This is a genomic window from Mucilaginibacter sp. dw_454, assembly GCF_018449775.1.
Lineage (GTDB): Bacteria > Bacteroidota > Bacteroidia > Sphingobacteriales > Sphingobacteriaceae > Mucilaginibacter.
The window spans coordinates 691,169-748,839 of record NZ_JAAVVB010000001.1 but is presented as its reverse complement, the minus strand read 5'-3'; the positions used below and the strand labels follow the sequence as shown (position 1 = coordinate 748,839).

Below are 57,671 nucleotides of genomic sequence, written 5' to 3'. Positions count from 1 at the left end.
ATAGTATTTTGTTGAAAAGACAAACGCGAGTAGTTGGCTGTTTTTGAAGCCAGCAGTACATCATTATTATATATAACCTGACTGGCAGTAACACCTAAGCTCGAAAATTCGTCAATTGGTGATACAACACCCGGCGTGGTTGCTGTTACCGGGCTCCCCTTGAAATAGTGATCGTAAGCTCCAGAGCCGTTAACCTGGGGCAACCAGCCAGATAAACCAATACGGATATCGCGCTCATTGATTTGTTGGTCTATGGCAGCTTGTCGTACAGCGGGCTGATTGCGTAACGCAAACAGAACACTTTGTTTTAAAGTGATGACACTGGGTACAGAATCAACCGGAGCTTGAGCAAAAACGGCGACAGAATTTAAAATAACGATAAAATTAATTATCAACAACAGTTGTAGTTTTTTCATACTGTAGAAATGATCGGCAGATCGATAAACAAAAAATAAGGCTCTCGGTTTTACAAAGCCTAAGTAAGCATAAATTATTGGGGAATGCGAATATGGGGTTATAATTATATAATTATTATGCCGCCACAACAATTTTACTTAACTTCTACATTTCAAAGATGATCAGGCACGTTTTGAGAGATATTAAAAAAAAATGAAAATTATAGACCTGAAATAAACAAAAAATTTAATTAATTTGCCGATTGAGAAGAGCAACGCGCCTTAACAAAAGGGCGATTGTTAAAAAAAATTACATACGAAATATAGGTTATAAACTTATTCATGGTATTTTTACAAAAAATTTAAGCAGGCTTAATATACATGGTTAAAAAACTACACGAGAAAATTGCTCAGTTTCAAGATGCGGCAATGATCAGAGAGAAGGGATTGTATCCTTATTTCAGACCTATCGAGTCTGCGCAGGATACAGAGGTGATAATAGACGGCAAGCGCGTGTTAATGTTCGGATCTAACTCTTATCTGGGATTAACAAACCACCCTAAGATCAAAGAAGCATCTAAAAAAGCAATTGACAAATATGGTACCGGCTGTGCAGGATCAAGATTTTTAAATGGTACGCTTGATATACACATTGAGCTAGAAGATCGTTTAGCCGCTTATGTTGGCAAAGAAGCCGCTGTGCTGTTTAGCACAGGGTTTCAGGTTAACTTGGGCGTATTATCATGTGTTTCAGGACGTAACGATTATTTAATATTAGACGAATATGATCACGCTTCATTAATTGATGGCAGTCGCCTTTCGTTTTCGAAAGTTATTAAATATGCACACAATGATATGGCCGATCTGGAGCGTAAGTTAAGCTTACTGCCGGAAGAAGCAGTGAAAGTTATTGTGGTTGATGGCATTTTCAGCATGGAAGGCGATATTGTTAAATTACCTGAAATTGTTGAATTAGCTGACAAATACGGCGCTAATATAATGGTTGATGATGCGCATAGTTTAGGTGTTATCGGCCATAAAGGTGCTGGTACGGCTTCACACTTTGGCCTTACTGATGACGTTGACCTGATTATGGGTACCTTTAGTAAATCGTTAGCGTCATTAGGTGGTTTTATCGCTGCCGATGCCGATACTATTGATTACATGAAACACCGCGCACGTTCATTAATGTTTAGCGCAAGTATGACTCCCGGTTCTGTAGCAAGCGTTATTGCAGCTCTTGATATCATTGAATCTGAACCAGAGCGCATCCAAAAGCTTTGGGACAATACCAATTACGCTATGAAACTTTTACTGGACGAAGGTTTTGACCTTGGCCCTACTGAAAGCCCTATCTTACCTATTTATGTAAGAGATAACGATAAAACCTTCCTGGTAACTAAGCACCTGCAATCATCGGGTGTATTTGTTAACCCGGTTGTGTCGCCAGCTGTACCTTCAGACTCTTCATTGTTGCGTTTCTCCTTAATGGCCACGCACACTTTCGAGCAAATAGACGAAGCTATCGAAAAGATCACCAAAGCATTTAAAGATGTGGGTGTGGTGCTTGGCGTTAAAGAAAGAATATAATTATCCACAATATAGGATGCGGCCATTTAACAGATGGCCGCATTTTTTTATACCAATAATCACAAACCATTGGTTTTCTGCATGAAAAGAATAGTAACGGTAAACTCAAAAAACGAGCTTACAGCATTTATTGATTTCCCGCACGATCTTTACCAGGACGACCCAAATTACGTTCCTGAATTATTTATAGCACAACGCGATCTGTTAACCAAGCATCCATTTCATAAACACAACAAGCTGCAATGTTTTCTGGCTTACGATGGCGACAAGATAGTTGGCCGTATTGCTGCGATATTGAACAATGCACACAACGAATACAATAAAGTAAACGATGGTTTCTTTGGATTTTTTGATTGCATCAATGATCAGGAAACCGCCAATTTGCTTTTCAAAACAGCAACCGACTGGTTGAAAAAACAAGAAGTAACCGGCAAATTCCTGGGCCCTGTAAACTTTTCGACTAACGAGCCATGTGGTTTACTGGTCGAAGGCTTTGACAGCCCGCCGGTACTCATGCAAACCTACAACGCCGAATATTACGGCAAATTAATAGAAGGTTTTGGCTTTGCTAAAGATGTTGATTTGATTGCCTGGCATTGGGATGGTAATAACTACGACGATAAATCGGTTAGATTGCTTAATGCTTTGCAGGAGCGTTTAAAACGCAATAACATCGTTATTCGCAAAGTCGATTTAAAAAACTTCAAAGAAGAAACTGTCAAATTGCGCGAGGTTTACAATTCGGCCTGGGATCAGAATACCGGTTTTGTTCCCTTAACCGACGAAGAATTTGACTGGCTTGCCAAAGATCTTAAATTGATACTTGACCCCGAGTTTGCGCTGGTTGCAGAGCAAGATGGTAAAATCGTTGCCTTTGGCCTGGCACTCCTTAATTACAACGAGATCTTTAAGACCATAAAAAAAGGCCGCTTATTCCCTACGGGGATCTTTAAACTGCTGTTCGGCAAAAAGAAGATTCAAAGTCTGCGCATATACGCCTTAGGTGTGGTTGATGGTTACCGTAAGATGGGTATTGAAGCAGTATTGTACGGTACCATCATCAAAAATTATACTGAAAGAGGATTAAAATGGGCCGAAGCCGGATGGACGTTAGAGAATAATACATTGATCAATGAAGCCATTATAGCTATAAAAGGCGATCCATACAAAAAATACCGCTTGTACCAAAAAGCAATATGAAGGAACGGGTTTTAATAACCGGCGCAAGTGGATTTGTTGGCTACCACCTGATCATTGAAGCGCTGCAAAACAACCTCGAGGTATTCGCAGCAGTCAGAAAAAATAGTAAGATCGAGCATCTTAAAGATCTGAACGTTCAATATATCTACCTCGATTATGCTAATATTGAATCGCTTAAAGCTGAATTTTTAGATAAGCAATTTAATTACATCATCCACGCAGCCGGCCTTACCAGGGCTATCTCGGAAGAGGAATACAATAAAGTAAATGCCGACTACACTGCTAACCTTGCCCAAGCGGCTTTAGCATTAGGCACTGTTTTGAAAAAGTTCGTATTGATCAGCAGTCTTGCAGCCATTGGCCCACTAAAAACCTGGGGCGGTGTCATTACCGAGGATAGCCCCCCCAACCCTATTACCGCTTACGGACGCAGCAAATTGCTTGCAGAAAAAAAATTGGAAGCCGTTAAAGATTTAAATTATACGATATTAAGACCCACGGCTGTTTACGGCCCTCGCGATACGGGGATTTTCATCTTCTTTAAACAGGTAAGTAATCGGTTGGAGCCTTACATCGGCAGAATTAACCAAAAGCTGAGCTTTATTTATGTAACGGATTTGGCAAAAGCAGCACTGCTGGCTCTAAACGCCGGTGATATGAAAACCTACAACTTAGCCGACGGTAATTTTTATGACCGGCACGAATTAGGCACTTTAACCAAGACTATTTTAAACGTAAAGACGTTGAAGTTTCATCTTTGGGTAAATTTTGTAAAATTAATCGCGGGCATTTCAGAAAAAGTAAGTTCTTTGAGGAACACTGCCCCTATTTTAAATCTGGAGAAACTGAACGAGCTAATGGCTGTTAACTGGTCATGTAGTATCGAACTGGCTAAACAAGACCTCGGATTTAACCCGCTTTACCCCCTAGATAAAGGTTTACAAGAAACCTTAAAATGGTACAAGGATAATAATTGGATATAACAAAGTACACAAATATCAATCTATATTACATTACAAATGAAAAGCAACATCAAACCTGCCGAGGGTAAACTTGGTATTTTGCTTCCGGGATTAGGCGCAGTAGCCACTACATTAATAGCCGGAGTTGAAGCAGTAAAAAAAGGAATTTCACAGCCAATTGGTTCACTTACCCAAATGGGTACAATCCGCCTAGGCAAACGTACAGAAAACCGTCGCCCTAAAGTTAAAGACTTTGTGCCATTGGCCAGTTTAAACGATATTGTTTGGGGTGGTTGGGACGTATATACAGATAACGTATATGAGTCTGCAATGAACGCTAAGGTGTTAGACGCCGGTTTATTGTACGCTGTTAAAGAAGAATTAGAACAAATAAAGCCAATGAAGGCTGCATTTGATCAAAACTACGCTAAAAACCTAACTGCTACCCACGTAAAAACCGGTACCCGTTATGAGCTGGCTCAACAGGTAATGGAAGATATCCAAAGCTTTAAAGAGCAAAACGGTCTTGACCGTGTGGTTTTGGTATGGTGCGGTTCAACCGAAATCTATTACGAAGCATCAGACGTACACAGCACTTTAGATAAATTTGAAGCTGGTTTAAAAGCCGACGACAAATTGATTGCGCCAAGTATGATCTACGCTTACGCAGCTTTAAAACTGGGTATACCTTTTGCTAACGGTGCGCCAAACTTAACGGTTGACATCCCTGCATTGATCGACCTGGCTAAAATCACTGAAACCCCTATTGCAGGTAAAGATTTTAAAACCGGTCAAACTTTAATGAAAACCATCCTGGCACCAGGCTTGGCTGCCAGATCATTGGGTGTTAATGGTTGGTTCTCTACCAATATCTTAGGTAACCGCGATGGTTTAGTACTAGATGATCCGGATAACTTTAAAACTAAAGAAGTTTCAAAACTGGGCGTTTTGGAAGACATTTTCAAACCGGAAGACAATCCCGAATTATATGGCGACATTTTCCACAAGATCCGTATCAACTACTACCCGCCACATGGTGATAACAAAGAGAGCTGGGACAACATCGACATTTTTGGCTGGTTAGGTTACAAAATGCAAATCAAGATCAACTTTTTGTGCCGCGATTCAATTCTGGCTGCACCTATCGCTTTAGACTTGGCTTTATTTAGTGATTTTGCTAAACGTGCCGGCATGAGTGGTGTTCAGGAATGGTTGTCATTCTACTTAAAATCGCCACAAACTGCACCGGGCTTACCTGCAGAGAACGATATATTTAAACAACTGATCAAACTAGAGAATACGTTACGCTATTTAATGGGCGAAGATCTGATTACCCACCTGGGATTAGATTACTACGAAGAACTGGTTGACGCAAAATAACATGTTGTTTCATAAACTGGCCGCTACTGTTTTTGGCATCGGTTACTTAGGTAAAGGTGTGGGCACGGTAGCGGCCTTTTTTGCTTGCGTTTGCTGGTATTTATTGTTTCACGTTGGCTATCCGCCATTAATTCCTTCGCTATTGCTCACACTGGTTGTGACCGCGTTAGGCATTTGGAGCGGCAATAAAGTTGAACCCATTTGGGGTAAAGATCATGGCCGCGTAGTTATTGATGAAGTTGCGGGCTTATTTGTAAGCGTGCTTTTTGTACCGGCAACTATATTGAATATAGTTATTGGCTTTGTCCTTTTCAGATTTTTTGACATTTTAAAACCGTTGTTCATCCGCAAACTTGAAGCGCTTCCCGGCGGCTGGGGTGTTATGGCCGACGATCTGTTGGCCGGCGTCTATGCCAACCTGGTTTTACATCTAATTATCTGGATTAATTTATTTAATGTCAAAATTTAGTAAAACCTGCTAAATTTTGTCGACTGAATCTCTTATTTGACTTTTTGACCACAGAAGTCTATTGTATTTATTTACCTTTGCTGCCGTTTAAAAACCCACATTTAGGGCTATTTTTTGAAGATTATTTAACAAAAATTTAACCTGTTAAAAAATCTGTGACAATAAAATAACGGCCCGCAAAGTGAGTTTGTATAAAAGATGTACATGGATTCTAAAATTATATTCCGAAGGCTCTCATTTTTAGCTTTCTTGTTATTATATACCTCTTCATTATTTGCCCAAATTACCCGTGTCACCGGTGTGATAACAGATGGTGGGTCAAAAACTCATGAAACAATGCCTTACGTTACAGTGGGGTTTGCCGGTACTACCATAGGAGGGCCAACCAATAGCGAAGGTCGTTTTTCTATTTCTACTGACAAATCGGTTAAACAGATCAAGGCTAGTTTTGTGGGCTACAAAGATGCGTTTATCAACATCACGCCCGGCATGTCGCAAGTGGTTAATATCAAGTTAATACCTGCCGAAACCGAACTTACCGAGGTTGATGTAAAAGCCGGTAAAAAGCCACGCTATCGTAACAAAGGCAACCCGGCTGTGGAATTGATCAGGCAGGTTATTGCGCATCGCGACCTGAACAGACCCGAAGCTTACAATTATGTTGAGTATCGCGAGTATGACAAGATGATGTTCTCGATTGCTAACTTGTCGGCAAAAATCGCTCAGAAAAAATTTTTACAGAAATACAATTTTGTTCTTCAAAATCGCGATAGTACAACTGTACCCGGCAAATCTTTGTTGCCTATTTATTTAGACGAGAAACTATCGCAGTATTATTATCGCAAAAATCCAGAAAAAGAAAGAAGCGTTGTTTTAGGCACGCGTACTGTTGACTATGGCGGCTCCATAGACAAAGAAGGTGTAACAGCACTTTTTAAATATATGTATGCCAAGGTTGATATTTACGAAAATAGTATCAACCTTATGACCAACAACTTTTTAAGCCCAATAGCAAATGGCGGTCCAACATTTTATAAATATTTTATAACAGATACGGTTACGCTTGATAGCGGCCAAAAACTGGTTGAACTGAGTTTTACGCCACGCAACCTGGAAGATATGCTGTTTGAAGGTAAAATCTATATCACACTTGATGGCAATTATGCGGTTCAAAAAGCCAAATTAGGTATCAATAAAAACATCAACTTAAACTTTGTTAAGACGATGAATATAGACCTGGAGTTTGAGCAGAATCCTGATGGGCGCTATCATTTAAGTAAGAGTACCAATTTGGCCGATTTTGGAGTTAACAAAAATAAAAACAGTGGCTTGTTTGGGATCAGAACGTTGGTATATAAAAACTATGCTGTTAATAAGCCGCGGGCAGATACTGCTTATAAAAAAGGTGTGGAAGACGATGCTATATCTAACGAAGTATCGCATCGCCCTGAACAATTCTGGCAACAAAACAGGTTAGATACCCTGACCACTGCAGAGGCAAAAGTTTATAAAAATATCGACAGCTTGTCGCACATGAAATCATTTAAGCGTACGCTGGATATTGCTACTTTGTTACTTGCCGGTTATAAATCATTCGGTTGGTTTGAATTAGGTCCATCAAACTCATTCTATAGTTTCAATCCAATTGAGGGCTTTAAACTTAGGTTAGGGGGACGCACCACGCCCGAGCTAAGTAAACGCTACTATTTTGAAACTTACGCAGCTTATGGCTTTAAGGATGAAAAATGGAAAGGCTTTTTAAGTGCTACTTATTCGCTTAACGACAAGTCGATCTACAAATTCCCGCAAAATTATATCCGGGCCAGCGTTAACCGTGATACTAAAATTCCGGGAGCTAATCTTCAGTTTGTACAAGAAGACAACTTCTTACTGTCTTTTAAACGAGGTGAAAACGATAAGTATCTGTATGACGATCTATACAAATTTGATTACGTACATGAATATGAAAATCATTTTTCATACACGCTGAGTTTAAAGAAATTAACACAGTCGCCTGCAGGGTCTTTGTATTTTGATAATAACCTTGGGCGAATTAACAACCTGACTACCGCCGAAGCGTCGTTAAACTTACGCTATGCCCCTAACGAGCAATTTTACCAGGGTAAAATTTACCGCGTACCTATTCCAAGCAAATACCCGGTAATTAGCTTTGATTATACGCAGGACTTTAAGAATATCGTGGGCGGTAGCTACAACTACCAAACTGTACATGCCCGTGTAGACAGGCGTACTTATTTGTCGCAATTTGGTTATATGGATGGATTTATTGAAGGTGGTCAAACATTTGGCCGGGTACCTTACCCATTACTTACCATTTTTAATGCAAACCAAACCTACGCATACGATCTGTATTCATATAACTTAATGAACTTTTTGGAGTTTGTGAGCGACAAGTATGCAGCCATCAATCTAGATCAGCACTTTATGGGTTTCTTCTTTAATAAAATTCCATTGCTGCAAAAACTAAAATGGCGCGAAGTTGCTTCATTTAAAGCGATATACGGTTCACTGAGCGATAATAACAACCCTAAGTTACATCCTGATCTGTACCAATTTCCGGTAAGAAGTGATGGTTCGCCTATTACCTATGCTTTAGGCAATACCCCTTATGTAGAAGGTAGTGTTGGGGTCGAAAACATATTTAAATTTTTACGCGTAGATTTGGTGAGGCGCTTTACTTACCTGGATAACCCGGGTGTATCAAAGTTTGGCGTACGTGCAAGGGTAAAACTCGATTTTTAACAAAAAGGATATCAATAATTAATGGCACAGCAAACTTCCTTACGTACAAACCTTCAGCTTGGCATTTACAAGGTGATAGACCCGTTTGTTAAAATTTTAATTAAACTTGGCCTTACCCCTAACGCGGTTACTACTATAGGCTTTGTATTAAACATTGGTGTGGCAGTAATATTTGTCATAGGCGGCGAAGAAGGCAATCGCGGCGATTTAAGTTACATAGGCTGGGCCGGCGGATTGATTCTTTTCGCAGGATTATTTGACATGCTTGATGGGCAGGTTGCGCGCTTAGGTAACATGAAATCAACCTTCGGTGCATTATATGATTCTGTTTTAGACAGATATAGTGAATTGATTATGTTCTTTGGTATTTGCTATTACCTGGTAGCACAACATTATTTCTTGAGTTCGATTTTCGCTTTCATTGCTTTAATTGGGTCGATGATGGTAAGCTATGTACGTGCCCGCGCCGAAGGTCTGGGTGTTGAAATTAAAGGCGGGTTAATGCAACGCCCCGAGCGGGTAATTACTATAGGCTTATGTGCTATTATTTGTGGCGTGAGCTCGCTATATATTGGCGGCAATTATAAGTTATATGTACCGGGTATTAAGTATCATATTTTTGAGACGATGTCGATTTTCACTATACCTATTACTTTGCTGGCGCTATTAACCAATATCACAGCATTTAAAAGATTAACAGACGCTAAAGCCGCATTGGAGAAGCAAGAGAAGAATTAACGTTGCCTATTGATGAGATTATCTATTATACTACTGTTTACTACCGTTTGTTCTTTTCTACAAATCAATCAGTCGAGGGCGCAACAGATCTTGCCGCCACCTTATATAGACGAAAACAAATTTGCGGCCCCGGCAGAAAACATTCAACGCTTATTTTATTTGCAGCGCCTGCCCAACGCCAATACAATAATTTACGAATTGAATGCACCAAACGGGCGCCTTGATGAAGATGAGCCTATCCACGCCTATTGGATACGTTATGCAAACAAAGGAGAGAAAGAAGACCTGAATTATATACAGCGTAAATTCGCATACGGACTGACGATAAAAAAGTTGAGTAATGATCAGTATGATGTCAGATTTGTATCATACAAAAAATTTCAGATGCTGTTGATGAAAGCAAACGACGGAAAATATCATATCTTCGCAACACTTGCACAGAAGCAAATGATGGTTAATCGTATATTTGCAAAAATAGAGGGCGGCTCTTTTTGGGTGCCTAATATTGTTTATGTTGAGTTTAGGGGGACCGATCCAAACACAGGCAGAGAAATCATAGAACGTTTTAAACCCTGACAATAACCATGGCAAAAAATTTTATATCAAATTCACAAGAATCAACAAGAATGTTTAAAAACGACTTGTTGGAGGCTTTATCAAAAGTTCACTTTCTGGTGCCGGTATTTATTTTTGTACCGGTAATTTTAGTCAGTACCTACATTGCGCTATTTGTAAAGCAAATAGGTATACTGGTTTATATCGAATACTTTTTTATCGGCCTTTTTGTGTGGACGTTTGTTGAGTACATTATGCACCGTTTTGTATTCCATTATGTACCGAAAAATAAAATTGGCTTACGTCTGCATTTTATTTTTCACGGCGTACACCATGATTACCCGAGCGATGCTAAACGTTTAGTGTTACCCCCATCGGTAAGCATCCCGTTGGCTACAGCGTTTTACTTTTTGTGGAATGCAATATTGCCAGCCAACTATGTCTTTGGTTTCTTCCCGGGATTTATTTTGGGATACCTGTTTTATGATATTTCTCACTATGCTATCCACCACTTTAATTTTAAGGGTAACATCTGGAAAAAAATAAAACAGCACCACATGCTGCACCACTATCAAACCCCCGAAAAAGGATATGGTGTAACCTCGCCCCTGTGGGATAAGATTTTCCGTTCAGATTTTATAAAAAAATAAAAATGAATGGTGCTGTCGCTAAAGGCCCGGTAGTTAATGCCAAATCAATTTTAACGGTTACAATTCTTTCTATAGCTTATCTGCTGCTGTCTACATGGGTGGTAGGTTTTAAGTCAGACCAGGTAGTATTGGTTATCATATTCAATACGCTATTCTACGCGTCTACCATTACTCGTAAATTTATACTGGGTTTCAGCATTTTCATTGTCTATTGGATCCTTTTTGATTATATGAAGGCTTTCCCAAATTACAAATTCAGTGCTATACACATAGCCGACTTGTACAATACGGAAAAGCATCTGTTTGGCATTCATTTTAAAGGCCAATTACTTACACCCAATGAATACTGGAAAGCTAATTCAACCCACACACTCGACATCATTGGCGGCCTGTTCTACCTTTGCTGGATCCCGGTTCCGCTCGGTTTTGCCACTTATCTTTTCTTTAAAAAACGTCGTGAGTTTTTGCTATTTGCCATGACGTTTTTTGTGGTGAATTTGTTGGGCTTTGTGGTTTATTACACCTTCCCGGCCGCACCACCATGGTACATTCAGGAACATGGATTTACCTTTATTCCCAACACTCCGGGCAATACCGGCGGCCTGGCCAGGTTTGATCAATTCTTCAACGTACATATCTTTCAATCTATCTACCAAAAAGGCTCAAACGTTTTCGCAGCTATGCCGTCTTTGCACTCGGCCTATCCTATCATTGTGGTTTACTACGCGTTCAAAAACCATGTAGGGCCAATGAAGATAGTTTTGATAACCGTTATGGTTGGAATTTGGTTAACGGCTATCTACACCAGCCACCATTATGTTTTAGATGTTTTAGCCGGCATCACTACGGCTATTATTGGTATTAACTTCTGTAATTTTCTCTTTTTTAAAGTACCTGTGTTAACCCGGTTTCTGGACAGTTACGAAGCTTTCATTCGTTAATAAAAAGACAACTGTATAGTTTTCTGTACTAATATTTTTATATTAAAATAATTTACCCTACATTTAGTTCCCTTTCACAATAACATCTTCCTTAAATACAATTAGTTAGCTAACCGGGCATACTATTTGCATTTAGATTGACAGGCTGTGTAAAGCGGTATTATATGAAGAGACTTACTATACTTGTCATCACCTTATTATTTGGATTAAAATCATTTGCCTTGAGCTTGCCTGCCGACAGTGCGTCGCGCCAGCCTATGCCAATGACTACCAATATCGATACTTTAAAACAGCTTCTTCAAATCACTACTTCCGACACGGTTAAATCAGCCATTTATACCCAACTAGCCGCACAATATTTAAATTACGATAACCTGGATAGCAAAACTAAAAAAGCTTACCAGGCACAGGCATTAACTTATACTTATCAGGCATTGCATTTATATTCGGGTATGAATGATACCATTGGCCTACGTACCTCTTTTGATGCGTTGGCACGGGTTTATCGTTCGCAACGTAAATATCCACAGGCTAAATGGTTTATATTGCAGTCTAACACCTTATCAAGGGCAAAAAAAGATGTTCCAAATATCATGGCATCGTTGCTGGTATTGGCTAATATCAAAATGGAGATTAAAGACTATACTTTAGCTATGCGCGATTTGAATGAAGCCTTGACCCTATCCAAAGAAAACCATTACGCTAAAGATGAGTCAAAGGTGCAGGATGGCTATGTTTTATTGTATACGCATTTAAAAAATTATAGTAAGGCAGACATCGCTGCCAAACGGCGCGACTTCATTAATGACAGCCTGCTAAAAGGCGAGCAACGTTTACTGGCCAAAGCTCAAGATACTTTGCAAGTCAAAAAAAAAGTATCTACCGTCAGCAGGAAAGCTACCAAACTAAACTATACCAGGAGAATAGCCTCGTTATAGTTCTGGTTATTGCCATTGGACTTATCAGTTTATTTGCCATCTTTTACCGCTTACGCAAAAAGCGAAAGAAACGAAAAAAATAAACCCGCGTTCCCATCGTTAAGTATTCATATTTATCAAGAATGAAGTATCTGATTTTTTTGTGTGGGCTTTTCTTAACGTTGCACATTTCAAACACATATGCGCAATCGCTGGGTAGCGATAAATTCAAAAAAAAGTTTTTGGAATTAATTAATAGAACCCGTGCAGTAGGTTGCGACTGCGGCAGTACCCATATGCCTCCTGCCCCACCATTAGTGTGGAATGACGACTTAGAGAAAGCAGCAAAAGCACATGCTAAAGACATGGCTTCTGAAAAATACTTTAGCCACATCAGTAAAAACGGCCACGATGCCATGAATCGTGCCGAGGATGCAGGTTATAAGCACGACGGCTATCAAAGCTTTACCGTAGGCGAAAACATAGCTCAGGGGCAGACTAGCATAGAACAGGTTACAGACGGCTGGTTTCACAGCGAGGGGCACTGCCGCAACTTAATGAATCCCGATTTTAAAGAAGTTGGTATATGGGTAATGAATCTTTATTGGGTACAGGATTTTGGTGGCCGTACAGAATTTTCGGCAGCCATGAAGCAAATGATCAAAAGCGGCAAAGCCAAAATTATGCACAGCTCAACGCGGGAAGTTCCTCGTTAGGATTTTGGGGTATCTGACGCTTTCGGTGGGCGTGGGCCGCGTTGATGAATGATTAATCCGTTTAAAAAGTTACGCAATATCTGGTCGCCGCAAGGCTTAAAGTTAGGGTGATCTTCGGCCCTGAATATCGCCCCCAACTCTGTTTTGGTAATGCGAAAGTTTGCCAATTCTAACACTTTTACAATATCGTCGTCGGTAAACTTCATGGCTACCCTTAGCTTTTTCATTATATCGTTATTGCTCATATGCTATTATTCAGATATTTCAATCTTAACTTTTTTATTCTTTATCTTTTCGTTTTTAAGCCGTTGTAGCAGTTTTTCAATCTGGTTACGTTTAACAGCAACATACGAGGTTTTATCCAACACTTCTATTAAACCTACATCTTCTTTAGCCAGCTCGCCTTTCTTCATCAATAGGCCAACAATATCTACTTTATTAACCTTGTCTTTTTTGCCGGCAGCTATGTACAAAGTTAACCATGAGGTAGCCTGCGGCAATGATAATTTTGCAGGCAATTCTTCCAACTCCGGCGCTTTCTTTAAATATTTTGGCAACTCATCATCAGCCAACACTAAATAAGCGGTGCCCTTGGCGTGCATGCGCGCAGTGCGGCCATTACGATGAGTAAAAGCTTCTTCGGTGGGTGGTAACTGATAATGAACGATATATTCAACCTCAGGGATATCCAATCCCCGCGATGCTAGGTCAGTCGTAATCAATAACCGATAACTACCGTTTCTGAATTTTATCAAAGCCCGCTCTCTATCCTCCTGCTCCATGCCGCCGTGATAAAGGCCGTTGGCTATACCATGGTTCCACAACAGATCACTGATGCGTTCTACAGCTTCACGATGATTACAGAATACTAGTGTAGAGTGGTTCCCTATTTTACAAACCAGCGCAAGCAGTGCTTCCAACTTATCTGTCGCAGCAGTTTTAATGGCTTTAATGCTGATATCTGGCGCAGTAACTTTGTCGCGCAAAAAATCAATCTGTACAGCATTATGAACGCCGGTAAAAGCCGGTATCTCATCCATTTTTGTGGCCGATGTTAATATACGCCTGCCCAAATGAGCCAATTGGCCAATAATCATGGCCATATCGTCCTGAAAGCCAAATTCCAGAGCCTTATCAAATTCGTCCAACACTAATGTATGGACAGCTTCTGTACTAAAACTTTCGTTGCGTACGTGATAGGCTATCCGTCCCGGCGTGCCAATCAGTACCGCTGGTGGTTGCGATAGGTTATTCTTTTCAATTTTGGTTGAATGCCCACCATAGCAGCAGTTTACTTTAAAACCTGTGCTCATTGCTTTAAAAACTTGTTCTATCTGTAAGGCTAATTCGCGGGATGGCACCAATATCAACACCTGCACCTGGTTAGTGTCAGCATGGATTGATTTTAGAACAGGGAGTAAAAAGCCCAGTGTTTTGCCCGAGCCGGTTGGGGATAATAAGATCAAATCACGCTTAGCGTCGGCAGCAAGAGCAGCATTCTGCATCTCGTTTAATGCCGTTATTTTTAACTTACCAAGCGCTTCTTTTATCATGACGCAAAGATACGCCTAATTGCAGAAAAATCGGGTTATTCTTTACTCTTACCTTTTGATAATGCCAGTGCGGTGGTGGTTGTATAGTACTTAGCAATCATGTCAGGCACTTCCCAGGCTGGCATATCGCCATCTCGTAAATAACCCAGGTATTTCTCTGTAACGCGGCCGAAATGCGCCTCGTGACCGTCTTTATATTTTTCGGGGATGATAACCTCCCATCCTTTGTCATTCTTTTTTAAATCAATGCCGGCATATTTTTTTTGCAGGTCTTTCAAGCGCGCCATTAACAACTTCTCATAATCTGCCGATGGATTGACAGGCTCGATATACAGCGTGGGCAGATATTTCTCTGTCGCGGTTTGGCGCACATACAAATCAGCTTTAGAACCATGCAAAACCGAATTCTGACTATCGCCGCTGTTATCAGGCGCAGCATAGGCCCATTTAGCTGTGAGCTTAACGTTAACGCCAAATAGCCTATAGTTGACTGATCCGTTTGCGTAAACTTTCAGGATAGTGTCTTTAACTACATTGTTTTTCAAAAAGTCGGGGAAACCATCCAGTTTAGTTATGGCCTTAAACTGGCTTAACGTAACATACGACGGCCACCGGCGGGCATTATTAAATTGAATGTCCTTTTTATAGTTAATAATCTTATCCGGGAAACACTCCCATTGCGTTAAATCAACCAGGTGCGTACCAACATCCTGCAAACCTTCGCCCTGTTGTTTGGTGTCAAAAAACCAGTCAGGTCTGCTCAGTACATTACCCGATACATATTTATAAAAGTAGTGTACACTCTGCATCTCAACGCCGGGGTTTTTAGGCGTACCCTTTTTCAGATCGCCAAATACCTCCGGAATCATGGCAAACTCGCGCTGTAAAGTGTTGGTAATCTCATAACGCTCGGTCATGATATCGTACAATACCAATTTCTTTTTAGCGGCGTTTGTAAATGCCTCTTTCAGCATTTCAAAGTGCTCTGCATCAATAGCCATCGGTTTATCGCCCAATACATTGAAACCTGCGTCTATTGATTTTTTGATATACTCGGTCTTTTTGCGATTGTTACCGGCCATGACCACCACGTTGCCTTTTTTTTCGGCAATCATCTTTTCAAAAAAATCAGGGCCGGTATATACTATTTCGCTCCAATGCGTAGGGTCGGCTTTGCGAAAGTTGTACGCGTCTATTTTATCCAGATGAGATTTAACATCAGGACCTTTGGGTGCATAAACATAAACGTCAGACTCAATATCAGGTAAAGTGGTCTTTTGAACTAATGCGGCATGAAAATGCCCCGGATCTAAGGTGATGAGTTTCACCTTTTCGTCTTCCTGAAGTTGAGCGTGAGCCGAATAGCTGATGAACATAGCAGCCAGCAAAGCATATTTACCTACAAAACTCTTCATAAGTTGATATCAATTTAAAATAGCAATCCCTGCAATAAAAAAACAATTCCAACACAGGCAAAGCCCATACTTACCAGCCATAAACTCTTGCGCTTAACAATGATAGATATGGCCCCAATAGCGATGGAGATCTGAAACATAGTAATACCATGCGCAAAAATGCTATGCTTCTCGCTATGCATGGTCGATTCTTTTTGAAAGTCTTCGGCTTTTTCTTTGATCTCAGCCTGCTCTTTTTTGTTCGCAGCAATTTTAGCCTGATCTTCCGCTATCGCGGGTTTACCAAACGCTACCAATAATTTATTAGCCTCGCTTAGTGTTTCAGATTTAATGCCTTTGGCCTGGTAAAATGCCCATTGGTCAGATGAATGAATTTGAGCCAGCATGGCTTCATCTGCGTGCTCGCCGGCCAATAAGCCTGTTATGGCAGCCAATACCGCAATTAATGCTGTAGAGAGCGCTACAAACAACACCCAGCGCTCTTTACCCTCCTGCAGGATGTGGTGAGCATGTTCATTACTTTGTTCGTGAATTTTTTCCGAGTAATCTTCTATTTCGTCCATTTTAAAGGATACAGTAATTTAAGTTCGATGGTATAAAGGTAAATTTAGGAATGTTTACCTGCAATACCTGTAAATTTACCTTTACATTAAGAAGCGTTTAATTGCGAGTATCATTTACTTTGATAAAGCCTGCAATTTCTGCCGCGTCCTGATGGGTTAGATCACCCATACCGGTGTATTCCCATTGTTGCATTTGGTCGTCAAACACAATATCGCCCATGCCTACCTCGCCTTCAGTAAGTTTGAACACGCCTGTCGAGTATAAATTACCACCGGCGACATTTTGGTTTACCGGGGTAATGGTGATGTTATGCTCTTCACCATCTTTATAAATTGTATAATTTAACGGATCTGTCATGCCTTTACTACAATATACTGTCGCGTTTGTTTGGAATTTACCAGCCCATCAGCTGCATTACCCGGTCAAATTCGCCATTTACAGCTGCGTCGATGTTAACCTCTACATCGGTTACCGGATGTTTAAACTTTAGCTGCGAGGCGTGAAGCATTAATGTTGTCATGGCCCAACGTTCTCTGAAAAGCTTATTTTGCTTATTACAGCCATGTGTGGTATCGCCTATTATAGGATGATTGACGTGACTCAGATGTTTTCTGATTTGATGCATACGGCCAGTAGAAGGTTTAACTTCTACCAACGAATATCTGGAGGTATCATGTTTGCCAAGTGGAACTGGCAACTCTGCCTGTTTTAAAGTAGAGTAATGGGTAAAAGCGTCCTGTAAAGTGCCATTTTCTTTTTTCAGCGGATAATTAATGTCCTCTGCATCTGGCGTGTGCCCCCTTACAATTGCCAGGTAAGTTTTGCTAACGCGATTATCAGCAAATAGCTGTTGCATAGCTATCTCGATGTCCTTATCAAACGCAAAAAGCAATACACCGCCGGTTGCCCTGTCTAACCTGTGAGCGGGATTTACTTTGGCGCCTACCTGATCTCTTAACAATTGCAACGCAAATTCACTGGCGTCGGCAGCTATGGTAGAGCGATGTACCAGTAAACCATGCGGTTTATTTATAGCAACCAGATAGTCGTCCTGATAAAGAATATCCAGCATCAATTAGCCTAATATCTTGCCCAAATCTGCAGGCGAATAATTGATCGATTTCAGTGTTTTATCGTCCTGGGTACGATAAACCAGAAACAGGCCATCAATTTCTTTATGGTATGATTCGGTATTGTCTTTGCCTTTATAATGCGCAATGGTAGCATCAGCCTCTTCAATGGTCTTGCAGGCTTTGCTCATATTTGAGCGATGCACTTCGTCAAAAAGTTCTTTGAATTTTTCGCCTAAACCAAATTCCAGTACAGCGCCGGATAGTACGTACTGCAGGTCGCATAACGCATCGGCTATTTCTACCAGGTCATTGTCATTAATGGCTTGCTGTAATTCCTTCAGTTCTTCGGCCAGCAACTCAACGCGTAACTTACATCGTTCAGGGGATGGTATAGTAGGCTCAGGCAGTATAGGGTGTTTAAATGTAGTATGAAATTCTGCTACCTGGTTCAGTGAATTTAGATCTTTAATCATGATAAGCTTGTATTATAAATTAGCTGCGGATATCGAATCCTTTACGTCGCTAAGTTATAAATAAGGCGCTACTTATCAATAACAGGTTAGTAATTCACGGAACATACACATCGCCGCGTTTCAAAGCTCTAACTACATTTACTTTAACTGTAAAATAAATATCATTGGCATCTGTAAGTGTATAGATTTTATACCCAGTATGCCACTCTCCTACTGTTGAAACATGAAAAGGCTGTGGATGCCGGCTAAATACAACTTGATTGTTTATAACCTCTTTTTCTGACGAACATGCAAAAAATAGACAGCAAAAAACCAGGGGAAGTTTTTTCATGATTGTTGTGATTGATTAAAGAACAATTGTTAATTGCTTAAATATAATAATTTACTATTAGTTGAAAATCAAATGATGTAAAAAAATAGCGACAATAGGGATTTCTTAATATTATTTTAAAAATTCCTCAACATTTAGCTCATTCTCTCAATCTGTTTCAAACAAAAAAGCCATTTTAGTGAAAATTGTTTCACCAAAATGGCTTTTTATTGAAATATGTCTAAAAAAATATATTTACAGCTCTCTTACCCAGATATTACGGTAACTAATTGGTTCGCTATGATCTCCATGTGCCTGTAGCTTAATTGGAGCAGGACCATGTTTAGCATTGTCATAGGTTGGATGACCAACAAATACGGTTGGACCCAATAGCGATACATTATTTTGTACCAATACGCCATTAAACAAAACCGTAGCTCTGGCAGGAGTTTTAACAGAGCCGTCATCATTAAATGTCGGTGCGGTCCAGATCACATCATAAGTCTGCCATTCGCCGGGTGGCTTTGCCGGGTTAACCAATGGAATAAATTGTTTATAAATACTACCGGCCTGGCCGTTTACATAAGTTTTATTTTTGTAAGAATCAAGTACCTGCAGTTCATAACCAGCGTCGCCCCCACCCAGAGATGCCAGGAATACGCCACTGTTACCACGTGCCTGATCGCTGCCCGTAATATTGGTAGGTATGCGCCATTCTACATGCAACTGATAGTTCGAAAATGATTTTTTGGTTTCGATATTTCCGCTATGTTTATTAACGGTCAGTATGCCATCAGCAACGTTCCATGAAGCCGCATCACCACGATGATCAGTCATAGTCCACTGGTCAAGACTTTTTCCATCAAACAATACCGTTGCGTCTGACGGAGCGTCGGTGTTGGTTTTTCCCGGGGTAACTACATTTGGAACTGGTTCGTAAACTTCAGTATCCTCATGCTTCATTTGAGCATTAGCTACCAACGTACTTGCTGCAAGTATCGCTGCCAGCAATAATGATTGTTTTTTGTTCATAATTTTTAAAGATGTTTGGTTAACAAACATAATAAAAAAAGTCATCTCGTATATATAAGATGACAGTTGTGTATAGTATACTAGAAAGTGGTTGTTTTTTTGAACACCAATATTAATTTTGACTTAACCTAAAGCAATATGGCTAAGCTACCTGGCTATAATTAAATTTCGAAAACTGATTAAGCTTTGGTGCATCAAAATAGCGCTGCTTTGTATTCTCATTCAGGTCCCGTTGGGCTTTTTTATCAGACATGCGCATTGTAACACAAACCCCTAAAATGGTTGATATCAATACAATATTTATTTTAATCCTATTATATCGCATGCGTTCGGGATCCGAATATGATAAGTTGCGATGATAATTTTGATGATTTGGTAAAATTATATCTTTCATGTTTCAATTTTTCAATAAGTAGATGCAGAGTCGTTTGAATTAACACAATATTCGGGCCATTTTAAATATTATTTCTTCGACTTATTACATATTTATTTATACGCTATTAATAGCGAATAAGTTCAGTCTTTAAATAGATATAGTGTAATGTTAGATGTTTTAGTTAGTAGCCTTACGATTATAGCCCACTTTAAAACCGTAGGTTTTTAATCGACGAAAATCACATGCGCTCCGGCACTAGTATCCCTAACAAAGCCATTGCCCTACTAATAACTTTTGCCGATGATGCTGAAAGCTTTAATCTAAACTGTTTCACTAATTCATCTTCGGCTTGTAATATAGAATGTTCATGATAAAACTTATTGTAGCCCTTAGCCACCTCATAAGAATAATTGGCCACCAATCCCGGATTGTAGCCGGCAGCAGCTTGTTGTATGATACCCGGAAATTGAGTTAATAGTAAAATCAGATCACGTTCTTCGGGCGCTAGTTCAGCAGGTTCTGTTTCTACGCCGGTAATAGTTGCCCTGTTTAACACTGACTTTATACGAGCGTGTGTATATTGTATAAATGGCCCGGTATGTCCCTGGAAATCTACAGACTCGTTCGGATCAAACAATAAACGTTTTTTTGGGTCAACTTTTAACAAGAAATATTTCAAGGCCCCCATACCAATGGTGTGGTACAGTTGTTCTTTTTCTTCGTCGCTAAAATCATTAATCTTACCCAAAGCCTCGGTTTGTTCTTTGGCTGTTGATTCCATTTCGGCAATCAAATCATCAGCATCAACCACAGTTCCTTCACGAGATTTCATTTTACCAGAAGGTAGATCAACCATGCCGTACGACAAGTGATATAATCCTTTGGCCCAGCTTTTACCCAGTTTTTGAAGGATCAGGAATAACACCTTAAAGTGATAATCCTGCTCGTTACCCACTACATAAATAGACTCGTCCATTTGGTAGTCGTCGTATTTCAGCTGCGCGGTTCCCATGTCCTGGGTAATATAAACCGAAGTACCATCGGCACGTAATACCAGTTTTTGGTCAAGGCCTTCATCAGTCAGATCAATCCAGACCGAGCCGTCTTCTTTTTTAAAGAATACGCCGCTTGCCAGGCCTTCTTCAACAATATCTTTTCCTAATAAATAGGTGTTGCTTTCGTAGTAATATTTATCAAAGTTCACCCCCATTTTATGATAGGTTGTTGCAAAACCTTCATATACCCAGCCATTCATGGTTTGCCACAGGTCAATTACTTTATCATCACCTGCTTCCCATTGCAAAAGCATTTCTTGGGCTTCTTTAATTAAAGGGGCATTCTTTTTAGCTTCTTCTTCGGTTTGGCCGGCTTGCTTTAGATCATCAATTTGCTTTTTATATTCTTTGTCGAAAATTACATAGTACTTACCTACCAAATGATCACCTTTTTCGCCGGTCGACTCAGGCGTTTCGCCATTACCAAACTTTTGCCAGGCCAGCATCGATTTGCAAATGTGTATACCCCTATCATTCACCAAATTAGCTTTAATAACCTCATAACCTGCAGCATCCAGTATCTGCGTAACTGAATATCCTAAAAGATTATTACGCACGTGGCCCAGGTGCAGCGGCTTATTGGTATTGGGCGATGAATATTCGACCATCACCTTTTTACCGTTGGGCTTAGCTACGGCAAAATCATCGGCAGAAATAACTTTATTTAGTTGATCGATCCAATAAATGCTGACTATAGAAATATTTAAAAATCCTTTTATTACGTTAAACGCCGATACCTCACTCAGTTCATTTTTCAAATATTCTCCGATCTCGGCGCCCGTTTGCTCCGGCGATTTTTTAGAGAACCTGGTGAACGGAAAAGTAACAATGGTAACCTGCCCTTCAAACTCCTTGCGCGTTTCCTGCAAGCTGATATCAGACGGATTGATGTCTGTTTGATACAGTGTTTTTACGGCTTTAACAGTGGCATTAATAATAAAATTCATGCGGCAAAATTAACAATTTAGTCGGGAAATCTGGTTAAAGATTAAGCACTGCTATTGCTACGCTACAACAAATCTGAAATCAAAACATCATTAATTGAAATCATAATTATTCTGAATAGCTTTGTGACATTAAATACCTATATGATACTACCCGGTAAAGATTTCAAGTTAGATGTAAGTTCAGAAATTGGCGACCTGCGCGCCTTGTTGATTCACAGCCCCGACAGCGGCCTTGGGCGGGTAGTACCTTCTAAAGCGCAAGACTGGCTTTTTGAAGACATTGTACACCTGGACAGCATGCGTAAAAACGAGTATGATTATTATGTTAAACTGCTGCTTTACTTTTTAGATCCGGCTAAAATAAAAGGCAAACTAAAAGACATTGATGCCCGCGAGAATGACCGAAACTTTTTTAAACCAGATCATCAAGAGTTTTACGCGTCTGATAAAGTTATAGAGATACAAAGTCTGCTGGCAGACATTTTGGAGGATGAGGATATCCGCAACAAATTAACAGCATCGGTTTGCGCTATAGAAAGTTGCAATTATCGCCTGCAGCAAACGCTGACAGACACCGCTCCTATCGAACTGGCCAAAATCTTTATATCAGGGTCATTGGATAGCAACGAGATGATCTTTGCACCTATCCCAAATTTGATTTTTTCGAGAGATATCGGCATCGCTATAAATAATTATATGCTGCTCAACAAACCGGCAAAAAAAGCCCGCTCGCGCGAGACTTTGCTGGCCCGTTATATTTTCTTTAATCATCCGCTATTTGCCGGTTACCGGCATAACATTTTGGAGATCCCTGAAACCGTACAGCACTTTCTACGCCCCGGCGAGGATCAGGACGAAAAGACAACACTGGAAGGCGGCGACGTGATGATGATCAGCGCTGACCATTTAATTATTGGTTGTAGTGAGCGTACGTCTGTAAGCGGCGCCAACGAGGCTATTAAACTACTTTTTGCCAACGATGTAGTTAAAAAGATCACCATAGTAAAAATTCCGCATCGTCGTGATTATATGCACATTGATACGGTGTTTACCCAGGTTAAACGCAATGTTTGGGTGTTGTTACACTCGTTGGCAACTACGCAAACACCCGCCGAGGACAGTGAGCCTATCGCTTGGTTTGCCGATAAGAAGGTGAAGGAAAAAGATCGTACAGATATCATCCAATTTGAAAAAGGAAAGAAAAAGCCGCATACGTTTAATAGTATAGAAGACTTGCTCAATGACATCAGCCAAAATGATCTAAAAAGCCAGGAACCTACTAAGTTTATCTACTCAGGCAATGATACTTTCCCTTACGATGCACGTGAGCAGTGGACAGATTCTTGCAACCTGTTAGCGATCAAAGAAGGAGTTGTTTTAGGTTACGACCGTAATGATAAAACGGTTGAAGCATTTAAGAAAAATGGCTTTCACGCAGCAAAAGTTAAGGACCTGCTTAAGAAGTTTGAGAACGATGAGGTTGATCCACAGAGTTTACAAAACACATTGATTCTGATGCCATCGGCAGAACTTTCCCGGGCACGGGGCGGATTTCATTGCATGAGCATGCCGTTGCAACGGGATACAATTGTTTAACAATTATTAAAGGTTGGTGTTACATTGATTATATATTGTTGTAAATGCAAGCTACTTCAAACCTGTTAATGATACGCCCGGTAAGCTTTGGTTTTAACGAGCAGACTGCCGGAAACAATGCTTTTCAAATTCAAAGCGCAGATCAGCAATCTGTGCAGATTAAAGCTCTGGCCGAATTTGATGGCTTGGTTAAAGTTTTGCGTGATAACGGCGTGTCGGTCACCGTTATTGAAGATACTCCTCAGCCCTACACCCCCGATTCTATTTTCCCGAATAATTGGGTGTCATTTCATGCTAATGGCGATGTGTTTATGTATCCCATGCAGGCAGAGAACCGACGATTGGAGCGTCGCGAAGATATTATTACCCAATTGGAAGACAATTTTAAAGTCAGACATGTATTGGACCTGAGCCATTTCGAACATGAAAATAAATTTCTGGAAGGCACCGGCAGCATGGTGCTTGACCGCGAAAATGAAATTGCATACGCCTGCCTTTCGCCACGTACTGATGAAAAAGTTTTATCGGCATTTTCTGAACAAAGCGGATACACTATAGTTAGCTTTCACGCAGCTGACGAGAGAAGGTTAGCTATTTACCACACCAATGTGATGATGGCGATAGGTACTTATTTCGCTATTGTTTGTTTAGATAGCATTACCAATATCATTGAAAAAGAACTGGTTATAGAAAACTTAAAAGCTACCGGTAAACAGATCATTGATATATCCTTCGATCAGATGAACCATTTTGCCGGCAACATGCTGGAGGTTAATAATACCAATGGTGATACACTAATTGTAATGTCTAAAAGCGCTTTTGAGATTTTGAGCTATGATCAGAAAGCGGTATTATCCTCATTTGGAAAATTGATTTACGCCGATATTAACACCATCGAAACCAACGGCGGCGGCAGCGCCCGATGCATGATTGCAGAGGTGCATTTACCTATGGCAGCCAGCAACCAAATTTAATTACAATTCAACTATAAAAATTACACCAACATTTGGGTGTTAATTCCGTTAAAAAATTACATTTTTGCCAAAATTTTAATAAATGCAGAGTTACCAGGAATTTCTTGATTTGAGCGTTGGCTTTCCGCAAGAAGGCTTCGAGATCATTGATGACGAATTGTACTTCCATGACCTTAATTTAATGGAGATGATCGAAACGTATGGCACGCCCCTACGCTTTACATATCTACCCATTATCACCAAGAAAATACAGCAGGCCAAGTTGTTGTTCCAACAAGCTATAATCAAGAACAACTATCGCGGCAGCTACAAATATTGCTATTGCACCAAGAGTTCGCACTTTAAACATATTGTTGAAGAAGCTTTAAAGAACGAGATCCACCTGGAAACGTCATCAGCGTTTGATATGCCGATGATTGATGCGTTGGAGAAAAAAGGTGCCTTAACCAAGGATATGACCGTTATTTGTAATGGTTTCAAAACGTTCCAATACAAACAGTACATTATTGACATGTTGCATGATGGATTTAAAAACATCATCCCCGTATTGGATAACAAGGAAGAGTTTAACCTGTATGATGACGAGATTGAAATGGCAACCCCATGTAATCTGGGCATTCGTATAGCGGCTGAAGAGCAGCCCGACTCGCAATTCTATACCTCGCGTTTAGGTGTGCGCATGGAGGATATTATTGATTTCTATTACAACAAGATAGAGAACAACCCTAACTTCCAGGTAAAGCTACTGCACTTCTTCATTAACTCGGGGATCTCTGATACGCCATATTACTGGAACGAGCTGGAGAAATACGTAACCTTATACTGCAAGTTCAAAAAGATCAATCCCGCATTAGATACATTGGATATTGGCGGCGGCATGCCGTTTAAAGATTCATTGGTGTTTGATTTTGATTACGAATACATGATCAATGAGATTGTGAGCCGTATCAAGGAGATCTGTGCCGAGAATGACACCGAAGAGCCCGATATCATTACCGAGTTTGGTAAATACACCGTTGCCGAAGCTTCAGGCATTTTGTACAAAGTATTGGGCCGCAAGCAGCAGAATGATCGCGAACGCTGGCTGATGCTGGATGGTTCATTCATTACCAACCTGCCTGATGTTTGGGCGCTTAATCAGAAATACATTTTACTGCCCATCAATAACTGGGATTCAGAATACGAACGTGTTAACCTTGGCGGCATTACCTGCGACGGCCAGGATTATTACAACCAGGAAGCGCATATGAACAGCGTGTTCATGCCTAAGACACGTAAGGTGCAATACCTGGGCTTTTTTAATACCGGAGCCTATCAGGAAGTTTTAAGCGGCTACGGCGGCATACACCACTGCCTGCTGCCATCGCCTAAACATGTTATCATTCGCCGTAACCGCGATGAGACGTTTAACTTCGAGGTGTTTGGCGAGGAGCAGAACAGTAAACAAGTACTTAAGATATTAGGGTATACCACTACCTAAGCGCAAGGCCGGTTTAACCGGCCTTTTTTTGGTGATTAGCTATTTTGATAAGTATTGCCGTGCTTAATTCGGTATCATTGCGCGGCGATATAGTAATTTACTTCACTGATTTGTACAAATCGCCTATCTTAGATCAACCAATAACTAATTATGCGCCGTATACTTCCTGCCGCCATTTTACTAAGCTGTTTGGCTCTGAGTTTTACTTTAAAAACCCAAGAACCCAAATGGCAATCTTTATTTAACGGAAAAGATCTGTCCGGCTGGGACAGTTACCTCGGTCCTGATCAGGATGACAACGGTAAGTTTATAACCAAAGAACCATTGGGCCTAAATAACGACCCGCGACATGTCTTTACGGTAATAAAGGAAGATGGTGAGGGCGCTATTCATGTTTCGGGCGATGGCTGGGGTGCGATCATCAGCAAAAACGAATATGAGAATTACCATTTAAGGCTGCAGTTTAAATGGGGCAAACTATTATGGGGACAGAAAAAGAAAGGCAACCGTAAAGATAGTGGATTGCTATATCACTCTGTAGGCCCTTACGGAGCCGATTACGATGCCTGGATGCGCGCGCAGGAGTTCCAGATAGAAGAAGGTAATTGCGGCGACTATTGGGGCTGCGCAGGCGGCACAGCAGATATTCCGGCACATCCGGTAACTAAAGCCGACCCGATGTATGACCCGAAAGCTTCGTTGATCCACTTTACAGAAGGTGCCAAAGACGGCAGGCATTGCACCAAGCAAGGCGCAAACTATGAAGTCCTATCAGGGCAATGGAATACCCTGGATCTATATTGTCATGGCGACACCAGTATTCACGTAGTAAACGGACATTTGACAATAGTTCTATACCATAACAGCCAAACCGACAAAGGCGTAATTACCCCGATGACAAAAGGCAGAATCCAATTACAATCAGAAGGTTCCGAGATTTATTTCAGACGGATTGAGTTGCAGGAGATAGATAGGTTGCCGGCGGAATTAGTGAAGCCCTGATATTTTGGAGCATCTATAATAATGATGTTATCTCGACCAACGGGGAGATCTATACACGTAAGTTACGTAACTTAAAGTACTATGATTTGCATGTATGTAGATTCTCCTTTTAGTCGAAATGACATTTTTTATTTTCACGCATAAATCGCTATCCTGTTTTTCTGTTGGTTGCAATCCGAACTTACAAAATCTCTATAGTGGTGGATAACAGACACCTATTTATTTATTATCATAAATAACTGTGAACCAATTTATTTGTCCGTATCTTTTATCGATTTTTTGGCCGAATAACAAGCTGAAAGATTTCAGAGTCCGATATGAATAGAGAAAATCTTGCCGAACAACTAGCAATTGCTAACACACAATTAAGCGCTTTAACAGCCGAATTGGTATACGAACATGAGGAAAAAGCCAAACGGGCTGCCGAATTAATCGTCGCAAACATTGAGCTGGCTTTTCAGAATGAAGAGAAAGAAAAGCGTGCGGCAGAGTTATTATTAGCCAATACGGAATTACTTTTTCAGAATAACGAGAAAGAAGACCGGGCCAATGAGCTGATCATCGCTAACCGGGAGCTGGTTTTTCAAAACCAGGAGAAACAAGACCGGGCCGATGAGTTGGCAATAGCTAATAAAGAGTTAACCTATCAAAACCAGGAAAAGCAGGACCGTGCTGATGAATTGGTTATTGCCAACAAAGAATTACTTTATCAAAATCAGGAAAAACAAGATCGCGCCGACGAATTGGTAACTGCCAATAAGGAACTGATATACCAAAGCGAAGAACGCGAGAAACGAATTGAAGGGGATGCCAAGAAGGATGAGTTTTTCAACATGGTTAGTCATGAGTTAAAGACACCGCTTACCAATATTAAAGCTATTAACCAGATCCTAACCAGGTCGGTAAATAAGGAAGATCGAATCTACCCCTTTATAATAAAGTCTAATCAAAGTGTTTTACGGCTGGAAAGACTGATCGAGGATTTGCTGGATGTTACCAAGATCAATTCGGGCGAGATAGATTTGAATATAAGCGAATTCTTTTTCGCTGATATATTAAGTCAAAGTATTGAGACGGTGCAACAACTCTCGCCGCAACACAAAATTATATTAGAAAACACGGTAGATATATTTTATACCGGCGACCAGTTCAGGTTGGAACGTGTAGTGATCAACCTGTTAAACAATGCCATTAAATACTCGCCCAATGCAAGCGAGGTAATTGTAAAAGCTTTTGTAGAAAATAGTAAAATAACAGTCTGCGTGCTTGACTCGGGTATCGGTATAGATCAGGAAGATATAGACAAACTATTTAAGCGCTTTTTTAGGGTAAGTAAAATAGCCAACCAGTTTAATGGTGTGGGCCTGGGCCTGTATATAGCCGCCGAGATCGTAAAAAAACATAACGGCACCTTCAGTATTGATAGCGAACCGGGCGTGGGCAGTAATTTTTGCTTTCATTTACCAATAGGTTAATGACACCTTTACATGCTATTTATTATTCCGCTCCCCAACGATAGCTATCATTTTCTAACCCCATCAAATCTATTACTCGGTTAACTACGGTTAGGGCCACCTCTTCTACCGTTTGCGGCTTGTTGTAGTATGAAGGTACCGCCGGGCAAATAATACCGCCTGCCTCGGTTACAGTAGCCATATTACGGATATGGATAAGGTTTAAAGGTGTATCGCGCGCAACCAGTATTAGTTTACGACGCTCTTTCAAGATCACGTCTGCAGCGCGGGTTATCAGGTCGTCTGAAATGCCGCCGGCTATGCGGGCCAGCGTACCCATAGAGCACGGTATAATTACCATGGCATCAAACTTTGCCGAGCCGGAGGCAAACGGCGCCATAAAATCATTTTTAGCGTAAAATTTAAAAGGGAATTTGTCGTAATCCTGGTTGTCTAACTCAAACTGCCATACTTGTTTGGCGTTGTCAGACATCACCACAGCTACCTCTGCAATTTGGTTATGGAGTTGTTGTAATTTGTCCAGCAGCAGCCTGGCATATATAGATCCGCTGGCACCGGTAATAGCAATTACAATTTTTCTTTTCATACACCCCTCTAAATCTCCCCGAAGGGGAGACTTTTAAATGAACAATTAATATCATCCAAAGTTAAACCAAACGTATTGTTAAATAACTATAAAGTTAAAATTAGAGCGCCCTCCTTTGGGGAGACCGAGAGGGATAGGCACAAAAAAGGGTCGAATACAAGTACCCGACCCTACATCTACCTATGAAAAACATGCCCTTTGAGAGGGCACTACAAATATAATAACAGTTTTTTAATTATTAAATAATTTATTGAAATTATTTTAATACCGATTTCACAAATTTTTCATCTATCAGCGTCTGGATAATACCATCCACCATACCTACGCTTGGCACATAAATGCTTTTGATACCTGCCCATTTCATCACAGACAGATAAATCTCGCAAGCCGGAATGATTACATCGGCCCTATCCTGGTTTAAACCAAGCACGTTAATTCTGTCTTTTAATGAAAACGAATCCAGATAATCATATATTGATTTAAGCTTACCCAAGCTCATTGGTGTATTGTTTTTTTCTTCGGATAATTTATAAATTTTATTAATGTTGCCACCGGTGCCAATTCCAAAAACACCTTTAAAGTGGCGCGTATGCTCGCGGATAAAATCACGCATGGCTCCCCACGATTCTTCGGTATCCTGGTTGTCTAATATACGTATGGTACCAATGTTAAATGATTTAGAAGCCACTAACTCTCCTGCCGAAAACAAGGAAAGTTCTGTGCTGCCACCGCCTACATCAATGTACAGGTAAGTTTTATTTTTGTCGATATTTTGCTCGGCGTGGCTGGCGTAAATAATCCTGGCTTCTACTTGTCCGTGAACAATCTCCAGATCAATACCCGCTTCCTCTTTGATTTGTTTAACTACCTCTGCACCATTATGCGCCTCGCGCATGGCAGATGTCGCACAAGCCATATATTCTGTCACCTTGTAAACATCCATCAGGTTATGAAAAGCCTGCATGGTTTTAACCAGATCGGTAGTTTTTTTTACAGAAAGTTCGTGATTTAAAAACGCATCGTCGCCCAAACGCAGCGGTACACGTACCAAAGTATTTTTTTTAAACGACACCGTGCCGTCATTCTCTTTTATATCAGCAATAAGTAACCTTACCGCGTTCGACCCGATGTCAATAGCTGCGTATCTCAATTTATTTATTTTTTATTCTTTAAGTAGCTGTAAATATCAACTTGCGACCGCACCGGCAGTTCTGATTTAGTTTTATGATATTTGTTAGTATTGTCTTTGTTGATCTCGCGAGATTTGGTGTTATCGTTTAGCTGGATATCAATAATATCTCTCACCTCTTTTTTAATGGCTTTATCATAAATAGGGAAACCAACTTCAACCCGGGTATCAATATTGCGCGTCATAAAATCGGCAGAAGTAAGGTAGATCAGTTCATTGCCACCATTACAATACACATGTACGCGTGCATGCTCCAGGTATCTGTCTACAATACTAATAACCTCTATATTCTCGCTATAACCTTTCATGCCGGGCACCAGACAGCACATGCCGCGTATAATCAATTGAATTTTAACCCCCGCATTGCTGGCCTGGTATAACTTCACTATCAATTGCTCATCGGCAAGACTATTCATCTTCAGGATCATGTAAGCCGGCTTTTTGGCTTTGGCATTTTTGATCTCGTTATCAATCAGTTTATAAATTGCCGGACGCGAATCAATGGGCGATACAATTAAATGCTTTAATCCTTTTGGTAAAATGCCTTTATTAATGGCTTTGAACACATTGATCAAATCGCCGGTTATTTTTTTATTGGCTGTAAGCAATGTATGGTCTGCATACATGCGTGCTGTTTTTTCGTTATAGTTACCGGTAGACAGGCAAGCATAATAAGCCAACGCGTCTTTTTCGGTACGGCTTACCAGGCATATTTTTGAGTGTACCTTGTAACCGTCTATACCGTAAATTACGTTTACTCCTTCTTCTTCTAAACGGCGGCTCCAGGTTATGTTATTCTGCTCATCAAAGCGGGCACGCAGTTCAACCAAACAATTTACTTTTTTACCGTTTTTAGCGGCATTAACTAATGCGTGCATAATGCGCGAGTTTTCGGCCAAACGATAAACGGCGATACTGATCTCTTTAACATTAGGGTCGATAGCCGCTTCGCGTAAAAAGTGAATCACATAGTCATATGTTTGATAAGGTGTACTAATCAGGTAATCCTTCCTGGCTATCATGGCCATCAAACTGCGATCAAATGTCAAATTATCAACCGGTAGTGGCGGATATTTAACATACTCCAACTCCGGCGAACCCACGTTGGGAAATGATATGAAATTTTTAAAGTTATGGTAACGGTTACCCGGTATCAGGCTCTCGCCATGCAGGCCCATTTTGTGCACCAGATATTTTAACATATCAAGCGGCATCTCAGAATCATAAAGCAAACGCATTGGTTTGCCTTTTTTGCGTTTCTGCAGGCTGCGCGATAAAGCGTCGATAAATTTACCGCTTACTTCTTTATCCAGATCCAGTTCGGCATCGCGGGTTAGCTGAATGGAATATGCTTCAATGCTATCGTGCTCAAAAATGAAGAAGATATCTTCTAAACAATACCTGAGCACATCGTCCAGCAGGATAATGAATTTCAGGTTATTAGTCTCTGGCAGTACGGTAAAGCGCGGCAGATTGTCAGGTATTTCAATAAGCGCGTAGGTTACCTTTTTGTCTTTAGTCAGCTTAACAAAAAAGTAAATGGCGCGGTCGCGCAATTCTGGCAAGGTGACGGTATTATCCAACATAATTGGCACCAGCATGGCCAGGAGCTTTTCGCGAAAATGGTCGCGAACAAAAGTACCACGCGCTACGTTTAGCTGCTTGTCGTTAAGCAAGAAGATCTTTTCTTCGGCCAGTTGTTTTACAATGATGTTCTCGTACAGATCGTTAAACTTGCGCTCTTGCTTTACTACCAGGTTTTTAATCTGGTTCAGTACTTTTTTGGGGTTATAGCCCAAAATCTCCTTCGCTTTTTCGTTCAGATTAGCAAGTCGGCTCAGGGTGGCTACCCTAACGCGATAAAACTCGTCAAGATTAGATGAAAATATAGCCAGGAATCTGATACGCTCAATTAGCGGGACAGTAGGGTCTGCGGCTTCTTGTAAAACACGCTCGTTAAAATACAACCAGCTTATCTCTCTATTGATTAAAGGTACCCTTTTAATATCCATATATAAATGTGACACCCGTAGGTTATGGCAAAGCTGCCTATTTATTTGTTAATTTAATATTAATAAATTGCTATATCTGTTTGTTTTAACACACAAATTCAGCATTTGATTTTATCCCCTTTTAAATAGTAATTTTGCAACTCAAGTAAAAATACACAATATGCCAAGCTTTGATATAGTAAGCAAAATTGACGGCCAGACCCTGGACAACGTCATTAACATCGCCAAAAAAGATATTTTAAACCGTTATGACTTTAACGACTCGAAAAGTACGGTAGATCTGGATAAGAAAACCAATATAGTAACTGTAGTTACAGAAAGCGATATGCGTCTTAAAGCTATTACAGATGCTATAATCAGCCGCATGGTGAAACAACAGGTGGACCCTAAGTCTTTAGACCTGGATTATGGCAAAGAGCAGGCCGCGTCAGGCAACATGATCCGTAAAGAGATCAAAGTAAAACAGGGCATTGACCAGGAGACCGCCAAAAAAATCGTTAAAAAAATAAAAGACAGTGGCCTAAAAGTACAAGCCAGCATTATGGACGACCAGGTACGCATAGTAGGCAAAAAGATTGACGACCTGCAAGGTGTAATAGCATTGTGCCGTAAAGAGGATTTTGGCCAGCCGCTGCAATATATTAATATGAGGGATTAGTTAGATATCGAACATCCGAAATCCGACATAAAGAAAAAGCCGCCCCTTTCGGGACGGCCTTTTCAAACTAAACCAACATTACTTATTATGAAAACACTCTTTACCGGTATTTCCTAGGTCCGGGCCTGCAAACACAATCACCCTCACATTTCACGCGCAATCACCCTCACTGCCACGGACTTTCGGAACTTCCCGATATAATATTATTTTACAGCTATTTCTCTGGTCTGAAATTTAGCTTCTTCTTTTTTAGCAATAGTCAATTTCAAAACACCATTAACGTAGTCGGCATCAATTTTTGAATGGTCTGCGCTTTCCGGCAAGTTGAATGATCTGCTGAAAGTATTAAAGCTGTATTCGCGTTTGGTAAATTTCTTATTTTCATCAATGGTTTCAGTTTTCTTATCAGCCGAAACGCTTAATACATTTTTATCCAGATTGATCTTAATATCTTCTTTGTTTAAACCGGGGATAGCCAAGTCTATTTCAAATTGTGCGTCGCTTTCTGCAATGTTAACAGCAGGTACACGGCTAGCAGATCTTTCGTTTAAAAACGAATCATTCAAGATGGAGTAAACGTCATTAAAGAATGGGTTTACGAAGTTATTTTTGGGCTCTTTACCAAATTTTACTAAAGTCATTGTTATATCCTCCTAAAGTTTTTATTTTATTGTTATTTTCGTAAAGAGTTAATCAATACCCATACCATTGGCGTTTTGAGCGCAATTGAATGACGTCTTGTCATTTTAACCAATTTTAAACCGACATATTGACACTTAATGGCTGAAAAACTAGCAGATTACAAGTTTCGCACCCCCATACATATCCGTTTTTCGGATATAGATGCAGTGGGTCACGTTAACAATGCGATATACCTTACCTATTTTGAGATAGCCCGGTTTAACTATTGGAAACATGCTATTGATTGGAATTTAAGTGAACACGGCATTATTGTAGGCCGCAGCGAGGTTAATTATCTAAAACCTATAAATCTGCACGACGAGATTGCTTGCTACGTACGCGTAGTGCGCATAGGCAATAGTAGTTTTGATGTGATGCAGGTATTAGTTAGAATAACACCGCACGGCGAGGAAATTTGCACAACGGGCAAAACCGTTTGTATCAGCTATGACTATACAACAAACAAGTCGGTATCTATTCCGGCCCGCGAGCGCGAACAGATGATTGCCTATGACGAACCACGTTTAATACTGAATACTAATTAGTTAGCTATTTTGTTAATGATATTATAAACCAGATTATGAAAAAACAGCACCTATACTTCTTGATTTTACTGCTGGCTTTTGGCTGCAAGAAGGAGAATGCGCAGATAACAGACCAAAACCCGGCTAACACTGCCCCTGCTCCTACCATGCATATTATTATAACCAGCAGCCAGATCTTCTCTTATAACATCACCGAGTCTGACCCCATAAGTAATCAATTTACCACTAAAGATGATTACGATGTAGCCAGCCTGGATTACTCGTTCACTCCTGAACCGGGTAACGTAGTAACGATAGAGGCTGCTTCTGATAAAACAGGAACTATGGCACCTGTAGTAACTTATAAAGGCAAGACTGTGGGCCCGATAACTACCCACGGCAATGGCAGCGACCCGGGAACAGGCTTTGAGTTTACGTATACTGTACCGGCTAATTAACCAGATATTCTTAAATAAGTAAAAAGGGGTATCGACTAATTAGTCGATACCCCTTTTTACAGCAGGTTAATATTTTTATTTGCCGATTTGAAACACGGCGTTGATCTGGAAGCTTAACTTAATTTTTTTAACGTCGATGTCAGATTCTGCCGGTTCCTGCCTGTCGGCCGCTACAGCCATGCTTTTAAACATCACCGCTCTTGGCTGCATGTATACGCTATTGTCATTCTCAGTAATGTTCAATACAGGTCCCACTGTTTCGCTTAAACCCGCCAGCAAAAAAGTAGCTTTTGCTTTTGCAGACAGTAAAGCTTTCAGCTTCAAATCATTTTTCAGCTGCTCCATCTTCGAATAATCATAACTATCTATATTGGTGCTTTGGATACCTTTTGCATCAACCTTACTGATGATCTGGTTAAAGCGGTTCAAATCATGAAAACGGATACCATATTGTTTGGATGCCAGGAAATCAGGATTTTTCTTTTTCTGATAGGTATTATTGTAAGCCGACAAATTATTGATGGTAAAATCTTCTTTCGGAATACCGGCATCGTTAACAGCCTGCTCGAGTTGTTTCTCCAATTGGTCAATGGTAACTTTAGTTTTACCATTCATGTACTCCTGCAAAGAAATAGTCACGTTGATAATGTCTGGGGTAATTTCTTGTTCGGCGGTACCGGTAACTTCAATTTTACGGCGCAGATCAACACTCTGCGCAAAGGTGGTGTAGGTAGTCGCGATAGTTAGCGCGGCAAGTATAAATAGCTTCTTCATATTATTATCGTTTTTGTTAGATATAGAACAAATAATAAGCATAAAGTTTAATTGATCATTCAATAATAACCTAATGCATTACTGTTAAACGTGTTAAATATTGACCGTGCTCATCATCAATTAATACTTCCGTTAAATAACCGGTCTCAACCGCGACTTGTTGTAAAGTATGCTCGTCAATATATAACCAACTAAACCACTCGGTCTTTAGCTTTTTGTAGGCATACTGATATTCAACCTCGCCATAATAACCGTGTTTAGGCAAATTGCCTTCGTACAGATAAACTATATCCGACGAATCAAATAATATCTGCCCATCGGGCTTTAATAAAGTCTTTAAGTGAATAAGCAGTTTTTTAAGCCCCTCAATAGTACCGGCCAGACCTATGCCGTTCATCAGCAGTAATAAAGTATCATAACCGCCTTGTTTGTATTGGAAGATATCGCCTTCCAAAGCATTCCTGATACCTCTCTCTTTCATGACTTTAACACACAATGGCGAAATATCCATGGCGGTGACATCAAACTCATGCTCTGATAAGTACAAAGAATGACTTCCTGCTCCTGCGCCAATGTCCAGCACTTTGCCGCGGCATTGCTCCAGCGCCATCCATTCTATATCGGGCATATCGTCTTCCTCACGGAAATAGATACCGATAGGCATCTCCTCTTTGGGGCCGTATTTATTATTGATCCATAATTTAGAAGGCGACCGCTTATCCCAGTAATCATATATGGCTTGCCCTAGCACGTCATTCATATTCGTTGTAAAATATGCGGCAAGTTAGCTAAACAGAAACAAAGCTCGGCTAATATCTGCGCTTCATAACGCGTACCAACCGGCGGTGGCGTTTGGCTGCATAATAGTCATTGGTTACCAATACTGCGTGAATCACACCCGGGATCCAAAAACACAGCGTAAGTAGTAAATTTAGAATGAATGCGCCCATACGGCCTGTGGTAAATACAGCTAAGGGCGGTAATAACAGACAAAGAAAGTAACGCATAGCAACAAGTTTACGGGTTCAACATCAATTAGACCCGCTGAACCTGCTATAGTTACAAATTAATGGTAATCCATATTCTTTTTTTTGCGACGCCAACGCAGGCGCTTGCCCCATTCATCAAACCTGCCGCCGGTAACCAGCGCCCCTCCTATTCCTAAAACAAATATCATTATAACAATAAAAACGTGCAGGCTGTCCGAAAAAAATGCTCTCATGGGCGCATCAATACAATCATCATGCCTTTATCGAAATATACAACCTCGTGCTATAGTTATATAAATTTGCATTGTTATTGCAAGTGCGTTACTTTACATCAACATCATCATGAAAATATTTCAACAACAAATACAGCTTAGCCAGCGTCGACGCGGCTTTCACTTAATAACTTCCGAAGTCGTGCAGGCGCTTCCACAGATTGGCGAAATCAAAATGGGCATTTGCCAGGTGTTCATCCAGCATACATCAGCCTCATTAAGCATCAATGAAAACGCCGACCCAACCGTGCGTAAAGATTTTGAAATGTATTTCAGTAAAGCGGTTCCCGAGAATGATCCGGATTATCAGCATGACGACGAGGGCCCGGACGATATGCCGGCACATTTGAAAGCGGCGCTGCTGGGTAGCTCGGTAACTATCCCTATCCGTAATGGCCGTTTTGCTTTGGGGATATGGCAAGGCATTTACCTGTGCGAACATCGTAATTATGGTGGCTCGCGCAGTCTGATGATCACTGCCTGGGGAGAATAATCAACTCATATAAAATTTCTCGCGATAACCGGTCGGTGTCATACCAACAGTTTTCCTGAAAATCTTGCGAAACGCTTTGGGGTCGCTATAGCCAGAGTTGATCATTACCTCGGTCATTTGCTGATTGGTTTTGATCAGCAGGCGTTTAGCAGCTTCAATTCTGGTTTTCTGTAGATATTCTATCGGTGTAATACCTGTAACTTGTTTAAATCTACGGGCAATATTGCGGCGACTACCAGGGATTTCTTTGATCAGTTCCTCAATTGTTCCGGCATTATGATAGGCCGATTCAATACTTTGTTGCGCCATAGCCACCAATTCGTCGTTATGTGCCTGTACCGGCGAGAAAGTACTAAAATAGGTTTGCTGCCCGCGATCCATATCTATAGAAAATAGCTTAGCTGTGCGCACAGCTATATCTTTACCACAATGTTTTTGCAACAGATGCAGCATTAAATGAAAGCTCGAGGTTGAACCGCCGCTGGTATACAAGCCGGTATCGCCGGTTACCACTTTGTCGGCCTGTAGTTTAACTTGCGGGAAAGCATTGGCAAAAGCTTCGCAGGCGTCAACATGGGTTGTAGCGGTTTTACCGTTAAGCAGGCCGGTAGCGCCTAATAGAAATGCGCCCGTACACACACAAGCCAGTTCGGCACCTTGCTGGTGCTGTTGTTGCAGCCATGGGATAAAAGAATAATTTTCCTGTATGGCCGGGATAATATCCATCGTATTAAAAGCAGGAATAAATACGAGGTCCTGTTTTGTTGCCGAAGCAGGTGCTTGAATTGGATATCCTTTAAACTCCAAAGCATTTCCGTCGGATGTATTAGTGCTGATTAGCGAGATATTAAAAGCTGGTTCCTCCTCATTTTCAGTATAAAACCTGTTTACACTTTCAAAAACATCCAATATGGCGGCTACACTTAACAGCCTGTATTTGTTAGTTAGTAAAATGCCTAATTGTATCATTTGCTTTCATTTATTGGTGGCATAAATATAAAAAAATGTCTCGAATACCCCCTATAGTTGACATTTATGCACATCATCACATCAAAAAATTGCGCCTACCTTAGCCTAACTAAAACAAACAAATCAAAAAATACAATCATGGCACAAATTGATCCCTACCTTAATTTTTTAGGTAACACCGAAGAAGCTTTTAATTTTTACAAATCTGTTTTCGGCGGCGAATTTAAAGCGTTGCAACGTTTTAAAGATACCCCTCACGGCGACAGCATGTCTGCCGAAGACAAAGAGCGCATTATGCACGTCGCATTGCCCATTGGCAAAAACGTACTCATGGGCACCGACGCGCTCGAATCGGCGGGGCATACTTTGAATTTCGGCAACAATATCTCTATTGCCGTAAGCCCTGAAAGCATCGAAGAAATGCACCGTATATTTAATGGCCTGGCAGCCGGTGGCCAAATACAACAGCCATTAGAAAAAATGTTCTGGGGGGCGTGGTTTGGTATGCTGGTAGATCAATTCGGCGTACAATGGATGCTTAACTATATCGAGGGTTAAAAATAATTTCCTGGTTATGCCCAGCCCTAATTGGCAGGGCATAAAAATCGCATAACATGAAAGAACCTTTAAATGATTTAAATAGAGTTCATCAGGAATTTGTTCAGGTATTATCAGCTATCCCTGAGGATCAATTAAACACTGTTCCTTTTGAGGGCAGTTGGACAGCAGCGCAAGTTACAGAGCATGCATGGAAAGCAGCTAGTGTTGATACGCTTTATGGCGATACCAGCCCTACTGACCGTGATCCGGGCGAGAAAATAAAGGCGGTGTCAGATCTGTTTCTGAACATGGATATCAGGATGCAATCGCCAGACTTTATTTATCCTTCAGATAAAAAATATGGAAAGCAAGAATTGCTCGACATGGTTAACAACAGGTTTAATAAGTTGATTGTGGCCGCAAAAACGCTTAATATTACGGTAACCTGCCTGGCTTTTGAGGTACCCGGATTTGGAGCGTTTACACGGCTTGAGTTTATTTGGTTTTATATTGTACACACCCAGCGCCATATCTTTCAGTTGAAAAAAATCGCCAAAGTTTTGGCAGGTTAATATCATGATAGTCGAAGTTTTTAAAACCAATGTTAATGAAATAGAAATGTCTGAGCAATTGATCAGACAGGTGCTTGATCATTTCCCGCATAGCCGGGTTAACTTTGATATGGAAGACTGCGACCGGATACTAAGGGTTGAAGCAACAATTGTAATCCCCGAAAAGATCATTGAGATCATCGAGGCCAACGGATACCTTTGCGAAGTTTTGATTTAATGGTTAGCGCAGGTAAACCGTCTCTAGCTCGCTTTGAAACAAACAACCGGAGTGCAATAAAAATTGTCCTGGCGTAAATATTTAGTTTCACGGTAAGGAATTTGGCCTTAACCCGACAAAGCCGAAAATATAAATTAAAAGATAGCGTAATTGCCATCTGTACATAAACTTACCATGACCTTAAAAAATATAATTACTGTCATCAAGCAATCGCTCAACGGCGAGAATCATGATTTTACCAGCGGCAGTATACGCCGTGCGGTATTTTTATTGGCGGTGCCGATGATTTTAGAACTGAGCCTGGAAAGCGTGTTCGCGCTGGTAGATATATTTTTTGTAGGCAAGCTGGGCGAAAATGCTATTGCCAGCGTGGGTCTGACAGAATCTGTTATCACGATAGTTTACAGTATCGCCATGGGATTAAGTATAGGCGCAGGAGCCGTCGTGGCCCGCCGCATTGGCGAAAAGAACGTAGACGGCGCCGCTCATGCCGGGGCGCAATCGCTCATTATTGCTTTTGGCATTTCGGCGGTATTAACGGTGGCAGGTATGATTTACGCCGGCGACATTCTAAGTTTAATGGGCGCCAGCAAAGCTGTTATTGCCGATGGCGCCATTTTTACCCGTATTATGTTTGGCGGCAGTTTGGTAATTATCCTCATCTTCCTGATCAACGGTATTTTCCGTGGGGCGGGTAACGCTGCTATGGCCATGAAGAGCCTTTGGATAGCCAGTTTTGTAAATATTATTCTCTGCCCGGTTTTAATCCATTTTTTCGGACTAAAGGGGGCTGCTATAGCAACCGTAACGGGCCGCACATCGGGTGTGCTTTATCAGTGTTATCACTTAATAAAAGGTAACGGTATAGTTAAATTTAAAGCTATTCATTTTAGTTTTGACGCAACAGTTATTAAAACCATTATTAAAATAGCGTGGCCTGCTACTTTACAGTTTATTATAGCCAGCGGCAGCTGGATTGTGGTGGCGCGTCTGGTAGCAGAAACCAGCGGTACGGCGGCATCAGCAGGTTACCAAATAGCTATACGTAACGTGGTGTTCTTTATTTTGCCTGCCTGGGGTTTAAGTAATGCGGCGGCCACCTTAGTTGGGCAAAACCTGGGGGCTAAAGAAATTCATCGGGCTGAGCAAAGTGTTATCATCACCGCCAAATACAATGCTATATTTATGGGTATGGTGATGCTGATATTTTTATTTTTCTCAGATCATATTATCCGCGTGTTTACTACGGATACCGGGGTAATTAAATACGGCGTACAAGCTTTGCGTACTTTTGGATCGGCTTATATATTCTATGGTATAGGCATGGTGATGACCCAGGCACTTAATGGCGCCGGCGATACCCGTACACCTACCTGGATAAATTTTATTTGCTTTTGGGTGCTGCAAATTCCGCTGGCCTGGTATCTGGCAAAACCATTGGGGATGCACGCTAACGGTGCCTTTCTTTCCATCCCTATTGCCGAAACTATTTTAGCGCTGGCAGCCTGGTATTTCTTTAGGCGCGGTAAATGGAAGGAAGTTAAAGTTTAATTTTCTTGAATCGAAAACGTTCAATATCAAACATTTTCATAAAGTTCTGGTCAGAGAATTTAGCAAATGCACCAAAGCACATCAATAGTCAACAAAATAGCAACCACCCAATTCAAAATCACTACACCTTCAGGTATTTTTCCGTAAGGATCTTTGTCTAAAAACTCCATATTATCAATAGTATTAATTAGTATTACTATTACTTTCTACGTAAAAAGTTATTGCTGGGTTATGGTTAAATGAAATTTTATTCGAAATAAGAGTAACAGTAACACTTTCAATACACTGCAAAAAAGCTATGCATCGAAATTCAAAATCTTATAGATTTGAATAAATTATCATTCCAACAATTAACCAATTATGAGATACAACCTGTTTTTGGCGACAGCACTGTTAGGTGTGTCGACTATCGCTTACGGGCAAACTACATCAGCCGATATTAAAAAAGCTAACTTACCTGCAGCTAACCCAACCGATGCAGAGATGTTTTCGCCGGTACCAAATGTTGTTACCCCAGCCAAAACATTCGGTGAGGCACCATCAGACGCAATAATTTTGTTCGACGGTAAAAATCTGGACCAGTGGGAAAATGCCAAAGATCAATCTGTCGCTAAATGGAAAGTGGCAGACGGTTTATTAACTGTTGATAAATCAGTAGGCGATATAGAGACTAAACAAAAGTTCACCAGCTTTCAATTACACATTGAATGGAAAATACCTGCGGATATTACCGGTAAGGGTCAGGAACGTGGCAACAGCGGCATATTCTTGTCAGGTAAATACGAGATCCAGGTTTTAGATACTTACAACAACGACAATAAAACCTATACCAACGGTATGGCCGGCGCTGTTTACCGCGAGTCTATTCCGCTGGTTAACCCTGCACATAAAGCCGGCGAATGGAACATTTACGATATTGCTTATCAGGCACCGGAGTTTAACGCCGACGGCACCGTGAAAACACCTGCACACGTTACCATTTTATTTAACGGCGTACTGGTACAAAACAATACCGAAATTAGAGGCGGCACCTCTATGACCAATGTTGCACATGCTTATAAAGCGCATGATGCAATGCCGTTAAGATTACAGGCCCACGGCGATAAAAGCGAACCGATAAGCTACAGAAACATCTGGATAAGAGAATAAGCCCCTCCCAAGCCCTCCCTACCGGGAGGGCTTTTAAAAACAAAACTTCAAAAACCTCCCCTTCCGGAGGAGATTTAGAGAGCTGATTTTATTTTTTTGTATTTCATTATTAATTTGTTACATTAGTTTAAGATTATTTGCCGACCCTTTACGCAATATAATACCGGCTTCTGCGTATCTTAATTATCACTTACAACATACTTGCCTATAGATTACAAACGGACTATTCAATCATCTAATCATTACATCAATGAATTATACAGTGAAGTTAGCCGATGGAACCCCACAACTAGTTGATATCAAAGACGGATATTTCAAAAACTGGAAAGTGTGGATTGTAAACATTAACGGTAAAGCAGCTATGCTTTACAAACTAGGTACCGAGTGGATGCAGCGCAATGAAGACTTTCTTGACAGCCGCACCTTGAAAATTATCGGCGAGTTTATTGATACTATAATATCTCCGCAGGGAACGCCCTCGCTGGCATAATTAAGCCAGCGCTACATTAATCAAATAAAGTTTCATTTCACAATTAATTAACCGGTTTTAACTAATTGGCTACGTCTTGTGGTATATTTTACCTAATAATGGTAACATAGCCAGAAATGGGTTTGCGGCCATGTTTTGGGTCGATGATATAATAATACACCCCCACCGGCAGGTCCTGGCCATTGAAATGTCCATCCCAACCGGCTACCGGGTAATTATTAGAAGTATAGACCTTTTGCCCATTACGGTTAAAAACGTCGACTATTGCACCTGCGTAACTATCCAGGTATTTAATAACCCAATTATCATTGATACCGTCGCCATTAGGCGTAAACGTGTTTGGCACAACAGGTTCTTGCAAAACCCTTACATTAACCTGGTCTGTTACTGCGCAACCGTAGCTGTTGGTAACGGTTAATGTGTAGGTAATGTCTTTATCTATACTTGCCACCGGGTTAGGTATGGTAGCATTATTTAAACCCGTAGCAGGTGACCATAAATAAGTTATCTTATCGCCCGTTGCAATGGCATGTAAGGTAGTGGTACCGCCCGACAGGATAGTTACATCAGGCCCGGCATCAACCGTACCTATAGGGTTTACTTTAATTTTATGAACGATGGTATCCGCGCAGCCTGTTTGGGCTGTGTAAATATATTTGATATCAAATGTGCCCACGCCTGCCTTTGCCGGGTCAAACAAACCAGTTGGCGATACCCCGGCACCATAATAAGTACCCGCGCCGGTAATACCGGTGTTCTCTTGGGCGGCAAATTGTACCGTACCAAAATTTATACAAACGGAGTCTGCTGCGTTGAAAGTTAAAGCAGGAACTGCTAATATTGTTATCGTGGTTGGATCACTTACCAAAAAGCAACTTTGGCCCGAATAAGCAATCATTCTAACAGTATAGGGGTGTATAGCGGTAGGTAAATTAATTTCAGGATATTTATGGTGATACAATTTGCCTTTATAAGGATTTTCATCTGTATCCGGCGTTGAGTTATCACCAAAATCCCAGATCACTTTGGTTATACTGCCAAAATCAACCGCAGACTCATTACTGAAATAGACATCTCTATTACTACAAAGCGATGACGGGTTTAATACATTAAAAACAGCCCTAGGTTCAGAACCATTTACGGTAAACGGTTTAACCAGCGTTTGTTGGCAACCGCCCGTAGGCGTCACAGTAAGTGTAACCTGATATTGCTTCGCTTCGCTATAAATATGGGCAGGGTTTTGCAGTGTAGATGTATTTGGATTGGCTGCATCAGCGTGGTCATCGCCAAAATCCCACAGATAGGTCATCGGTTCATTATCTGCAACAAAACTACTGTCTTTAAACTGTGCGTAAACGTCTTTCAGACAGATCTCGGGTAATATAAAATTCACTTTCGGTACCGGGTGTACTTCAATTGTTTTAGTAAGCGTGGCGGTACATCCCTTTGCTGTAATAATATTTAATATTACTTTATAAACGCCGGCAGTATCGTACTTGTGCTGAAATGGCGTGCTATAATATTTTGTATCTTTTTGACCATCACCAAAATCCCAGTTCCAACTATTAATATTTCCATCAGGACTGACAGAATTGTCGGTAAAAGTTATTTCCTGACCGACACAATAAGGTGTTGATGCAGTAAAATCAATATTTACCGGCGTTATAACATGGATGGTTTTGACAGTTTCATTAACGCAGCCATACTGCGTTGTTATGGTGAGTTTGACGGGGACATCTCCGCTTATTTTAAAACGATGTTTCGGATTTTGCACATTTGATGTATCGCCATCCCCAAAATCCCAATGCCACGAAAAAGTGGCCGAGCCTATTGATGTTGACTCATCCATAAAAAGTACAGTATCGCTCTGGCAAGTATTTTTTTGAACTGCGAAGGAAGCCTTTGGTGCCTGTACTGAGATATTTAATTTGTTCGAGGCTATAACACATTGTGAAGAATTGATATTAACGGCATCACTTTTAACAACCCGGTAAGAATAATCTCCGCCCTCGGCAGGCCCTAAAACACTAAATGAAGATGCCGTTGTGGGAGCAGTTTGATCAACCCACACACCATTTTTAAACAACTGAAGTTTTTGAGCGAACTTTTGATCCAGTGGCGTACTTGTTTTTATCGTGACCATCTGCGGCGATCCCGCACAATAACCAATAGTACTACTTTGATCGAATGCTATATTGATTGGAGTTCCATAGGGACTAAAAGTAATATCGTCAATAACAATATCATTGCCGGTGCCGCCGGGTGCGTTATTTGTCATCTTTAAAATAACAGATTGTACATTAGCCGGTGTAGAAAAAACAAACGGGTATTGTTTCCAGGTACTATCAGCAGGTATGTCATGCGTATTACCGCCTCCAAGTACTGTTCCGTCTACCGTTTCGATAGAAAAGCTTACGTTAGGTAATATACCATTTGTATTGAGCAGATTTTTTATCCAGGCGGCAAATTGATAAGTGGTGCTGCCGCATAAGCCATCAACCTGGCGCGTATAAAACAAGCCCGCAGCAAAGCTGGCATTTACCAGCATCATGTAGCCATTTGGGTTGCCCGTATGATCTTTGGTAGTTACCCAACCTTTATTAAGGCCCGCGGTGGTATTAAATATGCCATACTCTCCATCATTAGGCGATGCAGGCCCGCTATAAGTATAGGTAGTGCTACCCGAGTCTGCTGCCAGTGCAGGGCCGTAAGTGCTTGCTCCAGATCCGAAAGTTATGTGCACAATGGGGTCACCAAGACTTTGCGCCCCGGCATATTGAAAACTAACCACCAAAGTTATGATCAAAAAAATGATCAGCAGGTGGCTCAATTTCAGTAATTTTTTATGTGATATAGGTAGTGTTTTATCCACCTCTCTGATCCTTACAATTGGTAAGGATAAATATTGGTATAAAATGTCTGTAATTAAAGCGGAGTGCCGAGTTCCTGCCTTTTTCGTCAGGATTTAAACGCTTTTAGTAGCTGGTACCGCAATGTCTTTATCTAACAATGGTAACGTAGCCCGATATAGGCCTGCGGCCGTGCTTAGGGTCAATAATATAATAGTAAACCCCTACCGGTAAACCCTGCCCCCTAAAACTACCGTCCCAGCCTGTTACCGGGTAATTAACAGATGTGTATACCTTTTGCCCATTACGATTAAACACATCAACTGTGGCGCCAACGTACGTCTCCAGGTATTTAATGGCCCAGGTATCATTAATCCCATCGCCGTTAGGCGTAAAAGTATTGGGGACAACGGGCGCTTGCAACACCTTAACATTCACCTGGTCTGTTACAGAACAGCCATATTTGTTGGTGACGGTTAAGGTATAAGTCATGTCATTTTCTGCATTAACTACCGGGTTTGGAATAGTGGTACTACTCAATCCAATAGCCGGCGACCACAGATAAGTAATATTATCGCCGGTTGCAGTGGCATGCAGGGTAGTTGCTCCTCCCGCCAATATGGTTACATCGGGGCCGGCGTCTACTGTCCCTATTGGGTTTACTTTAATTCTATGAACTATCGTATCTGCACAACCGGTACCTGCCTCATATATGTATTTTATATCGAAAATACCAATCCCTGCTTTTACCGGATCAAACAAACCTGATGGGCTAACCCCGGTTCCGTAATACGTACCTGTTCCGCTGATAGAGGTACCTTCCTGCGCAGCAAACTGCACCGTACCAAAATTTATACAAACAGAGTCCGGGGCGTTGAACGTTAGCGTAGGTACTGCCAGTATTGTTATCATTGTATCTGTTGGAGATACGCAACTCTGACCAGAGTAAGCCAGCATGGTTACCGTATGGTTTTCTGCAGCATTAGGTAAATGTGTCTCAGCATATTTATGATAGTACAACTTACCCTTATAAGGGTTTTCATCGGTATCCTTCTTTGAACCATCGCCATAATCCCATACTACCCGGGTTGTACTGCCAAAGTCCACCGTTGACTGGTTAACGAAATAAACTGCGCGATTACTACACAGCGACGTGGCGTTTAACACATTAAACACTGCTTTGGGTATTGAGCCATTAACGGTAAACGGTTTTATCACCGTTTGCTGACAACCCGCGCTCGAAGTAACTGTTAGCTTAACCTGATATTGTTTTGCTTCTGTATATATATGTTTAGGGTTTTGAGCTGTTGATGTATTATTAGCTACGCTGGCGTTACTATCGCCAAAATCCCATAGATAAGTCATTGGCATGTTATCGGCTACAAAGGTGCTATCTGTAAACTGCGCATACGAGTCGGCCAGGCACACCTCGGGCAATATAAAATTAACTTTGGGTACGGCATGTACTTCGACAGTTTTTGTTAAGATAGCAGAACAGCCTTTATCGGTATTGAGTGTTAACTTTACCTGGAAAGTACCGGTTTTATCGTAGGTATGCTGAAAAGGTGAGTTGTTTGTAAAAGTTTTATACGTACTATCCCCAAAGTCCCATTGGCGACTAATTATGTTTGCCTCGGCACTGGTTGAATTGTCTGTAAAGGTTATAGTTTGATCGACGCAATCGGGGTTTGAATAATTAAATGCTGCAATAACCTGCGGAACAACATGTATGGTTTTTACAGTATCAATGGAACAGCCGTTGCTGTTGGTTACTGTTAATTTAACAATATGATCTCCCGCCGTAGTAAACAGGTAATGAGGATTTTGTATTACGGACGTTTGACCATCGCCAAAATCCCACTGCCAGGATATACCAGTAGCCCCTCCTGCCGTAGACCGGTCCTTGAAAATCGAAGTATCACCCTGGCAAATGGTATCTGCCACTGTAAACGAAGCTATTGGCAAGGAGTAAACTGTAATATCAAGCTTGTTCGAGGCTACAACACATTGCGAGCTATTGATATTACCGGCATCGCTCTTTACTACCCGGTATGAATATGCACCGGCTGTATCAGGCGTTAAAAAACTAAAAGAAGTGGTGGTACTGGCGGCAGAATGGTCTATCCATTTGCCATTATCAAAACGCTGCAGTTTCTGCGCAAAATTATGATCCAACGGCGTAGTGGTGTTAATGGTGACCATTTGCGGTGACCCAACGCAAAAGCTTTTATTAGCAAGTTGATTTGACTCGACGGCTATCGGCGTACCATATGGGCTAAAAGTAATGTCATCAATAGCCATATCATTCCCGCCGCCACCCGGGGCATTGTTGGTCATTTTTAAAACAATAGATTGGCTTGCCATTGGCGTTGTAAAGGTAAACAGGTACTGCTTCCATAGGCCATCGTTTGCAATGTTACCGGTTGAAGCGCTATCTAAGAGGGTACCGTCCATTGTCTCAATAGAAAATGTTACGTTAGGTAATATACCGCCGGTACCGCCTAATATGTTTTTTATCCAGGCAGCAAATTGATAAGTGGTACTACCGCACAAACCATCAACTTTACGCGTATAAAATAATCCGGGGTCATAATCGGCATTTACAATCATCATATAGCCATTGGGGTCGCCGGTATGATCGGTTGTCAGCCGCCAGTTGGGGTTTAAACCCGCCGTTGTATTAAATATGCCATACAGGCCGTCTTCTGGCGAGATGCCGTTGCTGAATCGATAGGTAGTGGAACCAGAGTCGGCAGCAAGTGCAGGGCCTGCGGGGTTTACTCCCGACCCAAAAGTTATATGCACAATAGGATCGCCCAAACTTTGTCCGTAGCTTTTTTGATAAAAGCATATCAAAGCCATATAAACTATGGTTACAATAAAAATATTTTTTACTGAAATAATTCTACGTAAATAAGATAGCATTTCTACCTGGGGGTATGCTTATATAATTGGCAGTGTTAAAATTATAATTATTAACGCAGATATTATAATATTTTAATATCGCTATAAAATAAAAAAACCGCTTTAGGGCGGTTTATAAAAATAATGGGGTGATAGACAAATAGCCTATGGCATTTTACCATGCAACGGTATGGCAAAACAAAAGGTTGAACCCTTACCTACCTGGCTATTTACCCATATCTTACCACCCTCTCGCTTAATGATTTCTGAGGATATATAAAGACCAAGCCCTAAACCCGGGAAAGTATGCTGCATATCGCCGCTTACACGATAAAACTGTTCAAATACCTTGTTCAACTTATCTTGCGTTATTCCAATACCAAAATCCTGTACACAAAGCTGCACCTCATCCCCTTTAAGCGTGGTGCTAATAACAATTTGATCTGCCTGCGGCGAGTATTTTATGGCATTTGTAATTAAGTTAGATATTACCTGCCCAATGCGTTCTTTATCGCCATAAACCATACCTATTTTAGCATGGCGCTCAATTAAAGTATGTTTTTCGGTGGTTCGCTGCAAGTCCTCAACTAAATCTTGCACCATTGGTACAAAATCAAATTCGGTATCATTAAATTGCAGTTTGCCGGCATTAATTTTAGTTACGTCCAATAAATCGCCAATTAAACTGGTTAAACGATCTATTTGAGCATCCATACGACCAATCATGGCAGCTTCTTTTAAATCGCCTTTTTTTAACAGCATTTTCTCTAACACCTGGGTGTAAGCTTTAATACTTGTTACAGGCGTTTTTAATTCATGACTGGCTATGCCGATAAAATCATCCTTTTGTTGCTGTAATAGTTTCTGATCTGTTATATCAACACATGAGCCAATATAACCCGAGAAATTATTTCGCGCATCATATTGCGGCTGGCCGGTCAGTATGCACCAATGTGTAGTTCCATCGGCATGATTTAGCCTGAATTCTACTTCAAATAGTCCGTGCGCTACAATATCGCCGGTTAATTTTTGTGCAACCTTTTGCCTGTCGGCGTGATAGATGGAGTTGAGCCAACCACTACCAAGGTGTTTGGCATATTCGCGGCCTGTCCAGTCTACCCAGGTTTGATTAACATAGGTAACGGAACCGGCTTTGTCAGACATCCATAATGTGGTTGGTGCAGCACTGGTAATGTTTCGTAACAGTTGCTCGCTATCTGCCAGTGCTTGTTTGGCAGCAATTTCCGGGCGTAGATCCCGCATTACGGCGCCGATAGCTATGGGCACGCCAGAAACAGGATCATCTATACGAATACAACTATTATATACCGGAAATATCTCGCCAGATTTTAAATGACGTACCAACATGGTTCCCTCCCATCTGCCCTTATTCATAACCCTTGGCAAAACTTCGCGCTCAACCTGGGCAAAATGCGCCGGATCATGCAATTCTGATATCGGCACCCTCGAGACATGCGCAGCATCGTCAAAGCCCAACATATTCATGCCGGCCTTATTGATATAGGAGTTAATACCATCCAGATTTAAAATAGACATGAGGTCAACGCTGTTATCAACTAACGTGATTAATTTGCGCTGTTCCTCCATGGCTTTACGCTGTTCGGTAATATCTAATAACGTCCCTATGATGCGGGTAGCAAGCCCATCATTAGCGTAGGATACTTTACCTTCAAGCCTTATCCAATGAACTGATTTATCGGGCCAGATCACCCGTACTTCGTATATCAGATGGCCGGTTTTTAACGCTACCTCCTGCGCTTTATTTCTTAATATAAAATCATCGGGGTGAAACGCGGCAAGATATTCTTCGCGCGATGCCGGCTTTTCAAAACCCAGGATATTAGCGCCTCTTACTGATGTTATGATCTCGCCGGTTGTCAAATCAAGGTCATAGGTACCCAGGCTCATCGCATCAACAGCTAAACGAGCGCGTTCTTCGGCTTCCTCAATTAATTTCCTGCCTTTAAACATTTCAGTAACCTCGGTTGCTATTACAATTACACCGCTGATATTGCCATCCTGTTCGCGAAAGGGCTCATAAACAAAGTTTACGTATACTGTTTCTAAAACGGCATTACGCATCAGTAATACCGCGGCGCCATCGCCTTTAACAGCCACCCCCGTTATCGACACACTGCTAAGCAGTTCTTCAAAACCCTGGCCTTTTGCAAACGGAATACAATCAAACACCGGCTTACCCATCATTTCGTTGGGTGTTTGGCCGTATAATTCACACAACGAAGGATTGATCAGATCAACAACAAAATTGCTGCCCTTTAATATGGCAATGCCAACAGGTGCCTGCATAAACGTATCAAATAATTGTTGTTGCTGTACTTTAAGAGCCTCCTGGCTCTTTTGCTCGCGCTCTGTAACCTTATGTAATTCGGTAACGTTAATGGGCGAATGGATAAGATAGCTTACGTTCCCATCGTTGTCCAGCACAGGGGTATTGGTGGTTGTCCACCAGCGTTCTTCAAATTGATCTGTGCCTGAAACCGGGATATCGTAACGGTAATTATTAAGGGTGTGAGGTTTTTTAGTATTGATAGCTGTGTCGAACGAAACTATCGTGCGTTCTATGTTTTTCGAGTCCTCGTCGCTGGGATTAGCCGGAAACGCGCCGAATACAGATGTGCCGACCAAACTTTCGCGTGTACTATTAGTGGCTTTAAGATAAGCGTTATTTACGTCGATAATGGTATAATGCGGCTTATCAACGTCAATAATAAGCATTGTAGCTTCGCTGTTGTAAAATATATCCTTAAAACCGCTCTCGGGTAATTGTTTGATCATAATTAAGCATTACCGGCCCGGCAGTAAATCAAAAACTTCCTGCCAGAAAGTTAAAAGTAAAAATATACTGATTATTTATGTACTATTTATTGAATTGGCTGCTGTGATAACGCAGTAAAATATTATTTACAAGCTCTATGGATAACAACTCACAGTTACACAAGTTTTTACTGCAACGAAAAATATAATATTAATTTAACTCCTGATGTAATATAATCGGTTATATTTGATATCATAAATAATGCTAAGTCAATACAATACACCCCCTTACCTTGTATGATCACCACCACCAATTCCGCTAAAAGCGATAGCGGCAAAAACTATCCCACGTGTCCCAAATGTCGAAAAACAATGGACGACCGCGTGCCTAGAGGCTGGTTTGTTAAATCTTTTCTTTTTTGGGTACCATTAAAAAGATACCGTTGTTATACTTGTAAAGGCAAATACTACATAAAGGGCCGTTAACTTAGCGGTTAAATATCTTGGCCGGGTTTAAAATATAGTTTTTATCAAATACCTGCTTAATACCTCGCCACAACTCAAAATGTACCGGCGAATATTTTATCGGCATAAAATCCTTTTGTACAAAACCAATTCCATGTTCTCCGGATAACGTGCCACCCAAAGCAACCGTCAACTCAAATAATTCGGTGATACCGTCGTTTAGTTTAGTATTCCAATCCACATCGCTCATATTGGCTTTCACTATATTTACGTGCAGGTTACCGTCGCCTGCGTGACCATAACAAACCGATTCAAAACCATACCTATCTCCTATTTCTTTGATACCTTTAATCAACTGTGGCAGCGCTGCGCGTGGCACTACTGTATCCTCTTCTTTATAAACAGAGTTTGCTTTTACCGAAACACCCATTGTACGGCGTATGCGCCATAATTCTTCTTTTTGCGTGGCTGTATCGGCAAACAGAACATTGGTGCAACCATGTGCTTCTAAAACAGCATTGATCTTTTCACAATCGTCAAATATCACATCAGGATTAGTGCCATCTACCTCTATCAGCAAAAATGCCGCATCTTCGGGCTTCATATCAAAGGTCAGCCCGTCTTTATCAATTACCCACTGTACGCCCTTGCGTTCCATAAATTCAAGGGTTGATGGGATAACCCCCGCTCTAAAAACCGCGGAAACCGCTTCACATGCTTCCTGGTTTGAGTTAAACGATGCCATCATCAAGGCGTCTACAGTAGGCGCCGGAATGAGTTTTACCACAATCTTGGTAACTACACCTAATGTTCCTTCAGAACCTATCATCAGTTGCGTAAGGTTATATCCTGATGCATATTTTAAGGTATTGGCACCGGTCCAGATAATATCGCCCGATGGCAAAACGACTTCCAGGTTTAACACATACTCGCGTATAGTGCCATACTTAACCACCCTTGGCCCGCCCGACCCATGCGCTATGTTGCCGCCAATAAAACAGCTCCCCTTACTAGCAGGATCAATTGGATACAATAATCCTTTTGCAGCCGCCTGATTCATAAACTCCTCGGTTATTACGCCGGGTTCTACTGTGGCCTGCAAATTTTGTTCATCTATATCCAGTACCTGGTTAAACCGCTCCATAGCCAAAACAATACCGCCCATAACAGGCAGTGCGCCGCCGCTTAAGCCGGTGCCAGCACCACGGGGCGTAACCGGTATTAAATGCCGGTTACAAAGTTTCAATAGTGTTGATATTTCTGCAGTGTTTCCTGGCTTAACAACAACTTCCGGATAGTAGCGCAGATCCTCCGTTTCGTCATGGCTATATTTTTCCATGCCGGCTCTATCCGAAATAACCCATTCATCACCAATAATTTGCTTTATATCGGTTAAAATATCTTCGGTTATTTTATTGTAGATCATAACCTTTTACTTACTGTAGTTAAGCGTAACACTTGACGACCCTGTTTTAGCGCCTACCAATGGATTCAATTTATAGATGGTTAGTTTAACCGTATCAACAAAATTGTATTGATTTATAATATTGTCCATAATGTCTTGAGCTACGGTTTCAATTAGCTTTTTGGTGCGCTTCATTTCATCGCAGGCAATTTCATAAAGCTGTTCATAATTTACGGTGTTATCCAGGTTATCTTCGTTAATGTCGCCGGTTGGCGTAAACGCTACCTCGATATCAACTATAAAATGGCTTCCTAATTTTTGTTCTTCGGGATAAAAGCCGTGATAAGCAAAAAACTCCACGCCATGTAATGCTACAATCATGTCCAAAAATAGTATTTTAGTAAATACCGCTGTCAATTTGTTAGCTAAACGTGCGATAGCCTATATTTGTTTATAAACCAACCGATCATGGCAAAAACCGATCTTTTCGAATCGCCGGACTATTACCTGCTGGATGAACTACTTACCGACGAACATAAACTGATACGCCAATCCGTACGCGATTGGGTAAAAAAAGAGGTATCGCCCATCATTGAGGATTACGCCCAACGCGCGGAATTTCCGAAACAGTTATTAAAAGGATTGGCAGAGATTGGGGCCTTTGGCCCCACTATACCTGTGCAATACGGCGGATTGGGCCTGGACTATATTTCGTACGGCCTGATCATGCAGGAAATTGAGCGTGGCGATTCGGGTATCCGTTCAACTGCGTCTGTGCAGGGATCATTGGTAATGTACCCTATTTATGCCTACGGGTCTGAAGAACAGAAAAATAAATACCTGCCCAAGCTAGCCGGCGGAGAATTAATGGGTTGCTTTGGTTTGACGGAGCCTGACCATGGTTCTGACCCCGGCGGTATGACTACTAATTTTATAGATGCCGGCGACTATTACCTGCTTAATGGCGCAAAAATGTGGATCTCGAACGCGCCTTTCGCAGATATTGCCATTGTATGGGCTAAAAATGAACTAGGCAAAATACAAGGACTGATTGTAGAGCGCGGGGCTGAAGGTTTTTCTACGCCTGAGACACATAATAAATGGTCATTACGCGCATCTGCAACGGGCGAGTTGGTGTTTGATAATGTAAAAGTCCCAAAGGAAAACTTGTTACCAAATGTCTCCGGACTGAAAGGGCCGCTGGGATGTTTAAACCAAGCCCGTTACGGCATAGCCTGGGGAGCCATTGGCGCCGCAATGGATTGTTATGATACCGCCCTGCGTTACGCTAAAGAACGCAAACAGTTTGGTAAGCCCATAGCCGCCTTTCAGCTACAGCAAAAAAAACTGGCCGAAATGATCACAGAGATCACTAAGGCGCAACTATTGGTATGGCGACTGGGTACATTAAAGAATGACAACCGGGCTACCCCTGCTCAAATATCTATGGCTAAACGTAATAGCGTTGAAATGGCGTTAAACATTGCACGCGAAGCCAGACAGATATTGGGTGGCATGGGCATTTCCGGAGAATACCCTATAATGCGACATATGGCAAATCTTGAATCGGTAATTACGTATGAAGGCACTCACGATATTCACCTGTTGATAACAGGGCTGGATATTACCGGAGAAGAGGCTTTCAAATAGTGACAAAAATGCACTCCCAATGGCTCTAATACCGCCTTGAGTGCTATATTTGTGATAACTTTTTTGATGAAAGTATTGATCTGCCGTAAAAACCATTCGATCCTGTGGTATGCTCATAACCTATTGTTATTGAGCTGTATTTTATTGGCAACCTTTTCCTGCAAAAAGAAAAACAACCGGGTAGGTAATTCGGATGAATTTTTGCGGCTACGTGCACATATAGATACGCTTTTTGGTACTAACCGTGTAAATCAGGGTATGCATGAAATGGAATACTTTGTCAAACACTCCAAAGATCTAACGCTTGAGGACAGGTATGCTTCCTATGGATATCGTTATTTCTATTTTCATCGAGCTTTAGGTGATCATAAGAGAGCATTACTTTATGCGGATACTATGTTAAGCATAGCTAATGAAAGCATTAATAACCCACAGCAATACCAACATTTATTTATAGACGCTCAAATGGCTTTGGGCGATACTTATTTCAATTTAGGGCAATACAGCACCGCTTATCAGCACTTGTTTCAAGGTTATTTGGTTGGTAAGAACAGCTTAAACCATACAGCATTATCAGAGTACATGTACCGTATGGGCATGATTACCTACAAAATGGCTAATTACAAACTGGCCAAAGAATATTTTTTGAGAAGCTATATTTATTACAATATCGTACCGACAGATTTTGTAAACTATTACCATGTACAAGAGCTATTAGATAACATAGCGCTGAGCTATAAGCACAGCAACATGCTGGATAGCGCAATTGTCTATTTCGATCAATCATTGAGCTTCATCAATAAATATGGGCCGCAATTTAAGGACCGGCTAAAAATGATGGAGATAGCACAAGGTGTTGTTTATGGTAATAAAGCCGAGATCTATATCCTAAAAAAAGATGATGAACAAGCCATCGGTTTGCTAAAGAAGAGTATCAAAATTAATCTGCAAAAAGATTACGACAATGCCGATGCGGAGTTAAGCGAAATTAAACTGGCTCAGATTTATGACGACCATCATCGCGATGCTGAACTATTTGCTTTGTTAACCGATATTGGCGAACAGTTAAAAACGACTAAGAACCCGGATGTGGAAGCTGATTGGAACAGATTGATGGGTCACTATTATTTGCGTAAAAAGGACCTGTCCAGGACCGTTGCCTTTATGCAGGATTATAATACCGTAAAAGACTCGAACATCGCCCGTTTTAACCAACTTAAAGAAAGCGAGATTGATAAACAATTTGACACGTACGAAAAACAGCAACAAATAGACGAGTTAAGTAACAATAACAAGATACAACGCATTTTACTGGTAGTGATTTTGATTTTCGCGGCGATGGCGCTTGTCATTATTCTATTGGTATACCGTAACTGGCGAAGATCAAAAAGCGATGTACAAACCGTAAAGACGCTTAATCAGCAAATCAACGAGCAAAACATAGAATTAGGCAAGGCGCTAAGCGAGCTAAAATTAAGCGACCAGGAAAAAGACAGAATACTACGCACAGTTGCACACGATTTGAGGAATCCAATTGGTGGCATAGCGTCTCTCACCGATTTAATGGTTGATGAAGGTTATAACGAAGAGCAAAAAGATCTGATCAAACTGGTAAAAGAAACTTCACATAACTCGCTGGAGCTGATCAACGAGATTCTGGAGGCCACTAACATCACCTCGATAGAAATAAATCCGGAGCTGGTAGAGATTAACGCATTGGTGAATACCTGCGTGGAATTGTTGCGTTTCAAGGCAGCAGAGAAAGCACAGAAGATATTCTTTGAGCCTTTGCATACCCCTCAGCAATTAATGATCAGCCGCGAAAAGATCTGGCGCGTAATTAATAACCTGATTAGTAATGCAGTTAAGTTTAGCCCAACCGGCGCGCCCATTTTTGTAAAGATTGCCACAGAAAACAACCAGGTAATTATTTCTGTGCTGGATAATGGCATAGGCATCCCCGACCAATTGAAGGATCAGGTGTTTAACATGTTCACTACGGCTCAGCGCCCGGGAACTTTGGGCGAAAAATCTTTTGGATTAGGGTTATCTATCTGTAAACAGATCATCGAAAAATCGCATGGAAAGATCTGGTTTGAAAGTAGCAATCGGGGCACTGTATTCTACATCAGTTTGCCTTTGCCCGACAGAGATGCTCAATCAGAATCACCGCAGCAAGTTAGCGTACCACAAGCCTGAGGCTTTTACAATACGCTCCTGCGTTTCAAAATTCACGTAGATAATACCAAAGCGAGGATTATAACCCTCGGCCCACTCAAAATTATCTGTAAGCGTCCAGATAAAATAACCATTAACCTTACTGCCTTCGTTTTTAGCTTTAAGCACCTGTTGTAAAAACTGTTGCAGGTATTCGGTACGTTTAGGGTCGTTCACCCGGTTTTCAACTACTTCGTCTTTAAAAGCGGCACCGCTTTCCGTTAGGTATATTTTTTTTATCTGCGGATATTGATCGTACTTTTTTAGAATGTGGTAAATGGATTCGGGGTAAACCTCCCACTTCATAGCAGTTATGGGCACATTCCGACGCTCGGCCTTAACCAGGCTGGCGTGGATGTACGGCGTAAAGAAGGAGTGCTTTACGATTTCGCGGGTATAGTTTTGTATGCCGATAAAGTCAAAATCAAATTTAACTTTCTCCATATCGCCCGGCAAAATATGCTTCTCCATTCCTTTTAGCACCGGCAGGTCATCCGCAGGATACCCTAAACCTAATATCGGTTCAATATACATGCGGTTAAGTAAAGTATCTACCCTCAATGCAGCAGCAACATCTTTAGGTTTATTACTATAAGGCTCTACATATGAGCATGAAAACGTGGTGCCTATTTCCACCTTTGGCAACATTTTTCTTAAAAT

Annotated in this window: 54 protein-coding genes and 1 pseudogene (2 of these 55 running past the window's edge); 29 read left to right on the top strand and 26 right to left on the bottom strand. The window is 41.1% G+C overall.

The window, feature by feature from the left end:
* Positions 1-416 carry the 5' end (the start) of a TolC family protein gene (locus HB679_RS03410; RefSeq protein WP_214070527.1) on the bottom strand. It extends 928 nt beyond the left edge of the window, so 416 of the gene's 1,344 nt are visible here — the first part of the coding sequence; it begins with the start codon at positions 414-416; its stop codon lies beyond the left edge, outside the window.
* A gap of 360 nt (positions 417-776) precedes the next feature.
* On the opposite strand from HB679_RS03410, the gene HB679_RS03405 reads away from it, so the two are divergent.
* From HB679_RS03405 to HB679_RS03350, 12 genes are all read left to right on the top strand, one after another.
* Positions 777-1,985 (top strand): pyridoxal phosphate-dependent aminotransferase family protein, encoded by a 1,209-nt coding sequence (locus HB679_RS03405; protein ID WP_214070526.1) that lies wholly within the window; start codon positions 777-779, stop codon positions 1,983-1,985.
* Positions 1,986-2,066: 81 nt separating this feature from the next.
* On the top strand, positions 2,067-3,185 hold the full coding sequence (locus tag HB679_RS03400; RefSeq protein ID WP_214070525.1) for a hypothetical protein: 1,119 nt from the start codon (positions 2,067-2,069) through the stop codon (positions 3,183-3,185).
* On the top strand, positions 3,182-4,168 hold the full coding sequence (locus tag HB679_RS03395; protein ID WP_214070524.1) for an NAD(P)-dependent oxidoreductase: 987 nt from the start codon (positions 3,182-3,184) through the stop codon (positions 4,166-4,168). Before HB679_RS03400 ends, HB679_RS03395 begins: the two co-directional genes overlap by 4 nt.
* A 36-nt stretch (positions 4,169-4,204) precedes the next feature.
* A complete protein-coding gene (locus HB679_RS03390; protein ID WP_214070523.1) occupies positions 4,205-5,527 on the top strand; it encodes an inositol-3-phosphate synthase in 1,323 nt (440 codons plus the stop codon).
* Position 5,528: 1 nt separating this feature from the next.
* On the top strand, positions 5,529-5,996 hold the full coding sequence (locus HB679_RS03385; protein WP_214070522.1) for a phosphatidylglycerophosphatase A: 468 nt from the start codon (positions 5,529-5,531) through the stop codon (positions 5,994-5,996).
* Between the two features lie 204 nt (positions 5,997-6,200).
* Positions 6,201-8,759: a DUF5686 and carboxypeptidase-like regulatory domain-containing protein gene (locus tag HB679_RS03380; RefSeq protein WP_214070521.1), complete on the top strand. Its 2,559-nt coding sequence runs from the start codon at positions 6,201-6,203 to the stop codon at positions 8,757-8,759.
* A gap of 21 nt (positions 8,760-8,780) precedes the next feature.
* Positions 8,781-9,497 (top strand): CDP-alcohol phosphatidyltransferase family protein, encoded by a 717-nt coding sequence (locus tag HB679_RS03375; protein WP_214070520.1) that lies wholly within the window; start codon positions 8,781-8,783, stop codon positions 9,495-9,497.
* 12 nt (positions 9,498-9,509) lie between these two features.
* Positions 9,510-10,073 (top strand): DUF4833 domain-containing protein, encoded by a 564-nt coding sequence (locus HB679_RS03370; RefSeq protein WP_214070519.1) that lies wholly within the window; start codon positions 9,510-9,512, stop codon positions 10,071-10,073.
* Between the two features lie 50 nt (positions 10,074-10,123).
* Positions 10,124-10,702, top strand: a complete 579-nt coding sequence (locus tag HB679_RS03365; RefSeq protein ID WP_255547531.1) for a sterol desaturase family protein — start codon at positions 10,124-10,126, stop codon at positions 10,700-10,702.
* 2 nt (positions 10,703-10,704) lie between these two features.
* The gene (locus tag HB679_RS03360; RefSeq protein WP_214070517.1) at positions 10,705-11,643 is read left to right on the top strand and encodes a phosphatase PAP2 family protein; all 939 of its coding nucleotides are present in this window, start codon (positions 10,705-10,707) and stop codon (positions 11,641-11,643) included.
* 164 nt (positions 11,644-11,807) lie between these two features.
* A complete protein-coding gene (locus tag HB679_RS03355) occupies positions 11,808-12,581 on the top strand; it encodes a hypothetical protein (protein WP_214070516.1) in 774 nt (257 codons plus the stop codon).
* A 221-nt stretch (positions 12,582-12,802) separates the two neighbouring features.
* The gene (locus HB679_RS03350; RefSeq protein WP_214070515.1) at positions 12,803-13,276 is read left to right on the top strand and encodes a CAP domain-containing protein; all 474 of its coding nucleotides are present in this window, start codon (positions 12,803-12,805) and stop codon (positions 13,274-13,276) included.
* Here the strand turns inward: HB679_RS03350 and HB679_RS03345 are convergent.
* The 10 genes from HB679_RS03345 to argS form a co-directional block, all read right to left on the bottom strand.
* Positions 13,273-13,503 (bottom strand): DUF1456 family protein, encoded by a 231-nt coding sequence (locus HB679_RS03345; protein WP_255547530.1) that lies wholly within the window; start codon positions 13,501-13,503, stop codon positions 13,273-13,275. The genes HB679_RS03350 and HB679_RS03345 overlap by 4 nt on opposite strands.
* A 24-nt stretch (positions 13,504-13,527) precedes the next feature.
* The gene (locus HB679_RS03340; RefSeq protein WP_214070513.1) at positions 13,528-14,829 is read right to left on the bottom strand and encodes a DEAD/DEAH box helicase; all 1,302 of its coding nucleotides are present in this window, start codon (positions 14,827-14,829) and stop codon (positions 13,528-13,530) included.
* A 35-nt stretch (positions 14,830-14,864) separates the two neighbouring features.
* Entirely contained in the window at positions 14,865-16,244 is a 1,380-nt protein-coding gene (locus HB679_RS03335) for a putative oxidoreductase C-terminal domain-containing protein (protein ID WP_255547529.1), read from the bottom strand.
* Positions 16,245-16,258: 14 nt separating this feature from the next.
* Positions 16,259-16,807, bottom strand: a complete 549-nt coding sequence (locus tag HB679_RS03330) for a DUF4337 domain-containing protein (protein WP_214070512.1) — start codon at positions 16,805-16,807, stop codon at positions 16,259-16,261.
* Between the two features lie 97 nt (positions 16,808-16,904).
* Positions 16,905-17,165 (bottom strand): hypothetical protein, encoded by a 261-nt coding sequence (locus HB679_RS03325; protein WP_214070511.1) that lies wholly within the window; start codon positions 17,163-17,165, stop codon positions 16,905-16,907.
* A gap of 37 nt (positions 17,166-17,202) precedes the next feature.
* Positions 17,203-17,880 (bottom strand): pseudouridine synthase, encoded by a 678-nt coding sequence (locus HB679_RS03320; protein WP_214070510.1) that lies wholly within the window; start codon positions 17,878-17,880, stop codon positions 17,203-17,205.
* Positions 17,881-17,883: 3 nt separating this feature from the next.
* Positions 17,884-18,354 carry a nucleoside triphosphate pyrophosphohydrolase family protein gene (locus tag HB679_RS03315; protein ID WP_218625285.1) on the bottom strand — a complete coding sequence of 157 codons (471 nt, stop codon included), beginning with the start codon at positions 18,352-18,354 and terminating at the stop codon, positions 17,884-17,886.
* Positions 18,355-18,448: 94 nt separating this feature from the next.
* Positions 18,449-18,685 carry a hypothetical protein gene (locus HB679_RS03310; protein ID WP_214070509.1) on the bottom strand — a complete coding sequence of 79 codons (237 nt, stop codon included), beginning with the start codon at positions 18,683-18,685 and terminating at the stop codon, positions 18,449-18,451.
* 234 nt (positions 18,686-18,919) lie between these two features.
* On the bottom strand, positions 18,920-19,696 hold the full coding sequence (locus tag HB679_RS03305; RefSeq protein ID WP_214070508.1) for a DUF1080 domain-containing protein: 777 nt from the start codon (positions 19,694-19,696) through the stop codon (positions 18,920-18,922).
* Between the two features lie 614 nt (positions 19,697-20,310).
* Positions 20,311-22,074 carry an arginine--tRNA ligase gene (gene argS, locus HB679_RS03300; RefSeq protein WP_214070507.1) on the bottom strand — a complete coding sequence of 588 codons (1,764 nt, stop codon included), beginning with the start codon at positions 22,072-22,074 and terminating at the stop codon, positions 20,311-20,313.
* Positions 22,075-22,215: 141 nt separating this feature from the next.
* On the opposite strand from argS, the gene HB679_RS03295 reads away from it, so the two are divergent.
* The 5 genes from HB679_RS03295 to HB679_RS03275 all read left to right on the top strand — a co-directional run bounded on the left by HB679_RS03295 (position 22,216) and on the right by HB679_RS03275 (position 28,601).
* Positions 22,216-23,670 carry an arginine deiminase family protein gene (locus tag HB679_RS03295; RefSeq protein WP_214070506.1) on the top strand — a complete coding sequence of 485 codons (1,455 nt, stop codon included), beginning with the start codon at positions 22,216-22,218 and terminating at the stop codon, positions 23,668-23,670.
* 44 nt (positions 23,671-23,714) lie between these two features.
* Positions 23,715-24,644, top strand: a complete 930-nt coding sequence (locus HB679_RS03290; protein WP_214070505.1) for an arginine deiminase-related protein — start codon at positions 23,715-23,717, stop codon at positions 24,642-24,644.
* Positions 24,645-24,726: 82 nt separating this feature from the next.
* Entirely contained in the window at positions 24,727-26,124 is a 1,398-nt protein-coding gene (locus tag HB679_RS03285; protein ID WP_214070504.1) for an arginine decarboxylase, read from the top strand.
* Between the two features lie 150 nt (positions 26,125-26,274).
* A complete protein-coding gene (locus HB679_RS03280; RefSeq protein ID WP_214070503.1) occupies positions 26,275-27,126 on the top strand; it encodes a DUF1080 domain-containing protein in 852 nt (283 codons plus the stop codon).
* Between the two features lie 317 nt (positions 27,127-27,443).
* Positions 27,444-28,601 carry a HAMP domain-containing sensor histidine kinase gene (locus tag HB679_RS03275; RefSeq protein WP_214070502.1) on the top strand — a complete coding sequence of 386 codons (1,158 nt, stop codon included), beginning with the start codon at positions 27,444-27,446 and terminating at the stop codon, positions 28,599-28,601.
* Between the two features lie 22 nt (positions 28,602-28,623).
* On the opposite strand, the gene HB679_RS03270 is transcribed toward HB679_RS03275, so the two are convergent.
* The 3 genes from HB679_RS03270 to ppk1 all read right to left on the bottom strand — a co-directional run bounded on the left by HB679_RS03270 (position 28,624) and on the right by ppk1 (position 32,388).
* Positions 28,624-29,187 (bottom strand): UbiX family flavin prenyltransferase, encoded by a 564-nt coding sequence (locus tag HB679_RS03270; RefSeq protein WP_214070501.1) that lies wholly within the window; start codon positions 29,185-29,187, stop codon positions 28,624-28,626.
* Positions 29,188-29,443: 256 nt separating this feature from the next.
* Positions 29,444-30,337, bottom strand: a complete 894-nt coding sequence (locus HB679_RS03265; RefSeq protein WP_214070500.1) for a rod shape-determining protein — start codon at positions 30,335-30,337, stop codon at positions 29,444-29,446.
* 5 nt (positions 30,338-30,342) lie between these two features.
* Positions 30,343-32,388: a polyphosphate kinase 1 gene (ppk1, locus tag HB679_RS03260; protein ID WP_214070499.1), complete on the bottom strand. Its 2,046-nt coding sequence runs from the start codon at positions 32,386-32,388 to the stop codon at positions 30,343-30,345.
* A gap of 160 nt (positions 32,389-32,548) precedes the next feature.
* On the opposite strand from ppk1, the gene HB679_RS03255 reads away from it, so the two are divergent.
* Complete coding sequence (locus HB679_RS03255) at positions 32,549-33,046, top strand: YajQ family cyclic di-GMP-binding protein (RefSeq protein ID WP_214070498.1); 498 nt, start codon at positions 32,549-32,551, stop codon at positions 33,044-33,046.
* A gap of 203 nt (positions 33,047-33,249) precedes the next feature.
* Here HB679_RS03255 and HB679_RS03250 read toward each other — a convergent pair whose 3' ends face one another.
* A complete protein-coding gene (locus tag HB679_RS03250; RefSeq protein WP_214070497.1) occupies positions 33,250-33,687 on the bottom strand; it encodes an Hsp20/alpha crystallin family protein in 438 nt (145 codons plus the stop codon).
* Between the two features lie 138 nt (positions 33,688-33,825).
* Between HB679_RS03250 and HB679_RS03245 the strand changes: the two genes are divergently transcribed.
* Together HB679_RS03245 and HB679_RS03240 are read left to right on the top strand one after the other, a co-directional pair.
* Complete coding sequence (locus tag HB679_RS03245; protein ID WP_214070496.1) at positions 33,826-34,272, top strand: thioesterase family protein; 447 nt, start codon at positions 33,826-33,828, stop codon at positions 34,270-34,272.
* A 35-nt stretch (positions 34,273-34,307) separates the two neighbouring features.
* On the top strand, positions 34,308-34,709 hold the full coding sequence (locus HB679_RS03240; RefSeq protein WP_214070495.1) for a hypothetical protein: 402 nt from the start codon (positions 34,308-34,310) through the stop codon (positions 34,707-34,709).
* A gap of 75 nt (positions 34,710-34,784) precedes the next feature.
* Here the strand turns inward: HB679_RS03240 and HB679_RS03235 are convergent, their stop codons facing one another.
* The 4 genes and pseudogenes from HB679_RS03235 to HB679_RS03220 all read right to left on the bottom strand — a co-directional run bounded on the left by HB679_RS03235 (position 34,785) and on the right by HB679_RS03220 (position 36,705).
* Positions 34,785-35,483, bottom strand: coding sequence for an SIMPL domain-containing protein (locus HB679_RS03235; RefSeq protein WP_214070494.1), 699 nt, complete (start codon positions 35,481-35,483; stop codon positions 34,785-34,787).
* A 70-nt stretch (positions 35,484-35,553) separates the two neighbouring features.
* Positions 35,554-36,243 carry a class I SAM-dependent methyltransferase gene (locus tag HB679_RS03230; protein ID WP_214070493.1) on the bottom strand — a complete coding sequence of 230 codons (690 nt, stop codon included), beginning with the start codon at positions 36,241-36,243 and terminating at the stop codon, positions 35,554-35,556.
* A 121-nt stretch (positions 36,244-36,364) separates the two neighbouring features.
* Positions 36,365-36,490 (bottom strand): annotated as a pseudogene (locus HB679_RS20695) (YqaE/Pmp3 family membrane protein); the annotation flags it as partial.
* Between the two features lie 59 nt (positions 36,491-36,549).
* Positions 36,550-36,705, bottom strand: coding sequence for a hypothetical protein (locus tag HB679_RS03220; RefSeq protein WP_214070491.1), 156 nt, complete (start codon positions 36,703-36,705; stop codon positions 36,550-36,552).
* A 109-nt stretch (positions 36,706-36,814) separates the two neighbouring features.
* Here HB679_RS03220 and HB679_RS03215 point away from each other — a divergent pair, with 109 nt between their 5' ends.
* The gene (locus HB679_RS03215) at positions 36,815-37,237 is read left to right on the top strand and encodes a secondary thiamine-phosphate synthase enzyme YjbQ (protein ID WP_214070490.1); all 423 of its coding nucleotides are present in this window, start codon (positions 36,815-36,817) and stop codon (positions 37,235-37,237) included.
* Here HB679_RS03215 and HB679_RS03210 read toward each other — a convergent pair whose 3' ends face one another.
* Positions 37,238-38,206, bottom strand: a complete 969-nt coding sequence (locus HB679_RS03210; RefSeq protein WP_214070489.1) for a helix-turn-helix domain-containing protein — start codon at positions 38,204-38,206, stop codon at positions 37,238-37,240.
* 138 nt (positions 38,207-38,344) lie between these two features.
* On the opposite strand from HB679_RS03210, the gene HB679_RS03205 reads away from it, so the two are divergent.
* From HB679_RS03205 to HB679_RS03180, 6 genes are all read left to right on the top strand, one after another.
* The gene (locus HB679_RS03205) at positions 38,345-38,764 is read left to right on the top strand and encodes a VOC family protein (RefSeq protein WP_214070488.1); all 420 of its coding nucleotides are present in this window, start codon (positions 38,345-38,347) and stop codon (positions 38,762-38,764) included.
* A 56-nt stretch (positions 38,765-38,820) separates the two neighbouring features.
* A complete protein-coding gene (locus tag HB679_RS03200; protein WP_214070487.1) occupies positions 38,821-39,318 on the top strand; it encodes a DinB family protein in 498 nt (165 codons plus the stop codon).
* Between the two features lie 4 nt (positions 39,319-39,322).
* Positions 39,323-39,535: a hypothetical protein gene (locus HB679_RS03195; RefSeq protein ID WP_214070486.1), complete on the top strand. Its 213-nt coding sequence runs from the start codon at positions 39,323-39,325 to the stop codon at positions 39,533-39,535.
* A 174-nt stretch (positions 39,536-39,709) separates the two neighbouring features.
* On the top strand, positions 39,710-41,086 hold the full coding sequence (locus tag HB679_RS03190) for an MATE family efflux transporter (protein WP_214070485.1): 1,377 nt from the start codon (positions 39,710-39,712) through the stop codon (positions 41,084-41,086).
* A 360-nt stretch (positions 41,087-41,446) separates the two neighbouring features.
* Positions 41,447-42,235: a DUF1080 domain-containing protein gene (locus HB679_RS03185; RefSeq protein ID WP_214070484.1), complete on the top strand. Its 789-nt coding sequence runs from the start codon at positions 41,447-41,449 to the stop codon at positions 42,233-42,235.
* Between the two features lie 250 nt (positions 42,236-42,485).
* Positions 42,486-42,725 (top strand): hypothetical protein, encoded by a 240-nt coding sequence (locus HB679_RS03180; RefSeq protein WP_214070483.1) that lies wholly within the window; start codon positions 42,486-42,488, stop codon positions 42,723-42,725.
* An 88-nt stretch (positions 42,726-42,813) separates the two neighbouring features.
* Here HB679_RS03180 and HB679_RS03175 read toward each other — a convergent pair whose 3' ends face one another.
* The 5 genes from HB679_RS03175 to folB all read right to left on the bottom strand — a co-directional run bounded on the left by HB679_RS03175 (position 42,814) and on the right by folB (position 53,525).
* A complete protein-coding gene (locus HB679_RS03175) occupies positions 42,814-45,597 on the bottom strand; it encodes a PKD domain-containing protein (RefSeq protein WP_214070482.1) in 2,784 nt (927 codons plus the stop codon).
* A gap of 127 nt (positions 45,598-45,724) precedes the next feature.
* Complete coding sequence (locus HB679_RS03170) at positions 45,725-48,436, bottom strand: PKD domain-containing protein (RefSeq protein WP_214070481.1); 2,712 nt, start codon at positions 48,434-48,436, stop codon at positions 45,725-45,727.
* A 207-nt stretch (positions 48,437-48,643) separates the two neighbouring features.
* Entirely contained in the window at positions 48,644-51,295 is a 2,652-nt protein-coding gene (locus HB679_RS03165) for a PAS domain-containing sensor histidine kinase (RefSeq protein ID WP_214070480.1), read from the bottom strand.
* 466 nt (positions 51,296-51,761) lie between these two features.
* Positions 51,762-53,165, bottom strand: coding sequence for an FAD-binding oxidoreductase (locus HB679_RS03160; protein WP_214070479.1), 1,404 nt, complete (start codon positions 53,163-53,165; stop codon positions 51,762-51,764).
* 6 nt (positions 53,166-53,171) lie between these two features.
* Positions 53,172-53,525, bottom strand: a complete 354-nt coding sequence (folB, locus tag HB679_RS03155; RefSeq protein WP_214070478.1) for a dihydroneopterin aldolase — start codon at positions 53,523-53,525, stop codon at positions 53,172-53,174.
* Positions 53,526-53,612: 87 nt separating this feature from the next.
* Here folB and HB679_RS03150 point away from each other — a divergent pair, with 87 nt between their 5' ends.
* Both HB679_RS03150 and HB679_RS03145 read left to right on the top strand, forming a co-directional pair.
* Positions 53,613-54,794, top strand: a complete 1,182-nt coding sequence (locus HB679_RS03150; RefSeq protein ID WP_214070477.1) for an acyl-CoA dehydrogenase family protein — start codon at positions 53,613-53,615, stop codon at positions 54,792-54,794.
* Between the two features lie 36 nt (positions 54,795-54,830).
* A complete protein-coding gene (locus tag HB679_RS03145) occupies positions 54,831-56,993 on the top strand; it encodes an ATP-binding protein (RefSeq protein ID WP_214070476.1) in 2,163 nt (720 codons plus the stop codon).
* On the opposite strand, the gene HB679_RS03140 is transcribed toward HB679_RS03145, so the two are convergent.
* On the bottom strand, positions 56,961-57,671 hold the 3' portion of the coding sequence (locus HB679_RS03140; RefSeq protein ID WP_214070475.1) for a GH1 family beta-glucosidase. 645 nt of this gene lie beyond the right edge of the window; 711 of the gene's 1,356 nt are visible here — the last part of the coding sequence; its start codon lies beyond the right edge, outside the window; its stop codon occupies positions 56,961-56,963. The genes HB679_RS03145 and HB679_RS03140 overlap by 33 nt on opposite strands.

What these genes read in the sequence shown, in the direction of transcription:
- HB679_RS03405 (WP_214070526.1), top strand. Translation starts at nt 777, where the DNA reads ATGGTTAAAAAACTACACGAGAAAATTGCTCAGTTTCAAGATGCGGCA.
- HB679_RS03400 (WP_214070525.1), top strand. Translation starts at nt 2,067, where the DNA reads ATGAAAAGAATAGTAACGGTAAACTCAAAAAACGAGCTTACAGCATTT.
- HB679_RS03395 (WP_214070524.1), top strand. Translation starts at nt 3,182, where the DNA reads ATGAAGGAACGGGTTTTAATAACCGGCGCAAGTGGATTTGTTGGCTAC.
- HB679_RS03390 (WP_214070523.1), top strand. Translation starts at nt 4,205, where the DNA reads ATGAAAAGCAACATCAAACCTGCCGAGGGTAAACTTGGTATTTTGCTT.
- HB679_RS03385 (WP_214070522.1), top strand. Translation starts at nt 5,529, where the DNA reads ATGTTGTTTCATAAACTGGCCGCTACTGTTTTTGGCATCGGTTACTTA.
- HB679_RS03380 (WP_214070521.1), top strand. Translation starts at nt 6,201, where the DNA reads ATGGATTCTAAAATTATATTCCGAAGGCTCTCATTTTTAGCTTTCTTG.
- HB679_RS03375 (WP_214070520.1), top strand. Translation starts at nt 8,781, where the DNA reads ATGGCACAGCAAACTTCCTTACGTACAAACCTTCAGCTTGGCATTTAC.
- HB679_RS03370 (WP_214070519.1), top strand. Translation starts at nt 9,510, where the DNA reads ATGAGATTATCTATTATACTACTGTTTACTACCGTTTGTTCTTTTCTA.
- HB679_RS03365 (WP_255547531.1), top strand. Translation starts at nt 10,124, where the DNA reads ATGTTTAAAAACGACTTGTTGGAGGCTTTATCAAAAGTTCACTTTCTG.
- HB679_RS03360 (WP_214070517.1), top strand. Translation starts at nt 10,705, where the DNA reads ATGAATGGTGCTGTCGCTAAAGGCCCGGTAGTTAATGCCAAATCAATT.
- HB679_RS03355 (WP_214070516.1), top strand. Translation starts at nt 11,808, where the DNA reads ATGAAGAGACTTACTATACTTGTCATCACCTTATTATTTGGATTAAAA.
- HB679_RS03345 (WP_255547530.1), bottom strand. Translation starts at nt 13,503, where the DNA reads ATGAAAAAGCTAAGGGTAGCCATGAAGTTTACCGACGACGATATTGTA.
- HB679_RS03340 (WP_214070513.1), bottom strand. Translation starts at nt 14,829, where the DNA reads ATGATAAAAGAAGCGCTTGGTAAGTTAAAAATAACGGCATTAAACGAG.
- HB679_RS03335 (WP_255547529.1), bottom strand. Translation starts at nt 16,244, where the DNA reads ATGAAGAGTTTTGTAGGTAAATATGCTTTGCTGGCTGCTATGTTCATC.
- HB679_RS03330 (WP_214070512.1), bottom strand. Translation starts at nt 16,807, where the DNA reads ATGGACGAAATAGAAGATTACTCGGAAAAAATTCACGAACAAAGTAAT.
- HB679_RS03325 (WP_214070511.1), bottom strand. Translation starts at nt 17,165, where the DNA reads ATGACAGATCCGTTAAATTATACAATTTATAAAGATGGTGAAGAGCAT.
- HB679_RS03320 (WP_214070510.1), bottom strand. Translation starts at nt 17,880, where the DNA reads ATGCTGGATATTCTTTATCAGGACGACTATCTGGTTGCTATAAATAAA.
- HB679_RS03315 (WP_218625285.1), bottom strand. Translation starts at nt 18,354, where the DNA reads ATGATTAAAGATCTAAATTCACTGAACCAGGTAGCAGAATTTCATACT.
- HB679_RS03310 (WP_214070509.1), bottom strand. Translation starts at nt 18,685, where the DNA reads ATGAAAAAACTTCCCCTGGTTTTTTGCTGTCTATTTTTTGCATGTTCG.
- HB679_RS03305 (WP_214070508.1), bottom strand. Translation starts at nt 19,696, where the DNA reads ATGAACAAAAAACAATCATTATTGCTGGCAGCGATACTTGCAGCAAGT.
- argS (WP_214070507.1), bottom strand. Translation starts at nt 22,074, where the DNA reads ATGAATTTTATTATTAATGCCACTGTTAAAGCCGTAAAAACACTGTAT.
- HB679_RS03295 (WP_214070506.1), top strand. Translation starts at nt 22,216, where the DNA reads ATGATACTACCCGGTAAAGATTTCAAGTTAGATGTAAGTTCAGAAATT.
- HB679_RS03290 (WP_214070505.1), top strand. Translation starts at nt 23,715, where the DNA reads ATGCAAGCTACTTCAAACCTGTTAATGATACGCCCGGTAAGCTTTGGT.
- HB679_RS03285 (WP_214070504.1), top strand. Translation starts at nt 24,727, where the DNA reads ATGCAGAGTTACCAGGAATTTCTTGATTTGAGCGTTGGCTTTCCGCAA.
- HB679_RS03280 (WP_214070503.1), top strand. Translation starts at nt 26,275, where the DNA reads ATGCGCCGTATACTTCCTGCCGCCATTTTACTAAGCTGTTTGGCTCTG.
- HB679_RS03275 (WP_214070502.1), top strand. Translation starts at nt 27,444, where the DNA reads ATGAATAGAGAAAATCTTGCCGAACAACTAGCAATTGCTAACACACAA.
- HB679_RS03270 (WP_214070501.1), bottom strand. Translation starts at nt 29,187, where the DNA reads ATGAAAAGAAAAATTGTAATTGCTATTACCGGTGCCAGCGGATCTATA.
- ppk1 (WP_214070499.1), bottom strand. Translation starts at nt 32,388, where the DNA reads ATGGATATTAAAAGGGTACCTTTAATCAATAGAGAGATAAGCTGGTTG.
- HB679_RS03255 (WP_214070498.1), top strand. Translation starts at nt 32,549, where the DNA reads ATGCCAAGCTTTGATATAGTAAGCAAAATTGACGGCCAGACCCTGGAC.
- HB679_RS03250 (WP_214070497.1), bottom strand. Translation starts at nt 33,687, where the DNA reads ATGACTTTAGTAAAATTTGGTAAAGAGCCCAAAAATAACTTCGTAAAC.
- HB679_RS03245 (WP_214070496.1), top strand. Translation starts at nt 33,826, where the DNA reads ATGGCTGAAAAACTAGCAGATTACAAGTTTCGCACCCCCATACATATC.
- HB679_RS03240 (WP_214070495.1), top strand. Translation starts at nt 34,308, where the DNA reads ATGAAAAAACAGCACCTATACTTCTTGATTTTACTGCTGGCTTTTGGC.
- HB679_RS03235 (WP_214070494.1), bottom strand. Translation starts at nt 35,483, where the DNA reads ATGAAGAAGCTATTTATACTTGCCGCGCTAACTATCGCGACTACCTAC.
- HB679_RS03230 (WP_214070493.1), bottom strand. Translation starts at nt 36,243, where the DNA reads ATGAATGACGTGCTAGGGCAAGCCATATATGATTACTGGGATAAGCGG.
- HB679_RS03220 (WP_214070491.1), bottom strand. Translation starts at nt 36,705, where the DNA reads ATGAGAGCATTTTTTTCGGACAGCCTGCACGTTTTTATTGTTATAATG.
- HB679_RS03215 (WP_214070490.1), top strand. Translation starts at nt 36,815, where the DNA reads ATGAAAATATTTCAACAACAAATACAGCTTAGCCAGCGTCGACGCGGC.
- HB679_RS03210 (WP_214070489.1), bottom strand. Translation starts at nt 38,206, where the DNA reads ATGATACAATTAGGCATTTTACTAACTAACAAATACAGGCTGTTAAGT.
- HB679_RS03205 (WP_214070488.1), top strand. Translation starts at nt 38,345, where the DNA reads ATGGCACAAATTGATCCCTACCTTAATTTTTTAGGTAACACCGAAGAA.
- HB679_RS03200 (WP_214070487.1), top strand. Translation starts at nt 38,821, where the DNA reads ATGAAAGAACCTTTAAATGATTTAAATAGAGTTCATCAGGAATTTGTT.
- HB679_RS03195 (WP_214070486.1), top strand. Translation starts at nt 39,323, where the DNA reads ATGATAGTCGAAGTTTTTAAAACCAATGTTAATGAAATAGAAATGTCT.
- HB679_RS03190 (WP_214070485.1), top strand. Translation starts at nt 39,710, where the DNA reads ATGACCTTAAAAAATATAATTACTGTCATCAAGCAATCGCTCAACGGC.
- HB679_RS03185 (WP_214070484.1), top strand. Translation starts at nt 41,447, where the DNA reads ATGAGATACAACCTGTTTTTGGCGACAGCACTGTTAGGTGTGTCGACT.
- HB679_RS03180 (WP_214070483.1), top strand. Translation starts at nt 42,486, where the DNA reads ATGAATTATACAGTGAAGTTAGCCGATGGAACCCCACAACTAGTTGAT.
- HB679_RS03170 (WP_214070481.1), bottom strand. Translation starts at nt 48,436, where the DNA reads ATGGCTTTGATATGCTTTTATCAAAAAAGCTACGGACAAAGTTTGGGC.
- HB679_RS03165 (WP_214070480.1), bottom strand. Translation starts at nt 51,295, where the DNA reads ATGATCAAACAATTACCCGAGAGCGGTTTTAAGGATATATTTTACAAC.
- HB679_RS03160 (WP_214070479.1), bottom strand. Translation starts at nt 53,165, where the DNA reads ATGATCTACAATAAAATAACCGAAGATATTTTAACCGATATAAAGCAA.
- folB (WP_214070478.1), bottom strand. Translation starts at nt 53,525, where the DNA reads ATGATTGTAGCATTACATGGCGTGGAGTTTTTTGCTTATCACGGCTTT.
- HB679_RS03150 (WP_214070477.1), top strand. Translation starts at nt 53,613, where the DNA reads ATGGCAAAAACCGATCTTTTCGAATCGCCGGACTATTACCTGCTGGAT.